The sequence below is a fragment of the Salipiger thiooxidans genome, assembly GCF_900102075.1.
Lineage (GTDB): Bacteria > Pseudomonadota > Alphaproteobacteria > Rhodobacterales > Rhodobacteraceae > Salipiger > Salipiger thiooxidans.
The window spans coordinates 1-53102 of sequence record NZ_FNAV01000011.1 but is presented as its reverse complement, the minus strand read 5'-3'; the positions used below and the strand labels follow the sequence as shown (position 1 = coordinate 53102).

General features: G+C 67.8%; 58 protein-coding genes, 1 tRNA gene and 1 pseudogene (1 of these 60 running past the window's edge). 25 read left to right on the top strand and 35 right to left on the bottom strand.

The window, feature by feature from the left end:
* The 3 genes from BLQ77_RS29385 to BLQ77_RS17005 all read left to right on the top strand — a co-directional run.
* A protein-coding gene (locus tag BLQ77_RS29385; protein ID WP_089961388.1) for a MerR family transcriptional regulator crosses the window boundary here: on the top strand, positions 1–1030 show its 3' portion. The gene continues 401 nt to the left of window position 1, outside the view; only the last 1030 of its 1431 coding nucleotides appear in the window; its start codon lies beyond the left edge, outside the window; the stop codon is at positions 1028–1030.
* Between the two features lie 76 nt (positions 1031–1106).
* Positions 1107–1183: transfer RNA gene (locus tag BLQ77_RS17010), tRNA-Pro, on the top strand.
* A 138-nt stretch (positions 1184–1321) separates the two neighbouring features.
* Positions 1322–2398: a 2'-deoxycytidine 5'-triphosphate deaminase gene (locus tag BLQ77_RS17005; protein WP_008884793.1), complete on the top strand. Its 1077-nt coding sequence runs from the start codon at positions 1322–1324 to the stop codon at positions 2396–2398.
* A gap of 350 nt (positions 2399–2748) precedes the next feature.
* Here the strand turns inward: BLQ77_RS17005 and BLQ77_RS17000 are convergent, their stop codons facing one another.
* Positions 2749–4026: a diguanylate cyclase domain-containing protein gene (locus tag BLQ77_RS17000; RefSeq protein WP_131822030.1), complete on the bottom strand. Its 1278-nt coding sequence runs from the start codon at positions 4024–4026 to the stop codon at positions 2749–2751.
* Between the two features lie 444 nt (positions 4027–4470).
* Between BLQ77_RS17000 and BLQ77_RS16995 the strand changes: the two genes are divergently transcribed.
* Complete coding sequence (locus tag BLQ77_RS16995; RefSeq protein ID WP_008885445.1) at positions 4471–5136, top strand: DUF1236 domain-containing protein; 666 nt, start codon at positions 4471–4473, stop codon at positions 5134–5136.
* A gap of 85 nt (positions 5137–5221) precedes the next feature.
* On the opposite strand, the gene scpB is transcribed toward BLQ77_RS16995, so the two are convergent.
* From scpB to BLQ77_RS16960, 7 genes are all read right to left on the bottom strand, one after another.
* Positions 5222–5833, bottom strand: a complete 612-nt coding sequence (gene scpB, locus BLQ77_RS16990) for an SMC-Scp complex subunit ScpB (protein WP_089961650.1) — start codon at positions 5831–5833, stop codon at positions 5222–5224.
* 223 nt (positions 5834–6056) lie between these two features.
* The gene (locus BLQ77_RS16985) at positions 6057–6860 is read right to left on the bottom strand and encodes a segregation and condensation protein A (RefSeq protein ID WP_040383988.1); all 804 of its coding nucleotides are present in this window, start codon (positions 6858–6860) and stop codon (positions 6057–6059) included.
* Between the two features lie 2 nt (positions 6861–6862).
* Positions 6863–7867, bottom strand: coding sequence for a glycoside hydrolase family 3 N-terminal domain-containing protein (locus BLQ77_RS16980; RefSeq protein ID WP_089961382.1), 1005 nt, complete (start codon positions 7865–7867; stop codon positions 6863–6865).
* Positions 7864–8910 (bottom strand): SPOR domain-containing protein, encoded by a 1047-nt coding sequence (locus tag BLQ77_RS16975; RefSeq protein WP_008885240.1) that lies wholly within the window; start codon positions 8908–8910, stop codon positions 7864–7866. The genes BLQ77_RS16980 and BLQ77_RS16975 overlap by 4 nt, the downstream gene beginning before the upstream one ends.
* An 82-nt stretch (positions 8911–8992) precedes the next feature.
* Positions 8993–10735: an arginine--tRNA ligase gene (gene argS / locus BLQ77_RS16970; protein ID WP_089961648.1), complete on the bottom strand. Its 1743-nt coding sequence runs from the start codon at positions 10733–10735 to the stop codon at positions 8993–8995.
* Between the two features lie 483 nt (positions 10736–11218).
* Positions 11219–13090 carry a cation:proton antiporter gene (locus tag BLQ77_RS16965; RefSeq protein ID WP_089961379.1) on the bottom strand — a complete coding sequence of 624 codons (1872 nt, stop codon included), beginning with the start codon at positions 13088–13090 and terminating at the stop codon, positions 11219–11221.
* A 184-nt stretch (positions 13091–13274) separates the two neighbouring features.
* The gene (locus tag BLQ77_RS16960) at positions 13275–14447 is read right to left on the bottom strand and encodes a deoxyguanosinetriphosphate triphosphohydrolase (protein ID WP_089961376.1); all 1173 of its coding nucleotides are present in this window, start codon (positions 14445–14447) and stop codon (positions 13275–13277) included.
* Between the two features lie 111 nt (positions 14448–14558).
* On the opposite strand from BLQ77_RS16960, the gene BLQ77_RS16955 reads away from it, so the two are divergent.
* Positions 14559–14882 carry a HesB/IscA family protein gene (locus BLQ77_RS16955; protein ID WP_008885925.1) on the top strand — a complete coding sequence of 108 codons (324 nt, stop codon included), beginning with the start codon at positions 14559–14561 and terminating at the stop codon, positions 14880–14882.
* A gap of 132 nt (positions 14883–15014) precedes the next feature.
* Here the strand turns inward: BLQ77_RS16955 and BLQ77_RS16950 are convergent, their stop codons facing one another.
* The 4 genes from BLQ77_RS16950 to BLQ77_RS16935 are packed head-to-tail and all read right to left on the bottom strand — an operon-like array spanning position 15015 to position 18583.
* On the bottom strand, positions 15015–15977 hold the full coding sequence (locus BLQ77_RS16950; RefSeq protein ID WP_089961372.1) for an ABC transporter substrate-binding protein: 963 nt from the start codon (positions 15975–15977) through the stop codon (positions 15015–15017).
* Positions 15978–15990: 13 nt separating this feature from the next.
* Positions 15991–16782 (bottom strand): ABC transporter ATP-binding protein, encoded by a 792-nt coding sequence (locus BLQ77_RS16945; RefSeq protein WP_089961370.1) that lies wholly within the window; start codon positions 16780–16782, stop codon positions 15991–15993.
* The gene (locus BLQ77_RS16940) at positions 16782–17606 is read right to left on the bottom strand and encodes an ABC transporter permease (RefSeq protein ID WP_089961367.1); all 825 of its coding nucleotides are present in this window, start codon (positions 17604–17606) and stop codon (positions 16782–16784) included. The genes BLQ77_RS16945 and BLQ77_RS16940 overlap by 1 nt, the downstream gene beginning before the upstream one ends.
* Positions 17597–18583 carry an aryl-sulfate sulfotransferase gene (locus BLQ77_RS16935; protein ID WP_242661755.1) on the bottom strand — a complete coding sequence of 329 codons (987 nt, stop codon included), beginning with the start codon at positions 18581–18583 and terminating at the stop codon, positions 17597–17599. Before BLQ77_RS16935 ends, BLQ77_RS16940 begins: the two co-directional genes overlap by 10 nt.
* Before the next feature lie 313 nt (positions 18584–18896).
* Here BLQ77_RS16935 and BLQ77_RS29880 point away from each other — a divergent pair.
* Both BLQ77_RS29880 and BLQ77_RS16930 read left to right on the top strand, forming a co-directional pair.
* Positions 18897–19058 (top strand): annotated as a pseudogene (locus tag BLQ77_RS29880) (LacI family DNA-binding transcriptional regulator); the annotation flags it as partial.
* 69 nt (positions 19059–19127) lie between these two features.
* Positions 19128–19928, top strand: coding sequence for a substrate-binding domain-containing protein (locus BLQ77_RS16930; protein WP_375360209.1), 801 nt, complete (start codon positions 19128–19130; stop codon positions 19926–19928).
* A gap of 15 nt (positions 19929–19943) precedes the next feature.
* Here BLQ77_RS16930 and BLQ77_RS16925 read toward each other — a convergent pair whose 3' ends face one another.
* Positions 19944–20354 carry a SufE family protein gene (locus tag BLQ77_RS16925; protein ID WP_089961362.1) on the bottom strand — a complete coding sequence of 137 codons (411 nt, stop codon included), beginning with the start codon at positions 20352–20354 and terminating at the stop codon, positions 19944–19946.
* A 130-nt stretch (positions 20355–20484) separates the two neighbouring features.
* Between BLQ77_RS16925 and BLQ77_RS16920 the strand changes: the two genes are divergently transcribed.
* Positions 20485–20997, top strand: coding sequence for a hypothetical protein (locus tag BLQ77_RS16920; protein WP_242661754.1), 513 nt, complete (start codon positions 20485–20487; stop codon positions 20995–20997).
* Positions 20998–21028: 31 nt separating this feature from the next.
* Here the strand turns inward: BLQ77_RS16920 and rnd are convergent, their stop codons facing one another.
* Positions 21029–22186 (bottom strand): ribonuclease D, encoded by a 1158-nt coding sequence (rnd, locus tag BLQ77_RS16915; RefSeq protein ID WP_008884399.1) that lies wholly within the window; start codon positions 22184–22186, stop codon positions 21029–21031.
* A gap of 233 nt (positions 22187–22419) precedes the next feature.
* Between rnd and BLQ77_RS16910 the strand changes: the two genes are divergently transcribed.
* Positions 22420–22626, top strand: coding sequence for a hypothetical protein (locus tag BLQ77_RS16910; protein WP_089961354.1), 207 nt, complete (start codon positions 22420–22422; stop codon positions 22624–22626).
* Here the strand turns inward: BLQ77_RS16910 and purN are convergent.
* Together purN and purM are read right to left on the bottom strand one after the other, a co-directional pair.
* The gene (gene purN / locus BLQ77_RS16905) at positions 22613–23209 is read right to left on the bottom strand and encodes a phosphoribosylglycinamide formyltransferase (RefSeq protein WP_089961351.1); all 597 of its coding nucleotides are present in this window, start codon (positions 23207–23209) and stop codon (positions 22613–22615) included. The two genes, BLQ77_RS16910 and purN, sit on opposite strands and share 14 nt — an antisense overlap.
* A complete protein-coding gene (purM, locus tag BLQ77_RS16900) occupies positions 23206–24252 on the bottom strand; it encodes a phosphoribosylformylglycinamidine cyclo-ligase (RefSeq protein ID WP_008885236.1) in 1047 nt (348 codons plus the stop codon). Before purM ends, purN begins: the two co-directional genes overlap by 4 nt.
* Positions 24253–24408: 156 nt before the next feature.
* Here purM and speB point away from each other — a divergent pair, with 156 nt between their 5' ends.
* The 6 genes from speB to gap all read left to right on the top strand — a co-directional run bounded on the left by speB (position 24409) and on the right by gap (position 29165).
* Positions 24409–25380, top strand: coding sequence for an agmatinase (gene speB / locus BLQ77_RS16895; RefSeq protein ID WP_089961349.1), 972 nt, complete (start codon positions 24409–24411; stop codon positions 25378–25380).
* 140 nt (positions 25381–25520) lie between these two features.
* A complete protein-coding gene (locus BLQ77_RS16890; RefSeq protein WP_089961347.1) occupies positions 25521–26660 on the top strand; it encodes a CaiB/BaiF CoA transferase family protein in 1140 nt (379 codons plus the stop codon).
* A gap of 129 nt (positions 26661–26789) precedes the next feature.
* Positions 26790–27368, top strand: a complete 579-nt coding sequence (locus tag BLQ77_RS16885) for a YqaA family protein (protein ID WP_008885216.1) — start codon at positions 26790–26792, stop codon at positions 27366–27368.
* Entirely contained in the window at positions 27365–27838 is a 474-nt protein-coding gene (locus BLQ77_RS16880) for a disulfide bond formation protein B (protein WP_008885912.1), read from the top strand. Before BLQ77_RS16885 ends, BLQ77_RS16880 begins: the two co-directional genes overlap by 4 nt.
* 88 nt (positions 27839–27926) lie before the next feature.
* The gene (locus BLQ77_RS28830) at positions 27927–28070 is read left to right on the top strand and encodes a hypothetical protein (RefSeq protein ID WP_165617143.1); all 144 of its coding nucleotides are present in this window, start codon (positions 27927–27929) and stop codon (positions 28068–28070) included.
* 93 nt (positions 28071–28163) lie between these two features.
* On the top strand, positions 28164–29165 hold the full coding sequence (gene gap, locus BLQ77_RS16875; protein ID WP_008884613.1) for a type I glyceraldehyde-3-phosphate dehydrogenase: 1002 nt from the start codon (positions 28164–28166) through the stop codon (positions 29163–29165).
* Between the two features lie 175 nt (positions 29166–29340).
* Here gap and BLQ77_RS16870 read toward each other — a convergent pair whose 3' ends face one another.
* On the bottom strand, positions 29341–29571 hold the full coding sequence (locus BLQ77_RS16870) for a hypothetical protein (RefSeq protein WP_089961344.1): 231 nt from the start codon (positions 29569–29571) through the stop codon (positions 29341–29343).
* A 198-nt stretch (positions 29572–29769) separates the two neighbouring features.
* Between BLQ77_RS16870 and BLQ77_RS16865 the strand changes: the two genes are divergently transcribed.
* Positions 29770–29949 carry a hypothetical protein gene (locus BLQ77_RS16865; RefSeq protein WP_089961341.1) on the top strand — a complete coding sequence of 60 codons (180 nt, stop codon included), beginning with the start codon at positions 29770–29772 and terminating at the stop codon, positions 29947–29949.
* A gap of 41 nt (positions 29950–29990) precedes the next feature.
* Positions 29991–30137: a hypothetical protein gene (locus BLQ77_RS16860; RefSeq protein ID WP_008885512.1), complete on the top strand. Its 147-nt coding sequence runs from the start codon at positions 29991–29993 to the stop codon at positions 30135–30137.
* 16 nt (positions 30138–30153) lie between these two features.
* Here the strand turns inward: BLQ77_RS16860 and coaD are convergent, their stop codons facing one another.
* From coaD to BLQ77_RS16845, 3 genes are all read right to left on the bottom strand, one after another.
* On the bottom strand, positions 30154–30645 hold the full coding sequence (coaD, locus tag BLQ77_RS16855) for a pantetheine-phosphate adenylyltransferase (protein ID WP_008884868.1): 492 nt from the start codon (positions 30643–30645) through the stop codon (positions 30154–30156).
* 194 nt (positions 30646–30839) lie between these two features.
* Positions 30840–31274: a CBS domain-containing protein gene (locus BLQ77_RS16850; RefSeq protein ID WP_008883887.1), complete on the bottom strand. Its 435-nt coding sequence runs from the start codon at positions 31272–31274 to the stop codon at positions 30840–30842.
* A gap of 62 nt (positions 31275–31336) precedes the next feature.
* Positions 31337–32233, bottom strand: coding sequence for a LysR family transcriptional regulator (locus tag BLQ77_RS16845; RefSeq protein ID WP_089961338.1), 897 nt, complete (start codon positions 32231–32233; stop codon positions 31337–31339).
* Between the two features lie 107 nt (positions 32234–32340).
* On the opposite strand from BLQ77_RS16845, the gene BLQ77_RS16840 reads away from it, so the two are divergent.
* The 5 genes from BLQ77_RS16840 (at position 32341) to BLQ77_RS16820 (ending at position 37505) form a co-directional block, all read left to right on the top strand.
* Positions 32341–33840 carry a CoA-acylating methylmalonate-semialdehyde dehydrogenase gene (locus tag BLQ77_RS16840; RefSeq protein WP_008885829.1) on the top strand — a complete coding sequence of 500 codons (1500 nt, stop codon included), beginning with the start codon at positions 32341–32343 and terminating at the stop codon, positions 33838–33840.
* 330 nt (positions 33841–34170) lie between these two features.
* On the top strand, positions 34171–34590 hold the full coding sequence (locus BLQ77_RS16835; protein WP_008885210.1) for a hypothetical protein: 420 nt from the start codon (positions 34171–34173) through the stop codon (positions 34588–34590).
* Positions 34591–34747: 157 nt separating this feature from the next.
* Entirely contained in the window at positions 34748–35116 is a 369-nt protein-coding gene (locus BLQ77_RS16830; RefSeq protein ID WP_131822029.1) for a hypothetical protein, read from the top strand.
* A 63-nt stretch (positions 35117–35179) separates the two neighbouring features.
* Complete coding sequence (locus BLQ77_RS16825) at positions 35180–36298, top strand: carboxylate-amine ligase (RefSeq protein ID WP_089961333.1); 1119 nt, start codon at positions 35180–35182, stop codon at positions 36296–36298.
* 67 nt (positions 36299–36365) lie between these two features.
* A complete protein-coding gene (locus BLQ77_RS16820; RefSeq protein ID WP_089961329.1) occupies positions 36366–37505 on the top strand; it encodes a glycosyltransferase in 1140 nt (379 codons plus the stop codon).
* A gap of 52 nt (positions 37506–37557) precedes the next feature.
* Here the strand turns inward: BLQ77_RS16820 and BLQ77_RS16815 are convergent, their stop codons facing one another.
* From BLQ77_RS16815 to BLQ77_RS28825, 8 genes are read right to left on the bottom strand one after another with little or no spacing between them, the layout of a single operon-like run.
* Complete coding sequence (locus BLQ77_RS16815) at positions 37558–38640, bottom strand: DUF1513 domain-containing protein (protein WP_089961324.1); 1083 nt, start codon at positions 38638–38640, stop codon at positions 37558–37560.
* A 4-nt stretch (positions 38641–38644) separates the two neighbouring features.
* Positions 38645–39628, bottom strand: coding sequence for an imelysin family protein (locus BLQ77_RS16810; RefSeq protein WP_089961320.1), 984 nt, complete (start codon positions 39626–39628; stop codon positions 38645–38647).
* Entirely contained in the window at positions 39629–41191 is a 1563-nt protein-coding gene (locus tag BLQ77_RS16805; protein WP_242661753.1) for a di-heme oxidoreductase family protein, read from the bottom strand. It abuts the gene before it with no gap.
* Positions 41151–41636, bottom strand: a complete 486-nt coding sequence (gene bfr, locus BLQ77_RS16800; protein WP_008886199.1) for a bacterioferritin — start codon at positions 41634–41636, stop codon at positions 41151–41153. The genes BLQ77_RS16805 and bfr overlap by 41 nt, the downstream gene beginning before the upstream one ends.
* Positions 41620–41880 carry a (2Fe-2S)-binding protein gene (locus BLQ77_RS16795; RefSeq protein ID WP_089961315.1) on the bottom strand — a complete coding sequence of 87 codons (261 nt, stop codon included), beginning with the start codon at positions 41878–41880 and terminating at the stop codon, positions 41620–41622. Before BLQ77_RS16795 ends, bfr begins: the two co-directional genes overlap by 17 nt.
* An 11-nt stretch (positions 41881–41891) precedes the next feature.
* Positions 41892–43169, bottom strand: a complete 1278-nt coding sequence (locus BLQ77_RS16790; RefSeq protein WP_089961312.1) for an imelysin family protein — start codon at positions 43167–43169, stop codon at positions 41892–41894.
* Between the two features lie 50 nt (positions 43170–43219).
* Positions 43220–43381: a hemin uptake protein HemP gene (gene hemP / locus BLQ77_RS16785; RefSeq protein ID WP_008884592.1), complete on the bottom strand. Its 162-nt coding sequence runs from the start codon at positions 43379–43381 to the stop codon at positions 43220–43222.
* Positions 43378–43527, bottom strand: coding sequence for a hypothetical protein (locus tag BLQ77_RS28825; protein WP_008885086.1), 150 nt, complete (start codon positions 43525–43527; stop codon positions 43378–43380). Before BLQ77_RS28825 ends, hemP begins: the two co-directional genes overlap by 4 nt.
* A 509-nt stretch (positions 43528–44036) precedes the next feature.
* Between BLQ77_RS28825 and BLQ77_RS16780 the strand changes: the two genes are divergently transcribed.
* Entirely contained in the window at positions 44037–44720 is a 684-nt protein-coding gene (locus BLQ77_RS16780; protein WP_008885990.1) for a PRC-barrel domain-containing protein, read from the top strand.
* A 19-nt stretch (positions 44721–44739) separates the two neighbouring features.
* Here the strand turns inward: BLQ77_RS16780 and BLQ77_RS16775 are convergent, their stop codons facing one another.
* Genes BLQ77_RS16775 through BLQ77_RS28820 form a run of 5 tightly spaced genes read right to left on the bottom strand, consistent with a single transcriptional unit; the run spans position 44740 to position 48978 of the window.
* Complete coding sequence (locus tag BLQ77_RS16775) at positions 44740–45474, bottom strand: gamma-glutamyl-gamma-aminobutyrate hydrolase family protein (protein ID WP_089961309.1); 735 nt, start codon at positions 45472–45474, stop codon at positions 44740–44742.
* Positions 45471–46439, bottom strand: a complete 969-nt coding sequence (locus BLQ77_RS16770) for an amidoligase family protein (RefSeq protein WP_089961306.1) — start codon at positions 46437–46439, stop codon at positions 45471–45473. The genes BLQ77_RS16775 and BLQ77_RS16770 overlap by 4 nt, the downstream gene beginning before the upstream one ends.
* Positions 46423–48210, bottom strand: a complete 1788-nt coding sequence (locus tag BLQ77_RS16765; RefSeq protein ID WP_089961303.1) for a sensor histidine kinase — start codon at positions 48208–48210, stop codon at positions 46423–46425. Before BLQ77_RS16765 ends, BLQ77_RS16770 begins: the two co-directional genes overlap by 17 nt.
* A gap of 52 nt (positions 48211–48262) precedes the next feature.
* Positions 48263–48817 carry an RNA polymerase sigma factor gene (locus BLQ77_RS16760; RefSeq protein ID WP_008885605.1) on the bottom strand — a complete coding sequence of 185 codons (555 nt, stop codon included), beginning with the start codon at positions 48815–48817 and terminating at the stop codon, positions 48263–48265.
* Positions 48814–48978, bottom strand: coding sequence for a NepR family anti-sigma factor (locus BLQ77_RS28820; RefSeq protein ID WP_008886145.1), 165 nt, complete (start codon positions 48976–48978; stop codon positions 48814–48816). Before BLQ77_RS28820 ends, BLQ77_RS16760 begins: the two co-directional genes overlap by 4 nt.
* A 114-nt stretch (positions 48979–49092) precedes the next feature.
* Here BLQ77_RS28820 and BLQ77_RS16755 point away from each other — a divergent pair, with 114 nt between their 5' ends.
* Positions 49093–49893 carry a response regulator gene (locus tag BLQ77_RS16755; RefSeq protein ID WP_089961300.1) on the top strand — a complete coding sequence of 267 codons (801 nt, stop codon included), beginning with the start codon at positions 49093–49095 and terminating at the stop codon, positions 49891–49893.
* Positions 49894–50033: 140 nt separating this feature from the next.
* Here BLQ77_RS16755 and BLQ77_RS16750 read toward each other — a convergent pair whose 3' ends face one another.
* Together BLQ77_RS16750 and BLQ77_RS16745 are read right to left on the bottom strand one after the other, a co-directional pair.
* Positions 50034–50198, bottom strand: a complete 165-nt coding sequence (locus BLQ77_RS16750; RefSeq protein ID WP_040384351.1) for a DUF1328 domain-containing protein — start codon at positions 50196–50198, stop codon at positions 50034–50036.
* A gap of 97 nt (positions 50199–50295) precedes the next feature.
* Entirely contained in the window at positions 50296–50484 is a 189-nt protein-coding gene (locus tag BLQ77_RS16745) for a PLD nuclease N-terminal domain-containing protein (RefSeq protein WP_008884540.1), read from the bottom strand.
* A 1081-nt stretch (positions 50485–51565) separates the two neighbouring features.
* Between BLQ77_RS16745 and acs the strand changes: the two genes are divergently transcribed.
* The coding region (acs, locus tag BLQ77_RS16740; RefSeq protein WP_089961295.1) for an acetate--CoA ligase at positions 51566–53102 on the top strand (1537 nt) is incomplete at its 3' end.

The window sequence follows — 53102 nt, the reverse complement described above, 5'->3', positions numbered from 1 at the left end:
GGCGACTGAGGTCGAGGCTGTCGAGGCTGTCGAGGCTGTCGAGGCTGTCGAGGCTGTCGAGGCTGTCGAGGCTGTCGAGGCTGTCGAGGCTGTCGAGGCTGTCGAGGCTGAAGCAACCTCGGAGGCCCCGGAGCTGCAAGACACATTCGGAGCCATGGCGGAAATGCCCGCCCTCCAACACCTCTCGGCGCCTGAAGATCCGGCCCCTGCGGCCGCAACCGCGGCCTCCGCCGAGGCCGACGCACCCGAAATTGCTGTCGCACCTGACCGCCAGATCGACCTCTTCGGCCGTGTGATCGTCGAGGACCATGACGACGACGACACGCCGCTCATCGAGATGGACCATCCCCTGCCCGGCTTCCTCAACCAGTCGCTCGAAGAGCGCGCCCGCGACGCGGCGCCAGTTGAAAATGTGCCCGAGCCGGCCACGCTCGCCGAGGCGGACACGCTGTCCGGGTCGGACGCCCTGCCCGAGTCTGAGGAGATCGCCGCAGCGCCCGCCTCTGAACCGCTCGACGCCATCGAACCGATTGATCACGCTGAGGAAGACCGGACCGTCGAAGACAAACGCGTCGCCGAAACCGCTCTCGCCGACGACGAGTTCCCCGACGACTCAGTCACAGCGCCAACCCCCGGCTCGGACCTCTCCACCTCAGCTCCGGACCAGCCCCTCACCGACGAGGCCGCCGTGTCGGTCTTCTCCGTCCCTGTGCCGGGCGAGACCGACGTCGCAGTGCCCGAAACCTTCGCCGCCGGGACCGAAGACATACCCGAGGCCGTGCCCGACTCTCCGGACGATCTCGAATCGCCCGACGAGGCAGATCTCGCCATGGACGAACACGCCCCGGCCCCAGCGCGCGCGATCCCCGAGATCCCCGCACCCGAGGACATGCCCGCGCCGGAGCCCGGCCCGCTCTCCTATATTGCCCGGATCGACGTGCTCGACCGCGGCCTCGCGGGGGCGCTCGTGCCCTATCTGACTACTCTGCACGACCGGCTCGGCAACAACGGAAGGGGTGCGCGCCGCTGACTGCGGCCCGCCCCGATTTTTCGTGCAGATTGGGCTTGCCCCCACCGGGAAAACCGGTATGAAGCCCCTCACAAGTCGGGCTATAGCGCAGCCTGGTAGCGCGTCCGTCTGGGGGACGGAAGGTCGCAGGTTCGAGTCCTGCTAGCCCGACCATTTACTCTCGCTACCTCCAAAAGCCATCGTGTCGGAATGGACACCGATCGCCCGACAGGGCGGTCTCGTCGGGTTCGTTTTTTGGCTCCCCTTCCGCCGTCGCGCTTGCTAAGGACGTCTGATGCAAGGGAGACAGGGATGACAGGGGTCCTCGCAAGCCAGCAAATCGAAGCACTTATCGAGCAGGGTGCCATCGCGCCCGGCGCGCCGCTGGCCGATGGACAGGTGCAGCCCGCCAGCCTCGATCTGCGACTCGGCACCGAGGCCATCCGGGTGCGGGCCTCGTTCCTCGCGGGCGGCGGGCGGAGCGTCGCCGAACGGCTCGAGGAGTTCGAGATGCATCGCGTCGATCTCACCCAGGGCGCCGTCCTCGAGAAAGGCTGCGTCTACGTGGTGCCCCTGCTCGAGCGCCTTGCCCTGCCTGCCGACCTGAGCGCCGCGGCCAATGCCAAAAGCTCGACCGGCCGGCTCGACCTCCTGACCCGGACCATCACAGATGGCGGCACCGAGTTCGACCGCGTGGCACAGGGTTACGCCGGGCCGCTCTATGCCGAGATCTGCCCGCGCAGCTTCTCCGTGCTGGCGCGCACCGGCATGCGGCTGAACCAGATCCGCTTCCGTCGCGGCCAGTCGGTGCTGAGCGACGAGGCGCTCGCAGCGTTGCACGCCACCGAAACGCTTGTGACCGGCGGTCCCGCGGTGATTGGCCAGGGGCTCGGCTTCTCGGTCGACCTTCGGCCCGGGCATGGGCGGCTCGTGGGCTGGCGCGCCAAGCCGCACACCGGGGTGATTGATCTCGACCTGATCGGGCACTACGACGCCAAGGATTTCTGGGATCCGCTCCACAGCGACCGCGGGCAGCTGATCCTCGACCCCGACGCCTTTTACATCCTCGTGAGCCGCGAGGCGGTGCATATCCCGCCCGCCTATGCCGCCGAGATGGCGCCCTACATTGCGATGGTGGGCGAATTCCGGGTGCACTACGCGGGCTTCTTCGATCCGGGCTTCGGCCACGCAGGCGCCGGGGGCACCGGCTCGCGCGGGGTGCTCGAGGTGCGCTGCCACGAGGCGCCCTTTGTGCTGGAGCACGGGCAGGTGGTCGGCCGCTTGGTCTACGAGCGCATGGACGAGCTGCCGCAGCAGCTTTACGGTGCGGGCATCGCGTCGAACTACCAGGGCCAGGGGCTAAAGCTTTCGAAGCACTTCCGGACCTGAGGCGGGCGGTGGAGCCGGGCTTGGTGCGTCCGGACTCCGATTCGAGTAACGTTGGATTCGGCCTCCTGACAGAAATGGCTCAGACCGGAAACGCTCCGGGACTGCGGCCCACCGGTTGCTCTGATCGCCAACGGCTGAGCGGGCGCCCGCTCATGGATCGCGTCCCGGCCACACGGCCCTAAGATGCAAATGACGCGTCGCGACGCAGGACATCGCCGGTGTCCTGCATAGCGACGCCCAACTGGCGCACCGCCACTCTAACCTCATGCACCACTGTGCCGTTGAGGTGCGTCGCCACGTCAATCACGTGGATCACCAGACCGCGCCCGTCCGCTGTCCGGACCCCAACCTCACGCCACCAGCGACAGCACCACGCGGTTGCATCCGGCGCGCTCGGCCTCCAGCAGAGCGGCGCGAGCCCGAAGCGCAGCCGGCTCCAGCGTGACGTCTCCGCGCCGTGCGCAGGCGGCACCGGCGGAGATCGAGACCTCGGAGAGGTCGCCCCCCAGATCCCCCGTTGCGCCGGCCTTCTGCCGCAGCCGCTCGGCCCGGTCCTTGAGCGTCTCAGGCGTGAGCGCGTAGGAGAGCAGCAGGAAGCGGCCATCGTCCCAGCGGATCAGCAACTCCTCGGAGCCCGAGTCCAGGTAGAGCGCGCCGCTGATACGGCGCAGCAGGCGCTCGGCGGTCTCGGTCCCTTTACGGGCCACCAGCTCCTCCCAATGGTCGACGCCGATCATGATCATCGCGACCGAGGCCGTGGGGCCATAGCACTGCATGTAGAGCGTTCCCATTTCCCGACCGTAGAGCCGCGTGAGCCCGTCGCGGTGCAGCGCCTCGACGAGGAAGCGGTTGCGGGTCTTGCGGCGCACCCGGTGCTGTTCGGCCTTCATCGCGAGATAGAGCACCATGATGAAGACGAAGATCGACGAGATCACCAGCAGCACGAACATGCTGAGCGTGTAGAAGGCGGGCGGGACCAGTTTCAGCACCAGCGCCTCTCCCGCGAGCCAGCCGCACCATGCGGCGAGTGTCAGGCGCGAGGCCTGCCCGACCTGCGAGCCGCTGATCAACGCCCGCATCATCGGGCGCCTCGCGAAGCGCGCGGAGCAGGCGGTGCCAAGCGCAAGGAACATCAGGCAGGTCGGCAGGGACATGGCGCCGAACAGCGCCGGCTGCGCGAAGAGATAACCCATGAGCGCGGTGAACGGCAGCATCATCGACAGGAGCGACAGCACGAAGGGCGCGTGACGCAGGCGGCCGAAGGTCATCTGACCGACGGCGAGCAGGATGAAGGAGACGCCGGTATTCATGCCCATCTCGCCCGAACCGATGCGGATCCCCTGCTCGTGCAGGGCGCGCGCCACGAACGCGGTGACGACGACGAGGGACCAGAGCGTCGCCTCGGCCCGGGTGACCGCGCGCAGCGGGTGCTGGAGCAGCACCGCGCAGAGGCTCAGCAGCGCAGCAATCACCGTCGGCACCGAGAAGACGCTCTCGCCGTAGGGCGCGTAGAAATGCGGGATGGCGTAGACGTGCCCCTCGATCGCCATGAGGCAGAGCATTACCACCAGGCTGAGGCTCGCCCAGCGGACCCAGATCATGCTGCGCAGGCCCGGAAAGGCCGCCACGCTCTGGTCCCTGTCCCGTCGCCCCTGGCCCGAAGCCATCCCTCTTGCTCTGCCTTGCATGGTCCTGCCTCCTTGGCCGTTCCCAGGGACCGGCAGAAACGCCGGTCGGTCAGGGACGGTCGAGGCAGGGTAGGCGAGGAAGCTTGCTGCAATGTTAACTTTAAGAATTTGAAGTGCTTGGCGGCTTCCCCCGCCGCGCCCCGCAGCGCCGGCCCGCCATCAAGCAGGGCGACGCGGTCACGCAAACACCATGCGAGGCCCCGGGGTTCCCATGCCTGTTGCAACCGGCCGGGCGCCGCCGAGAGCACATCAACTCACGGCGGTGACCCGCTGATTGTGAACGGCTTTCCCGACCCACGGCGGAACGAACCGACGTCGCGGAGGTTCTCATCCCCAGCAAGGCCAGCGCCTTCGCACCAAGTGGCAATAGAAAAGGAAAACGCCATGAAACTCGCGAAACCCATTCTGCTCTCGACCGCCATCGCAGGCATCCTCGCATCCCCCGCCGCCGCCGCGCTGAGCGCTACCGCCACCACCGAACTCAACCTGCGCTCCGGCCCGGGGCCGGAGTACCAGATCGAGGGCGTCATTCCCGGCGATGCCGAGGTCGAGGTGACCGGCTGTCTCGAAGAGGCCGAATGGTGCGAAGTGACCCACGAGGGCGTCTCGGGCTGGGCCTATTCCGCCTACCTGACCACGCCGGTCGAGGATGAGCCCGTGGTGCTGTACCAGCGCCCCGCGGAAGTCCAGATCGACACCGTGACCTACGACAAAACCGAGGGTCAGGGCGTTGCCGCGGGCCTAGGGGCCGGCTGGGGCGCTGCGATCGGCTCGCTCGCCATCGGTGGCCCCGCCGCCATCGCCGCCGGTGCCCTGATCGGCGCCGCAACCGGTGCCGCCGCGCAGGTCGAGCAGGAGACGGTGACCTACATCCAGACCAACCCGGTGGAGCCGGTCTATCTGGACGGCGAGGTGGCCGTGGGTGCGGGCATCCCCGAGCAGGTCGAATTGTACACCGTGCCGGACAGCGACTACACCTACGTGAACGTCAACCGTCAGCCCGTGGTGGTCGACCCGGAGAACCGCCGCATCGTGCAGGTCATCCGCTGATCGCAGGCCTTAAGGTCTGAACCGTGGCAGGGGTCCCGTCCGGGCTCCCTGCCCGACTGCGTGCAGACAGCGTTCAGTCCCAGACTCAGTCCTCGAAGAGCTCGCTCTGACCGGGCGCTTCGTCCTCGCCATCCTCCTCGGGTTCGCTGACGCCGAGGGCCACGGCGCCGGGCGGCGGGCGGTTGTCCAGCAGGCCTGCAGAGCGGAGTTCCTTGAGCCCCGGCAGGTCGCGGGCGCTTTCCAGCCCGAACTGGTCGAGGAAATCCTGCGTCACCACGAAGGTGACCGGCCGCCCCGGCGTCATCTTGCGGCGCCCGAAGCGGATCCACTCCATCTCGAGCAGCTGATCCACCGTCCCGCGCGAGACGCTGACGCCGCGGATCTCTTCGATCTCGGCGCGTGTCACCGGCTGGTGGTAGGCGATGATCGCGAGGGTTTCGATGGCCGCGCGCGAGAGCTTGCGGGTCTCGACCGTCTCCTTCTGCATCAGGAATCCGAGGTCGGGCGCCGTGCGGATCGCCCAGGCATCGCCCACGCGCACCACGCGCACGCCGCGCCCCTCGTATCGGGTCCGCAGCAGCATCAGCGCCTCGGCCGGGTCGCTGCCATGGGGCATCCGTGCCTCGAGCTCGCGCACCGTAACCGGCTCGGCCGAGGCGAAGAGCACGGCCTCGACCATGCGCTCCTGCTCGCCCATGGGCGGCGCCTCGAAGAGGCTGTCGCGGGGCGGGCGCTCGGCGGCCGCCTCGGGCGTCCCGGCGGCCGTCCCGGTCTCCGGGTCGGGAACATCTGCGCCGGCCCCCGGCGTGCCTGTCCCGGCTGCGCCGGCCTCCGTCGTCCCGGCCTCGGCCGTGCTGGTCCCGCTCTCCGGAGCGCCGGCTTCGGCCGCGTTCGTCACGTTTTCGGAGGCGCCGGTCTCGTCAGTCTCGGTCATGCCGTGTCTCCCGTTTGCGCAGCTGGATCGGCGCGAAGCTCTCGGATTGGCGGATCTCGGCGTGGCCTTCCTTGACCAGCTCCAGCGAGGCCGCGAAGGTCGCCGCCGTGGCGGACCGCCACTTCACCGGGTCCGCGTCCCAGCCGTCGGGCAGCCACGACGCGATGTCGGTCCACTGCCCGGCGAAGCCGATGAGCCCGCGCATGCGGTCCAGCGCCTGTTCCATGGTGTAGACGCTCTCGCGGTCCATGACGAAGGGCCGGAACTCGTCGCGGGTGCGGATCCGCGCGTAGCCCTGCATCAGGTCGAGAAGCGTCGCGGAATACTGCACCCGGCGCACGCGCTCGACGCCCTCAGGCAGCCCGCGGGCGAAGAAGTCACGCCCCAGCCGGTCTCGCGCCATCAGACGCGCCGCCGCGTCGCGCATCGCCTGCAGCCGTTCAAGCTGGAAGGCGAGGTGCGCCGCCAGTTCCTCGCCCGAGGGGCCGTCCTCGGTGGGATCAGGCGGCAGCAGCAGCCGCGATTTCAGGAACGCGAGCCAGGCGGCCATCACCAGGTAATCGGCGGCAAGCTCGATGCGCAGCTCCTTGGCCTTCTCGACGAAGGCGAGGTACTGCCGCGCGAGTTCGAGCACCGAGATCTTGCGCAGGTCCACCTTCTGGGTGCGCGAGAGCGTCAGAAGAAGGTCGAGCGGGCCTTCGAAGCCGTCCACGTCGACAATGAGCGCCTCGGCGGCAAGGCGCTCGGCGACGCTGAGCGCCTCCACATTGCTGTCCGTATTGTCGCTCATGATCAGGGGCGTCCGGCCAGAAGGGCCTCACGTTCGGCCCTGAGGGCCTCGATGTCAACATCGGCAGGGGCGGTGCGCGCGGCCAGCGCCGCCTCGGCCCGGGCCTGCGCCGCATCGCTCATCTCGCCCGCCTCGTGCATGAGCTCCACCATCTCGGGCATCTCGCCGTTGCAGTGCAGCACGCAGTCGCAGCCGGCCGCGATCGAGCCCCGCGCCCGATCGGCGATGGTGCCCGACAGCGCCTCCATCGAGATGTCGTCGGTCATCAGGAAGCCGGTGAAGCCGATGTCCTGGCGGATCAGGCGGATCATCGCGGGGTCCACGGTCGCGGGCTGCTCGTTCAGCCCCTCGTAGACGAGATGCGCGGTCATCCCCAGTGGCAGGTCATGGAACGGGCGGAAGGCCTCGAAATCGACACGGTCGAGCTCTTCGCGGGGGGCGGAGACGCGCGGCAGGTCGAGATGGCTGTCGAGCTGCGCCAGACCGTGGCCGGGCAGGTGCTTGATGACCGGCAGCACGCCGCCCTGCATCAGCCCCTGCGCCACCGCGAGACCGATCTCGGAGACCCGGTCCGGGGTCTCGCCATAGCAGCGGTTGCGCAGGAAGGCATGGGTTTCAGCCCGCGCCACGTCGAGCATGGGCGCGCAGTTGCCGTCGATGCCGTAGCTGCGCAGCTCGAGCGCGGTGATCTGGAAGCGCAGGCGCATGGCCTCGACGGCGGCCTCGCCGAACAGCGCCACGTCGTCGAGCGGCGGCAGCCAGTCGGTGGCCAGCGGCGCGCGCAGGCGCTGCACCCGGCCGCCCTCCTGGTCGATGAAGACCGGCGCGTCGCGGCCCACGGTGTCGCGCAGCTCGGCGTTGAGCGCGCGGATCTGCTCCGGCGTGTCGAGGTTGCGCGCGAAGAGAATGAAGCCAAACGGTTTGGCATCGGCAAAAAAGTCCTTCTCGCCCGCGGTCAGCCGCAGGCCCTGCGGCGCCAGGATCGCCGCTCCGAAATGTTGGCTCACCGCGTGGTCACCGGGATGCAGTCGGCGTTCTCGGCGACGAAGGCCGCGCAGAAGCGGCGGGCGGCGGAGAGGTCCTCGAAGCCCGCGGCGCGCAGGCGGTAGAACACCCGCCCGCCCGAGGTGGCGCGTTCGATCACCCGGTCCTTGCCGGCCATGAACTCGCCGAAGCGGGTCGAGAAACGCTCCCATTCGGAGCGCGCGGTCTCGGGACTGTCATAGGCGCCGAGCTGCGCCAGCCGTGTGCCGGCGGGCAGGGTCGAGGGGTCGACCTCGTTGGTCACCTCGCTGGTCTCTTCTTCTCCGGCAAGCGTGGCGGCGGCGGCGTTTTCGGTGGTCAGCGCCGTCGGGCGCTGCAGCGGCCGCAGCGAGCGCACGAGCGCGCCCGGAGGCGCCGCGCGCAGGGCTGCGAGCTGTTCGGCGGCGCTGGGTTCATCGGCCTCGGCACGGTCGGAGACCGAGGTCAGCACCTCGGGGTCGCCGTCCTGCTCCATCTCGGTGAAGGGCACCGTGTCGGCGGCGATCTGGTTGGCGAGCGCCTCGATGGGGTCGAGCCCCTCCTGCTCGGCGAGCATGGCAGCTTCGGCCGCGGCGTCGCCCAGCACCTCGTCGATGTCCTCGGCCTCGCCCTCGGCAAGCATCTCGGGTTCTTCCTCAATGACGGGTTCGGGCACGGGGGCCAGCAGTGCGGCCAGTTCCTCGGCGGGCAGGTCGTCGTCGGTCAGCCCCGCCTGCACCGGCGCCAGCATGAGCCGGTCGGGCACCGGCGTCGCGGTGCCGGTGCCGGCCACGTCGTTGACCGCAAGCCCCTGGTGATCGGCGAGCGTGCCGCCCGGATCCTCGGGCGCAACGCGCATCGGGCCTTCCATGGCCTGCACCACCGGAATGCCGGTCACGTCGCGGACGAGGAGCTTGTAGCCCCAGATCCCGACGCCCACCACCAGCGCAAGCGATACCGCCGCACCGGCCCAGTTGGCGACATTCGCGACCCGGCGACCCGCCGGCTCCCGCACATCGGCAGGGCCGTCATAGGTGAAATCTGCCATTCTTGCCTCGCTGCCCCGCGGCGTTCACGCGCCACGGCAATCTGCTCTGCCCGTCATCCCCGGGGCGGCGCGGCGTTCTGGCTCAGCGCATTTCTTCCGCCGGGGTTACGCCCAAGATACCAAGACCCGCGGAAATGACAACCGCGACGGATCGGGCGAGAGCGATTTTGCGCTGGCTGGTTTCGGCATCGTCCTGCAGGAAGCGCAGGCCCGGCTCGTCGTGGCCGCGGTTCCACAGACCGTGCAGCTCCGAGGCCAGTTCGTTGAGCCAGATCGCGACCTTGTGCGGCTCGTGACCCTTGGCGGCGATCTCGACGAGACGCGGCCATTCGGCCACCTTCTTCATCAGCCCCAGCTCGGCCTCGTGGTCGAGCGCGGTCAGATCCGCCCTGGCGAGCGCCGCGTCCGAGATGTCGATCCCCTGCTCCACCGCCTTGCGCATGACCGAACAGATCCGGGCGTGCGCGTATTGCACGTAGAACACCGGGTTCTCCTTGGACTGCTCGACAGCCTTGGCAAAGTCGAAGTCGAGCGAGGCGTCGTTCTTGCGCGTCAGCATGACGAAGCGGGTCACGTCGGGGCCGACTTCCTCGACCACGTCGCGCAGGGTCACGAAGGTCCCTGCCCGCTTGGACATTTTGAAGGGCTCGCCGTTCTTGAAGAGCTTCACCAGCTGGATGAGCTTGATGTCGAGCGGCGTCTTGCCGTCCGAGAGCGCCGAGACCGCCGCCTTCATCCGCTTGACGTAGCCGCCGTGGTCGGCGCCGAAGACGTCGATCAGCTGGTCGAAGCCGCGGCTCACCTTGTCGAAGTGATAGGCGATGTCCGGGGCGAAATAGGTCCAGGCGCCGTCCGACTTCTTGATCGGGCGGTCGACGTCGTCGCCGTGCTCGGTCGACTTGAAGAGGGTCTGCTCGCGCGGCTCCCAGTCCTCGGGGGTCTTGCCCTTCGGCGGCTCGAGCACGCCGCGGTAGATCAGGCCCTTGGCATCAAGGCTCTCGATCGCAGCCTCGATCTTGCCGGTGCCGTAGAGCGATTTCTCCGAGAAGAAATGGTCCATCTCGACGCCGAGCAGCTTCAGGTCCTCGCGGATCAGCTTCATCATCTCGTCGGTGGCGAAGTTGCGGATCTCCTCGAGCCAGACCTCTTCGGGCTGGTCGACGTATTGCTCACCGACCCGCGCGGCGAGCATCTCGCCCACCGGGATCAGGTAATCGCCGGGATAGGTGCCATCGGCGAACTCGACCTCGTGGCCAAGCGCCTCAAGGTAGCGGAGGTAGACCGAGCGTGCGAGCACGTCGACCTGAGCGCCGCCGTCGTTGATGTAGTATTCACGGGTGACGTCGTAGCCGGCGAAATCCAGCAGGCTTGCCAGCGCATCGCCGAAGACCGCGCCGCGGGTGTGGCCCACGTGCAGCGGCCCGGTCGGGTTGGCCGAGACGTATTCCACGTTGATCCGGGCGCCCTGCCCCATGTCGGAGCGGCCGAAATCGGTGCCCTGCGCCAGCACCGCGCCGGGCAGCGCCTGCCAGACCGAGGGCGCGAGCCGCAGGTTGAGGAAGCCGGGGCCTGCCACCTCGGCGGCCACGATGCGGTCGTCGGCGCCGATCTTCGCCGCCAGCGCCTCGGCGATGTCGCGCGGCCTGGCCTTGGCGGGCTTGGCCAGCACCATCGCGGCGTTGGTCGCCATGTCGCCGTGCAGCGGGTCTCGCGGGGGCTCCACCGTCACGGGGGCGGTGTTGAGCCCTTCGGGCAGGATGCCCTCGGCCTGCAGCGCCTCGATCGCCTGCAGGACAAGCGCGCGAATGTCGGTGAAGAGGTTCATTGTCAGCGTCTCCATACGGTCGCGCCTCCTGTATCACTTCGGCGGACGGGGTCAAATGGGGAGCGTGGCACGGGCGGAGACGATGCAGTGGGGGCTCTGCCCCCGCCTTCGGCTCCCCCGGGATATTTGGGGCCACTGGAGGACAGGGGCTTGGTCGTCTGGCGCCGAGCGTCCAGGGTCGAGGTGGAGCGCGGCCGCCTCGCGAAGAGCCCACGATAACCGGGCGGACAGGGCTCGGTCGCGGGGACGGGGCACCTGGACTGAGCGCGGTAACGAAGCATTAAGGTTGATACGGGATGGTGGCGGCACGGTACAGGCGGGGACGCCGATGACCGTGCCAGTGGAAGCAGAGGCTTCTCGCGGCCCGTTCCCGGCAAGGGACGGGCCGCATCCGTGTGTGGCGGCGTGTCGGGCAGCTCTCCTGGCGGCCGTGCTGGTCAGGCAGGAGGGGCGTCCCCGCCGCCCCGCAAGGCGGGCCGCAGGTCATCTGCCCGCAGCGGTGGCGCCCTTCAGCGTGTCGTTGCCGTTCTCGTCGCGGCGGTCCTCCTTGCGCTCTTCGCGCTTGGGAGCGAGGAACAGCAGCCGCGTGTCCTCGGTCTCCTTCACCTTGTCCTCGGGGCCGAGCAGGCGCAGGGTGCCGCCCGGACCGAGGTCGGCGACCGGAACGCCCTCCGGGTTACGCTCGCGCCAGTGCTCGGGCGTGAACTCGGCGGAGAGCTTTGTGACGCGGAACTCCCAGCCTTCTGCGAGCCGCGCATTGGCCTCGAAATAGGTCTCGTCCGCGGCGATCTTCTGACCGCCCAGCGTCGCGGGCAGCGCGTGGCGGGCCGAGGCCTGGCGCATGCGCTTGAGCTGAAACACGTGCTCGCGGCCGAATTCCGGCGCGAGGTCGGTGGCCACCAGCGTGTTGTAGGCGTCGTTGTCGGTCGCCGCGATGACCTTGTCGTAGGTGACGAAGTCGAGCTTGTGCTCGGCGGCCTCGGACAGGATGTCGCCCCAGAACGTGTCGAGCCCCGCCTCGCGTGCCAGCCGCAGATGGGCGTGGTTGGGATCGCTCACCAGCACCGGCAGATCGAGCTTGCGCAGCGCCAGCCCCAGCGCCGTGGCCCATCGCGAGCCGCCCACGATCATCACCCCCGGCGTCTCGGTGGCGCGCTGGCCCAGCAGCCGCGCCAGCGGCGTCAGGGTGAAGCCGTGCAGCACGACGGTTGCCGCCACCAGCGCGAAGGCCAGCATCGCGATGCGGTCGCCATCCGCCACGCCGAGCGCCGCGAGACGCTCGCCGAAGAGTCCCGCAACCGCCACCAGCACCACGCCCCGCGGGCCGGTGAAGGCCACCAGCAGCCGCTCGCGCCACGGGATATTCGAGAAGGCCAGCGCCACCAGCACCGGCAGCGGCCGGGCGATCAGGATCACCGAGACCACGAAGAGCAGCGTGGTCCAGTTCATGGCGAGCAGCGTCGAGCGGTCCATGTTCGCCGCCATCAGGATGAACACCCCCGAGACCAGCAGGATCGTGGCGTGCTCCTTGAAGCGACGGAGTTCGGCGTAGCTCGGCAGGTCGGCGTTGGCGATCCAAAGCCCCATGACGGTGACCGCGAGCAACCCGCTCTCGTGCAGGATCGAATCCGACACGGCGAAGACCGCGAGCAGCAACACAAAGAGCACCGGGACCTTCATGTATTCCGGCACCAGCGCGTTGCGGAAGGCCCGGGCGAGCCCCCAGCCGCCCGCCGCGCCAAGCGCCACCGCCATCGCGATGCCGACCACCATGTCGGTGATCGCCGCGCCCACCGAGGTGGCGTCGCGCAGCACCACGACCACCTCAAAGGCCAGCACCGCCGCCAGCGCGCCGACCGGGTCGTTGACGATGGCCTCCCATTGCAGCAGCGCCGCCGGGCGCCGCTTGAGCCGCGCCTGCCGCAGCAGCGGCGCGATCACCGTGGGTCCGGTGACGATCATGATGCCGCCGAACACCGCGGAGCTTTCCCACGACAGCCCCGCCGCCCAGTGCAGCGCGGCGCTCGAGGCGAGCCAGCCGAGCGGCCCGCCGATCAGCACCAGCCGCCGGACACCGGTGGCCGCGTCGCTCAGCGACTGGAAGTTGAGCGTGAGCCCGCCCTCGAAGAGGATGATCGCCACGGCAATGGCCAGCATCGGCTGCATCAGGTCGCCGAACTCGCGCGAGGGATCGAGCAGGCCGAGCCCCGGCCCCACCACCAGCCCCGCCGCAAGCATCAGCACGATCGCCGGCATCCGCAGGCGCCAGGCCAGCCATTGCGAGCCCACGCCCAGCACGCCCACCAGCGCAAATCCCAGCACCGGGTCGAGCCCCGAGGTTTCAGCCACAGCCATTCGCGTCCTTCCGTTCCTGTCCCCTGCCCCGCAAGGCAACCCGCCGGGCCGGGTTCCGTTCCCGGGCCCGGCGGTCTTGTTGGCGGTCCTGATCAGGAAATGTCACGCGGAGGCGCCCTGTCCAGCCCCGATGCAGCGCACCGGGGTATCGCGGGACATCGCGGGGCCAAAGCGGGCCGGCGCGTCAGTGCACGTCGTGCAGGATATCGACGCCCATCAGCCTGGCGTGGGATTGCAGCGCGAAGCGGTCGGTCATGCCGGCGATGTAGTCACAGACCAGCCGCGCCAGCTGCGCCTCGTCCTCGACCGCCTCGATCTCCTGCCGCCAGCGCTGCGGCAGCAGCGAGGGGTCCTGCATGTAGATCGGGAACAGGTCGGTCACCACCTGCGTCACCTTGGTGCGGATCTCCATCACCGAGGGCGCGCGGTACATGCGGGTGAAGAGGAACTGGCGGATCTCCTTCAGCTTGATCCACATGTCGTCGGAAAACGCGATGACCGGCCGCCCGAGATGGCGGATCGCCTCGGCACTCTCGGGGGCCGCCGCGTCGAGCCGGGCCCGGCTGGTGTCGATCACGTCCGAGACCATGTAGCCGAAGACCCGGCGCAGCGCCTCGTGGCGGCGGCGGTAGGGGTCGAGCGACGGATAGATGCGGTCGACCTCGGCATAGGCGGGACCGATCAGCGCAAGCTCGGCGATCTCGTCCTCGGTGAAGAGCCCGGCCCGGAGCCCGTCCTGCAGATCGTGGTTGTTGTAGGCCACGTCGTCGGACAGCGCCGCCACCTGCGCCTCGCCGCTGGCGTGGGTATGCAGCTCGAGATCGTGGACGGCATTGTAGGCGGCCAGCGTCACCGGCAGGGTCTCGCCCTCGGCCAGCGGAAGCAGCGGCCCGTTGTGCTTGGCGATGCCCTCGAGCGTGTCCCAGGTCAGGTTCAACCCGTTGAACTCGGCGTAGTGGCGCTCGAGCGAGGTGACGATGTGCAGCGCCTGCGCGTTGTGGTCGAAGCCGCCGTAGGGCGCCATAAGTTCGTGCAGCGCGTCCTCGCCGGTGTGGCCGAAGGGCGTGTGGCCGAGGTCATGGGCCAGCGCCACCGCCTCGGTCAGGTCGGTGTTCAGCCCCAGCGCGTTGGCCATGGTCCGCGCCACCTGCGCCACCTCGATGCTGTGGGTCAGCCGGGTGCGGTAGAAATCGCCCTCGTGCTCGACGAAGACCTGGGTCTTGTGCTTGAGTCGGCGGAACGCCGAGGAATGGATGATACGGTCCCGGTCGCGCTGGAAGCAGGAGCGGAAGGCGCTCTCTTCCTCGATCACGCGCCGTCCGCGCGCGGCTGCCGGATCGCAAGCGTAGATCGCCATGCGCTGTCGCCTTTCGTCTGCGCGGGCCGGATCGTGTTGCCCGGTTGCCGCCTGTCCTTGGCTTCCCTATATTATGCGGACGCAGCAAGATAAACCTTTGCGAGTCCCAAGATGAATCTGCCCCCCAAAGTCACCGACCGTGCCTTCGCCCGCCTCTCCGAGATCGGCGCCGGCGCACAGGGCAAGGCCCTGCGCGTGGCCGTCGAGGGCGGCGGCTGCTCCGGTTTCCAGTACGACATCAAGCTCGACGAGCCCGCCGACGACGATCTCGTCCTCGAGGCTTCGGGCGAGCGCGTGGTGATCGACGAGATCTCCCTGCCGTTCCTCGCCAACGCGACCATCGACTTCACCGAAGAGCTGATCGGCGCGCGGTTCACCATCGAGAACCCGAACGCATCCAGCTCCTGCGGCTGCGGCACCAGCTTCTCGATGTGAGATCACGCCTCCGGGCCTTCCGGACATGAAGAACGGGGCGCAACTCTGCGCCCCGTTTTGTTTTTCCCGACAGATTGCGCGCCGTGACCGGCCCCGCCCAGGGCACGGCCGGTCATGGCGTGCGGCGCGGGATCACGGCAGGCTCACCGCCTCCGGGGAGGCCTTGCGCAGCGCCTCGGGCGCGAAAAGCTCGAGCATTGCGGCCGTGTCGACCGCCTCGCCGCGCACCACGCCCTGCGCGAGGATCCAGTCGGCCTCGCGCACCAGAAGCTCGGCAAGCCCCTCGTCGAGCTTCAGCCCGATGTCCACGTCCTGCCACATCTGCGCCAGCGCCTCGGGCGTCATCGCGCCCTGCATCGACCTGGCGACGGCGGCCATCGCGGCCTCGGGGTCGGCCTGCACATCCGCGTCCGCCTTGGCGAGCGCCGCCATGAAGGCGTCGAGCGTGGCGGATTTCTCGCCGGTCATCTCGGGCGTGGCTGCGAGAATGTAATGCACGTCGTAGCCCGGTACCCGCAGTTCTGCGTAGCTGTCGCCCAGCGTCGTTTTCGCGGCACCGTAGAAGGTTGGGAACGGCACGATGGCGTCGAGATCGCCGCGCGCCAGCGCCGGCACCAGGTCGGGCGGCGCGGCGCCCACGACCTCGGCCTCGATCCCCGCACCTGAGAGGATCTCGTCGAGGTAGAAGTTCACGTTGGTGCCGATGGTGGTGCCGATGCGCTTGCCCGCCAGGTCGGACGGGCCCGCCACCTCGCCCGAGGCGGTGTTGACGATCACCCGGCTGCCGGTGAAGCGCGCGAGGTCGCCCACCACGGCGAAGTCCTGTCCGGTGAGCGCGCCCACGGCGGCGGGGAACTCGGCCATGAAGGTCACGTCGACCTGCCCGCCGATCATCGCCTCAAAGCCCTCGCGGCCGGTCGGGAAGGACACGAACTCGATGTCGAGCCCGGCGTCTTCGAAATAGCCCTTCTCGATGGCGATATCGACCTGCGGGGTCTGCGGGTTCGGGGTCCAGGCGAAGGTGAGGCTCTCGGCGGTTGCCAGAGCGGGAACAAGCAGCGCGGCACTCAGCGCGGTGGAAGTCAGAAGTTTCATGTGTGCGTCTCCTTCAGTGAGCAGGCTCTGGGAGCGGTTCGGTGGTCGGGCGCAGAAGGCCCAGGATGTCTTCGCGGATCTCCAGCAGGTCCGAACCGGAGCGGCTCAGCGCGCGCGGGCGCGGCTGGGTCATGGCGTAGTGGCGGATCAGGCGGCCGGGCGCCTGGCTCATGACGCGGACGTCGTCGGCCAGCAGCAGCGCCTCGTCCACGTCGTGGGTGACGAAGAGTACCGTCGCGCGATGCTTGCGCCAGACGTTGAGCAGCAGCTCGTGCATGACGATCCGCGTCTGCGCGTCGAGCGCGCCGAAGGGTTCGTCCATGAGCAGCACCTTGGCGCCGGTGGCGAAGGTGCGCGCGATGGCCACCCGCTGCTTCATGCCGCCAGACAACTGCTGCGGGTACTTCTCCGCATGGGGCCCCAGCCCGACCTCGTCGAGTGCTGCGCGGGCGCGGTCGATCTCCTCGCGCTTCGAGAAGCCGAACTGCTTGAGCCCGAAGCGGATGTTGCCGAGCGCGGTGAACCACGGGAAGAGCGCGTATTGCTGGAAGATCACCCCCACGTCCGGAGACGGCCCCCGGATCTGCGCGCCATCAAGCGTAATGCGCCCCTCGGCTGGTTGAACAAAACCCGCTATCGCGTTCATAAGGGTAGATTTTCCGCAGCCGGATGGACCGATAAGCGCGGTGAAGGTGCCCGGCTCGAGCACGAGGTTCGTCCGGTCGAGCGCGGTAACCGCGCTGTCGCGGGTGCCGAAGCGGATGACGACGTCCTCAACCTCGACACGTCCCTTGTCCATCTCCATCAGCCCTGCTCCCAATGCACGAGTTTGCGGCCGATGCGATGCACCACCAGGTCGGCGACCGCGCCGAGAATGCCGAGAATGATCAGCAACGAGAACATGCGGTCGGTGCGGATGTATTGCCGCGCCTCCTGCAGCCGGAAGCCGAGGCCCGAGGACGCCCCGGAAAGCTCGGCCGCAACGAGGCTCAGGAAGGCCAGCGCGACGCCGAGCCGGATGCCCGCGAAGATATGCGGGGCCGCGGCAGGCAGCACCACGGTCAGGAACTCGCGCAGCCGCGAGGCGCCCAGAGAGCGCGCCGCGCGCAAGTAGGTCTCGGGCACGTATTGCATGCCGTGATGGGTGTTGAACCAGACGGTCAGGAACACCGTGTAGGAGACCACGAAATACTTCGAGCCCTCGCCGATGCCGAACCAGACGATCGCCACCGGCACCAGCGCGATGGCCGGGATCGGGCGAAGCAGGTTCAGGAACGGGTTCAGCAGCGTGCGCACCAGCGGCACCCGCCCGGTGAGCAGGCCCATGGTGACGCCCAGCGTCGCGCCGATGGCAAAGCCCACGCCGGCGCGGCCCAGCGAGACGCCGAGATCCTTCTGCAACGTGCCGTTCTGCCACATCTCGACAGTGGCGGACCACACCGACCACGGCGCCGGGAAGATCGCCTCGGAAACCACCCCGGAGGCGCCGACGACGCTCCAGAGCGCGAGGATGAAGAGGAAAGAGACCATCGGCAGCCCCACCGCGGTGCCCGCAGCGGAGAGCTGCGCGAACCGGGCGACGGGCGGCTTGGGCCGGGTTATCTTGTCGTGCTGCTCGGTCACAGCCATGGCACCTGGCTCTCGGAGTAGCGATGGGCGCGGAAGCAGGTGTTGTGGCTTCCCCGGATGAACTGGTTCAGCGGCGCGGGATACTCGGCGAAATCGGGGATCACGTATTCCCAGACCACCTCGCCCATGGGCGTGACCTCGAAGAGCCTGCCGAAGCCGCTCTCGCAGATGAGCGTATTGCCGTTAACAAGCCGTTGAGCGCTGCCCATGAAGGGCGAAAAGAAGCTGGGCGCGTTGGGATCGGTGTAGTCCCAAGTGGTCTCCATGGTCTTCGGGTCGAACTGGATGGCCCGGCTGTAGGGGTTGGATGAACCCACCCGCAAGTTGCCGTTGTCGAAGACGAGGATGGAGCCGTCGTCCATCTCGACCGGCGTGTGCTGCTGGGCCACCACGTCGGGGCCGGCGTGCCAGACGATGCGCCCCGAGGCCCTGTCGACCGCGATCACCCCCGAGGTGGTGCGCAGGCTCATCAGGATCAGCCCGTCGCGGGTTACCGAAAGACCGTTGATCATCGGCCAGTGGCGGCGGTCGAAGATCGGGTGGATCGGCAGGTCGGCGGGATCGATGTGGTCCCAGATCCGCCATTCCCAGACGGTTTCGCCCTTGCGGTTCACCTCGCGCACGATGTCGGACTGCACGATGCCGTCCGCCCCGTCCTTGCGCGGATCGCCCCCCGTCACCCGCGCCGCCTTGTCGGCGGGCAGCTCGGCCGCGACGGTGTAGAGCAGGTTGCCGCCCGGCAGCCATTGCGCATCGTGGTGATGATAGATGTCCTCGTGGCGCCAGACGATCTCGCCCGAGGGCGTTGCCTCGTAGAAGTCACCGCCATGCCAGAGGTCCCACGCGGGATAGAGATCGGCCGATGTCGCATGGCTGCCATTGTAGCCCAGATTGCCGTTCGACAGGATCACCGCGTCGCGGCCCGGCCGCACCGGCATGGTCCATTGATGCGCGGTGCGGCCCTCGATGTCGATCATGTCGACCACCCCGCCCCCGGTCTGGCGTGCAAAAAGCGTGTAACCTCCGGCGCTTCGGGCGCGATCCAGTGCGGTCAGGCCAAGTCTCCGTCTTGCAAGAGTAATTTGCGAGGTCATCGCATTCTCCCGTAGTATGCTTGCAGAATCGGGCATCGTCGGTCCTTTCGATGTCGCAAAAACGTTTTAACAAACCGATTACTCCGAATCGGGATCGTTAAAACGATTTAACGTAATTTTCGGCGCCTTTTTCTTGCCACGCGAGAAAAACAGGCGCATTCGCACCAGTAAAGCGCAAGAAACCGGCACCGGGGTCATGAACAAGCAGATCGAAGCAACCCGCCGTCGAGTCACGGTGAAGGACGTCGCCAGGGTGGCGGGCGTTTCTGCGGGCACGGTCTCGAACGCCATCAGCGGCAAGCGCAAGGTCGATCACGAGACGCGGGCACGGATCGACAAGGCGATCAAGGAGCTGGGCTATGTCCCGAACCTCGCCGCGCGGGGGATGCGGACGGGCCGCGCCAACACCATCGCGATCTTCTCGTCAATGCCCACCGCGGTCGCCGCGGGCTCGGCGCGACTGGGCTTCCTGATGGAGGTCGCGGCCTCGGCGGCGGTGGCGGCGCTCGAGCGCAACGTGGCGCTGGTGCTGGTGCCGCCCATCGAGCACCCCGAGACCGCGCTCGGCACCATCCCCTTCGACGGCGCCATCGTCGTCGAGCCCGAGGTCGACGACCCGTACTGGAAGGTGCTGCGCGACCGCGGCGTGCCTGTGGTCATCATCGGCCCGCCCCCCGAGGCGCCCGCCCCCGCGGTGCGCGTCGACCATGCCACCATCGCGACAATGCTGATCGGGCACCTGCTCGACTGTGGAGCCCGCGAGATCCCCCTGATCGTCGGCCGCAGCCAGCGCCAGTCGAACCGCGTGTTCCGCGAAACCTACGAGGCACGCATGGCGGCCGAGGGACTGCCGGCGCGGGTGATCGAGGTCTCAGAGGCCGAAGGCGAGCTCGGCGCCGAAGCGGCGCTTCTGGCCGAGCTCGACGCGGGCCGGAGCATGGACGGCGTGCTGGCGCCCATCGACTCGATGGCCGCGGGCGCCATGGCGGCGCTGCATGCGCGCGGGCTGCGGGTGCCGCAGGACGTGCGGGTGGCGACGCGTTATGACGGCTTCCGCGCGCGCAGCCAGACCCCTGCACTGACCGCGCTCAACCTGCGTCTCGACGAGATGGCGCAGCTTGCCACGACGGCGCTGCTGGACCAGCTCGAAGGGATGTCCGAGCCCGTCTACCTCGACGCGCCCGCGCCCGAGCTGGTGGTGCGCGGCTCGACCGTGCCGCGCGACTGATCCGGAACTGGTCCGTTACGCCGCGGCGGAGGCGTAGTCGCGGATCCGCTCGACCATGGCGCGTAGCCCGTTCGAGCGCTGCGAGGACAGGTGCTCGTTCAGCCCCAACCGCCCGAGCTCTGCCCGGGCATCGAGTTTCGTGACCTCAGCGACCGGCACGCCGTCATAGAGCCGGTGCAGAACCGCGATCAGCCCGCGCACGATCATCGCGTCGCTGTCGCCCTGGAAGTGGAACAGCCCGTCCTCGATCTGCGGGTGCAGCCAGACCTGGCTGGCGCAGCCCTCGACCTTTGTTGCGGGCACCTTCAGCGCCTCGGGCAGCGGCTCCATCGCCTTGCCCATTTCGATCACCATGCGGTAGCGGTCCTCCCAGTCCTCGAGAAACTCGAAGTCCTCGACCACCTCTTCGAATGCCGCCTGTGCCATCTTTGTCTCCTAGTTTGGGACCAGAGGTAGGCGGCGCGGGCGCAAAGGTCCAGCCCCGGAACGGGGTGCTTTTCAAGGCTGGCACAATACGATAACTGCAAGAGCAATGCAGGCAGAGGGCAGTGGCGCAATGTTCAAATCTCTATCGTTCGTGATCGTCGCCGGCGTCGTGCTGACGGGCTGCAGCGGCGTGCGCGAGTCGAATCTGAACCCGTTCAACTGGTTCGGCCAGAGCCAGCCGGTTCCGGTCAACACTCAGGCAACCGGCGCGGCCAACCCCCTCATCCCCGCCAAGCGCAATTCCATCGTGTGGGGCGACAACGAAGAGACCTATGCCGGCGCGCCGGTCGAGACCATCTCGGCGCTCTCCATCGAGCGGCGCCCGGGCGGTGCCATCATCCTCGTGACCGGGACCGCCAATCGTGCGGGTCCGTTCGAGGTGCGCCTCGTGCCCGACGAGACCGCGACCGACGGCGACACGCTGGCCTATCGCCTGCTCGCGCTGCAATCTGCCGGGCCGGTTTCGGTCCGTCCCGACGCGCGCGAGGTCAAGGCCGCGCTCTGGCTGACCGAGCAGCAGCTCGGCGGCATTCGTGAAGTGCAGGTCAGCGGCCGCAGCAACGCGCTGGTCAGCCGCCGCTAGGCCCGGCCCTCCGGGGGCCAGGCCCCCGGGATCAGAGTTCGATCACCTCGACGTCGCGGCCCTTGACCGTCAGCGCCAGCTTGCCGTCGCAAAGCCGCAGCGCATCCTCTCCGAAGACTTCGCGGCGCCAGCCGGTCAGCGCCTTCACGTCGCGCATGCCCGCGGCGATGGCGTCGAGATCCGCCGCCGGCGCAATCAGCCGCGCCGCCACGCCCGAGGCTTCGGTCCGGGCCTTCAGCAGCACCCGCAGAAGATCCGCCAGCGCCGGGTTCACCTGCAGCTGGTCACGGTCGTTCTCGGCCTTGGGCAGCTGGTCCTTGGGGCACTCGACGCCCGCGGCCACGGCGGCAAGGATGCCGTCCGCGATCGGGCCCTTGCGGGCTTCGCGCAGCAGCAGGCGCGAGCGACCGAGGTCTTCCATGGTGACGGGCTTGGTCGAGGCCAGCTCGGTCAGCGCGTCGTCCTTGAACACCCGGTTGCGCGGGATGTTGCGGGACTGGGCGTATTCCTCGCGGAAGGCCGCCAGCGCCTGCACGATGGCGAGGAAACGCGGGCTCGACGAACGCGTCTTGACCCGCTGCCAGGCATCCTCGGGACGGGTGATGTAGGTCTCGGGGTCGGTGAGCACGGCCAGTTCCTCGGCGACCCAGCGGGCGCGGCCGGTGCGCTCGAGCTCGGCGGCGAGGTATTCGTAGATCACCCGCAGGTGCGTCACGTCCGCCAGCGCGTATTTCTTCTGCGCCTCGGTCAGCGGCCGCCGCGACCAGTCGGTGAAGCGCGAGCTCTTGTCGAGCGCCTGCTTGGCGATGCGCTTGACCAGCGTCTCGTAGCCGACCTGCTCGCCGAAGCCGCAGACCATCGCCGCGACCTGCGTGTCGAACAGCGGATCGGGGATCACGCCGTGGTCGATGAAGAAGATTTCGAGATCCTGCCGCGCCGCGTGGAAGACCTTGACCACCGCGGTGTTGCGGAACAATTCGAGCAGCGGCTCGAGGTCCAGTCCGTCCACCAGCGGGTCCACCAGCACCGCGTTTTCGTCGCCCTTGCCCGGAAACGCCAATTGGATGAGGCAGAGTTTCGAGTAGTAGGTCCGCTCGCGCAGGAACTCGGTGTCGACGGTGACATAGGGCGCTTTGGCAGCCGCTTGGCAGAACGCGGCAAGGTCTTCCGTCGTGGTGATGGTCTTCATTTGGGCTCCGGCCGGTCGTACTGTTTGTTGGTTTGCCCTCCTACACCCGCGCGGCGGCGAGAGCAAAGCCACCCTGAACAAAAGCCCGCCACCTGCGGCAGCCTTGCCGGTTTCGGGGGCGACGCCATTACGAACGGTGATGGCCTCCCACCCAAACATTCATTTCCGCAATAGTCCGGGCGCAGCTATATCAGCCTCACCCTTTCAACCCGCTTCGGACGGAGGTTCCGGACATGACGATTCTCGACATCACCCCGGCGCAGGTGCGCCGGGCAGACCGCCCGCGTGCCCAAGGACTTGGTGCCTGGGCCATCGCAATCGCCCTCGTGGTGCTTCTCGGAATTCCGGCGCTGATGGCCCCGGACTCGACGCTCGACGAGGCCAACTGGCGGGGCAACAGCGCCCCCGCCGTGGCTGCCACCGCGATCAGTCGCGAGTGAGGCGCAGCATCTCGCGGTTGCCTTCGGCAAAGCGCCGGAGCACCGCGGGGTAAAGCCGGTGTTCCTGCTCGAGCACCCGCGCGGCAAGCGCGTCGGGCGTGTCGCCGGGCAGCACCCGCACGGTGGCCTGACCCAGGATCGGCCCATCGTCGAGCTCGGGCGTCACCTCGTGCACGGTGCAGCCGTGCTCGCGGTCGCCCGCCTCGAGCGCCCGTGCATGGGTGTGCAGCCCGCGATACTTGGGCAGCAGAGAGGGGTGGATGTTGAGCATCCTCCCCTGCCAGTTTTCCACGAAGCCCGCGGTGAGGACGCGCATGAAGCCCGCCAGGCACAGGATGTCCGGCGCGGCCTTCACCAGCTCGGCCTGCAGAGCCTCCTCAAAGGCCTCGCGGTCGCCCTTGAACGGCCGGTGATCGATCACCGCCGTGGGGACGCCGCGCGCGCGCGCCTTCTCCAGCCCTCCGGCATCGGCGCTGTTGGCCAGCACCAGCACCGGGCGCGCCGGGTGGTCGCCGGTCATGCTGTCGACCAGCGAGACCATGTTGGACCCGCCGCCGGAAATGAAGATGGCGACGCGCTTCAAAGCAGCGCGCCCTCGTAGGCCATGCCCGGGGTGTCGGTGACGCTGCCCAGCGTGCAGACCGTCTCGCCCTCTTCGCGCAGCAGCGCGGTGAGCGCCTCGGCCCGGTCGGCGCTGACCGCGAGGATCATGCCGATGCCGCAGTTGAAGGTCTTGAGCATCTCGGCCTGCGACATGCCGCCGGTCTCGGCCATCCACTTGAACACCGGGGGAAGATCCCACGCGTTCAGGTCGATGGCGGCGCCGGTGCCTTCGGGCAGGACGCGCGGCAGGTTCTCGGTCAGGCCGCCGCCGGTGATGTGCGCCAGCGCATGAACACCGCCCGCGCGGACCGCGGCCAGCGCCTGCTTCACGTAAAGCCGCGTCGGGGTCAGCAGCACCTCGCCGAGCGAGCCCTCGGCCCAGGGGCAATCCGCCTCCCAGCCAAGGCCCGAGACCTCGACCAGCTTCCGCACGAGGCTGTAGCCGTTGGAATGCACGCCGTCCGAGGCAAGCCCGATGAGCACGTCTCCGACCGCGACGCCGGCGGGCAGCTCGGTGCCGCGCTCCATGGCGCCCACGGCAAAGCCCGCGAGGTCGAAATCGCCCGCCGGGTACATGCCCGGCATCTCGGCGGTCTCGCCACCGATCAGCGCGCAGCCCGAGCGCACGCAGCCCTCGGCGATGCCCTCGATGACGCGCGCGGCGCTGTCGGTGTCGAGCTTGCCGGTGGCGAAGTAGTCGAGGAAGAACAGCGGCTCAGCGCCCTGGCACACGAGGTCGTTCACGCACATCGCCACGAGGTCGATGCCGACGCCGTCCACGTGGCCGGTGTCGATGGCGATGCGCAGCTTGGTGCCGACGCCGTCGGTGGCCGCGACGAGCACCGGATCGGTGTAGCCCGCCCCCTTGAGATCGAAGAGCGCGCCGAAGCCGCCCAGGCCCGACACGGTGCCGGGCCGGTTGGTCCGCTTGGCTGCCGGTTTGATCCGGTCCACCAGCGCGTTGCCCGCGTCGATGTCCACACCCGCGTCTGCGTAGGTGATGCCGTTCTTGCCGTCGCTCATGCCGCCCTCCGGAATGTTTGCGCGCGGCTTTAGCGCATGGGCGCCGGGAAGGAAAGCGCCAAGCACTTGCCGCGGGGCCCGAGACGGCAGGGATTGCCCCGGCGCGCGGCCCGGCGCAGGGTGCCCGAAACGACGACAGGACCAAGGAGGACCGTCATGGCGCACGGATACGAGTCGGGGCGGCTGAACCTGCCCTTCACCGGCATCTGCACCTTCGCCAAGAAGCCCTATGTCGAGGACTGGACCCGGATCGAGGCCGACGCGGCCATCCTGGGCGCTCCCTTCGACGCCGGCACCCAGTGGCGGGCGGGCGCGCGCTTCGGCCCGCGCTCGGTGCGCGAGGCCTCGACGCTGTTCTCCTTCGGCCACGCCGGTGCCTACGACCACGAGGACGACGCCACCTATCTCGGTGAGGACGTGCGCATCGTCGACATGGGCGACGCGGACATCGTGCACACCGACACGCTGGCCAGCCATGCCAACATCCGCGAGGGCGTGCGGGCGGCGCTGGACGCGGGCGCGCTGCCGGTGGTGATCGGTGGCGACCACTCCATCAACATCCCCTGCATCGAGGCCTTCGAGGGCCACGCGCCCTTCCATGTCCTGCAGATCGACGCCCATCTCGATTTCGTCGACGAGCGCCACGGCGTCACCCGCGGCCATGGCAACCCGATGCGCCGCGCCGCCGAGAAGGATCATGTGAGCGGCCTGACCCAGGTGGGCATCCGCAACGTCTCGTCCACCGCCAGGGAGGGCTACGACGCCGCGCGCGCCATGGGCTCGGACATCCTGTCGGTGCGGCAGGCGCGCAGGCTCGGGGCCGCGGGCGTGGCCGAGCGCATCCCCGCCGGGGCGCCGGTCTACATCACCATCGACATCGACGGCTTCTGCCCCTCGATCGCGCCGGGCACCGGCACGCCCTCGCACGGCGGCTTCCTCTATTACGAGGTGCTCGAGATCCTGCAGATCGTGGCGCGCGAGCACCGGGTGGTGGGCATCGACCTTGTCGAGGTGGCCCCCGACTACGATCCCACCGGCTCGACCGCGATTCTCGCCGCACAGGTGCTGATGAACCTGCTCGGCTTCGTGTTCCATGCCCGCGCCTCGGGCAGCGCGGATACGATTTAGCACCCGGCGCGGGGAAGGCGCGGCATCCGGAGCGCAATTAACGGAAAGGTTGCAGATCCGGTGTAGCTTTCCCTTGCACGAGGCGGGGCGGGCACGGGAAGCTGTTCGACAGAGCAGCATATCATGAGAGCCAAAGGCCCATGTCCCTTCCCCTTGCCGGCGTCACGATCGTCGATTTCAGCCGGATTCTCTCCGGTCCCTATGCCACCATGATCCTCGCGGATCTCGGTGCCTCGGTCATCAAGATCGAGCGTCCCGGCCGCGGCGACGGCGCCCGCGCGCTGCCACCGCTGAAGGACGGCAAGAGCGGCTATTTCGCCGCGGTGAACCGGGGCAAGCGCTCGATCGCGCTCGACCTCGAGAATGCCGAGGATCAGGCGCTGCTACGCCGCATCCTCGCCCGCGCCGACGTGCTGGTCGAGAACTTCCGCCCCGGCGTGATGGACCGCCACGGGCTTGGCTGGGAGGCGCTGCATGCCGAGCTCCCGGCGCTGGTCTATGCCTCGGTCAGCGGCTACGGCCAGACCGGCCCGGACGCGCGGCGCCCCGCCTATGACGCGGTGGCGCAGGCCCGCGCAGGCTTCATGGCGCTGACCGGCGATCCCGGCAGGCCCCAGCGCGCCGGCAGCTCCATCGCCGATCTCGCCGGCGGCATGTTCCTTGCCCACGGCATCCTCGCGGCGCTCTACGACCGGGTGCGCACCGGGCGCGGGCGGCGGGTGGACGTGGCGCTCCTTGACGCGCAGTTGGCCCTCATGGAGCAGGCGGTGGCGCAGACCGCCATCGGCCCCGCCCCGCAGGCCAACGGCACCCGGCACCCGAGCCTCGCCCCCTGCGAGGCGGTGGCGGCCTCGGACGGCGCCTTCGTGCTGGCCGCCGGCAGCGACGCCCAGTTCGAGCGCCTGTGCCTCACGCTGCAACTGCCGCTCTCGGACGATCCGCGCTTCGCCAGCAACGCGGCACGGCTGAGCCATGCCCGGCTGCTGAAGCGGCTGATCGAGGCCGCGACGCTGGAGCACCCGCGCTCGCACTGGCTGGCCAAGCTCACCGCCGCCGGCATCCCCTGCGCGCCGATTCAGAGCATGGATCAGGTGATGAAGGACCCGCAGCTGATGGCGCGCAACATGATCGTCGAGGTGCTCGACCGCTACGGACGCGCCACCTTCAAGGCCGCGGGCAACCCGATCAAGATGTCGGGGATGGAGGACCGCCCTGCCCGTCCCGCCGCGCCCGAACTCGACGGCAACCGCGGCGATATCCTGCGCTGGCTCGAGAGCTGAGCCGCTCTCCGCCTGCCTCGCAGGCATCCTGACGCCCGTCTGCACCGGACCGGCCCAGAACACCATTTCGTCGGTTGCACCCCGCGCGCCCCCGTGCTTCCTGCGAAACGGAAACCCGGAGACCATCCTATGCTGCGCCGCCTCTATGACTGGACCATGTCGCTGGCCGACCACCCCAAGGCCCTCTGGGCGCTCGCCGCGGTGGCCTTCATCGAGGCGTCGATCTTCCCGATTCCGCCGGATGTGCTGATGATCCCGATGGTGCTCGCGGCGCCGCGCCGGGCCTGGCTGATCGCGCTGGTGGCGACGGTGGCCTCGGTGATCGGCGGGCTCGCAGGCTACGTCATCGGACACTTCTTCTTCGAAGGCCTCGGACGCCCGATCCTCGAGGCGCTCGGCAAGGGTGACGAGATCGAGGCCTTCAACGCGCGCTTCAACGGCGTGGGCTTCTGGGCGGTGCTCATCGCCGGCGTCACGCCCTTTCCCTTCAAGGTCATCACGATCATGTCAGGCTGGACGGCGATGCCGCTCGGCACCTTCGTGGTGACCGCCATCATCGCGCGATCGCTGCGCTTTTTCGTGGTGGCAGGGCTGCTCTGGGCCTTCGGAGCCCCCATCCGCGACTTCATCGAAAAGCGGCTGGGGCTTGTCTTCACACTCTTTGTGCTCATTCTTTTGGGCGGCTTCTACCTAGTGAGGTTCCTTTGAGACTGACCCGGACTTTCCTGATCCTGCTCGCTGCCGCCGGCTCCGTGGCGCTGCTGCTCGGTGCCTTCGGGTTCCAGGTCCTCGGAGGGCTCACCCCCTGCAAGCTCTGCATCTGGCAGCGCTGGCCGCATGCGGCGGCGGTGGTGATCGCGGGCGCCGCGATCGCGACCCGCAGCGCCTTCCTGCCGTGGCTGGGTGCCATCGCCGCGCTGACCTCGGGCGCCATCGGCGTATACCACACCGGCGTCGAGCGCGCCTGGTGGCCGGGCCCGACCTCGTGCACCTCCTCCGCGCCGGTGACCGGTATCAGCGCCGACGATCTGCTGAACCAGATCATGAGCGCCGAGATCCACCGCTGCGACGAGGTGATCTGGCAACTCATGGGCCTCTCGATGGCCAGCTGGAACGCCATCGCCAGCGTCGTGCTCGCCGCGATCTGGGTCGCCGCAGCGCGCAAGAGCCACGGCTGACCCCTGCCCCTGACGCCCCTCTGCCGGCGCCAAACGGGCGCCGAAATCGCGCGTGACAGCGCCGGGACCCTCTGGCATCAGAAACGCCATGAACAATCGTCTCGCCATCTGGATCGGGCTGCTGGTCCTTGCCGCCATCGCCCTCGACATCTGGGTCTACGGCGCTGAGCATCTCGTCTTCCTGGGGCGCAAGTTCTTCACATTGCTGGATTGGCTCGCCTTCTGGCGATAACGCCGGCCTGCGCCAAACGGCGCGGTTGACTTACCGTCATCAAACTGATGACGTGCAGCCAATTCCCGGTTTCCGTACAGCGAGGAGATATCCATGACCGTCAAAGTCGCCATCAACGGCTTCGGGCGCATCGGCCGGAACGTGCTGCGCGCCATCATCGAGTCGGGCCGCACCGACATCGAGGTGATCGCCATCAACGACCTCGGCCCGGTCGAGACCAACGCCCACCTGCTGCAGTTCGACAGCGTGCACGGCCGCTTCCCGCAGGAAGTCACAGTCTCGGGCGACACCATCGACGTGGGCCGCGGCCCGATCAAGGTTTCCGCCGAGCGCAACCCCGGCGACCTGCCCTGGGGCGACGTCGACGTGGTGATGGAATGCACCGGCATTTTCACTGCTCGCGAGAAGGCCGCCATGCACCTTGCCAACGGCGCAAGCCGCGTGCTCGTCTCGGCCCCGGCCTCGGGTGCCGACAAGACCATCGTCTTCGGGGTGAACGACAGCACGCTCACCAAGGATGACATCGTGGTGTCGAACGCGTCCTGCACCACCAACTGCCTGTCGCCGGTCGCCAAGGTCCTCAACGATTCCATCGGCATCGAGAAGGGCTTCATGACCACGATCCACAGCTACACCGGCGACCAGCCGACGCTGGACACGATGCACAAGGATCTCTACCGCGCCCGCGCGGCCGCGATGTCGATGATCCCGACCTCGACCGGCGCCGCCAAGGCCGTGGGCCTCGTGCTGCCCGAGCTGAACGGCAAGCTCGACGGCGTCGCGATCCGCGTGCCGACGCCGAACGTCTCGGTCGTCGACCTGGTGTTCGAAGCCAAGCGCTCGACCACCGTGGACGAGATAAACGATGCCATCCGCACCGCCGCGAACGGCCCGCTGAAGGGCATCCTCGGCTACACGGACAAGAGCAATGTCTCGATCGACTTCAACCACGATCCGCATTCGTCGATCTTCCACACCGACCAGACCAAGGTCATGGACGGCACCATGGTGCGCATCCTGACCTGGTACGACAACGAGTGGGGCTTCTCGAACCGCATGTCCGACACTGCGGTCGCCATGGGCAAGCTGATCTGATCCGGACCCGCCGGTCGATCCGTCGGATGGGCCGAAGCTCGGTCCCACTGACGATCTGACCAGCACCTGAAAGACCTCCCGAGGGCGGGGCCGGAGACGGCCTCGCCCTCGTCACGTTTCAGGCGACCGGCACCGGCCCGCCGCGAAACCACATGACACGCGGCGGCTGTGGCGCTCAGTCGTCCCGCATCATGTCGCGCGCGGACTGGTAACCCTGGCGGGCACCGGCCTCGGCGCTGCGGGCGGCCTTGTGGGACGGCAGCATCTGCTGCGTCACCGGTGTCGGCGGCGGGAAGACGCGCTGCTCCCGCGTCCCCGCCGCCTGCGGGGCCACGCTGCCGCCGCGCGGCCCCTGTCCGAGGTCCGCCCGGCGCAGAGGCCAGGCCCCGATCGTGCGGATATCCATCCAGACATCTCCTGTTTCTGCGTGGAATTAACCTTAACCGAAATTGGTAAAGAACATCTTGCCGCCCGCCAGGCCGGCAAGGCGCGCCGCCTGCGCCATGCAAAAACTGCACATCGGAAATCGGTTTTCGGAAGTTGTGCTGCAGCGCAGCATGACTAAGTTAGCGCCAACATCAATCGAAGGGGGGAGACACGGAGAATGACCATGACCTGCTTCTACGAGACGCTGAAATCCCGCTTCGTCGCCCGCGCCAAGTACCGCCGCACCCTGCACGAACTGAGCCGGCTGCCGCTCGACACGGCGCTCGACCTCGACATCTACCCCGGCGACATCCGCCGGATCGCCGCGGAAGCCGTCTACGGCGCCGCCCGGGCCTGAGACCCGGCACCACTCACACATCCATCCGAAGGACCGAGACAATGACCGTTCTGAACAGCATCTACCGCCGCTACGCCTACCGCCGCGCCCTGCACACCCTGATGTCGCTGCCGCCGCGCACCCGACTCGACTGCGACATCCAGGGCAAGGAAGCCGAACTGGCCCACCGCGCCGTCTACGGCCGCTGAGCCGCGGCCGGCACGCTCAGCCGAAGCGTGCCTTGAGGGCCTCGTGCACCGGCGGCGTGACGAAATTGCTCACGTCGCCGCCCAGCCGGGCGATCTCCTTCACCAGCTTCGATGCAATCGCCTGGTGACGGGCCTCGGCCATGAGGAAGACCGTCTCGACACTGTCGTCGAGCACCCGGTTCATCCCGACCATCTGGAATTCGTACTCGAAATCCGCCACCGCGCGCAGCCCGCGCACGATGATCTGCGCGCCCACGTCATGGGCGCAATCGATCAGCAGGTTCTCGAAGGGATGCGGCACGATCTCGGTGCCGGTCTGTTCCGAGAGCTCGCGACATTCCGCCTCGATCATCGCCACGCGATCTTCCAGCGGGAATAGCGGGCCCTTGTCGCGGTTTATCGCGACGCCGATCACGAGACGGTCCACCAGGGCGGCGGCGCGCCGGATGATGTCGATATGACCCAGGGTGATCGGGTCGAAAGTGCCGGGATACAAGCCGATGCGCATACGGAAGCCCCTCATCTACCGTTTTGCCGCACGCAACAATATTGCGTTGATGAATGCAACCCCCGATGCAAAAAGAACATAAGGGCGACCGGTGGCCGGTCGCCCTTTCGTTGCCCCATTAGAGGGCAAAGTCGGCAATGTCCGCAAGGCGCGGAGAGTGCGCCCGCCTGACCCGAGCCGCGCGCGGGCGCCGCTCAGAATCCCATGATCATACCCTGAAGGGCTTCCTTCTCCATCGAGAGCTCGGAGATCTGCGCCGCGACCACGTCGCCGATCGAGATCATACCGACCATCACGCCGTCCTCGATCACCGGCAGGTGACGGAAACGGCCCTTGGTCATCCGGGCGAGCACCACGTTGCTGTCGTCGTCGCGCGAGCAGGTCTTGAGATCTCTGGTCATCAGCGCATCGACGCGCCAGGCCAGGACGTCGGGGCCGTCGGTGCCGAGAACCCGCACGATGTCGCGCTCGGACAGGATGCCAAGCGGCGTCTGGCCGTCCTCCGAAACCACCACGCCCCCGATCCGGCGCTCGGCCAGGACCTTTGCAGCCGCCGCGACGGTCGCATCCGGGGTCACGGTGACGACGCCGTCGTCCGCCTTGTCCTTGAGAATCTGTTGAACCTGCATACCGCTCTCCTCCAATCGCTCAAATGCACGTGCAGAAAGCGTCCGCCCCATGCGACAATCTGTCAAGTCAGACCTTCGAGTCTCGCAAGCTCGCGCCGGATTCCCCGTGCCAGTGCCTCGGCAAAGGTGTTGAGCCTGCCGACGCGGCGGTCATCGGCGTGGCGCACAAGGTAGAAACTGCGGATCAGCTCGACCTTCGCCGGCAGGATCCGGGTCAGCCCAGAGGCTGCGGGCAGCGCGAAATCATGCACGATTCCGACGCCCGCGCCCTGCCGCAGCCAGTGGAACTGCACCGAGACCGAATTCGAGGCCAGCCCAACCCGGTCGAGCCCGAGATCGGCGAGGTAGTCGAGTTCCTTGTCGAAGATCATGTCGGGGATGTATCCGACAATGCGGTGCCCCTTCAGGTCGGCGCGGCTGCGGATCGGCGGGTGCCGCTCGAGGTAGTCCTCGGAGGCGGCGAGGTGCAGCTTGTAGTCGGCGAGCTTCTGCACGACCAGCCGCCCGGCGGTGGGCGCCGAGACCCCGATCGCCAGGTCCGCCTCGCGCCGCGACAGGTTCACGATGCGCGGCAGGGCGACGATCTGGATCTCGAGATCCGGATTCTGCGCCCCGATCTCGGCGCAGACCTGCGGCAGCAGGAAGTTGGCGCAGCCGTCCGGCGCGCCGATGCGGATCTGCCCCGACATGCCCTCGCCCGCGCCACGCACCGCCTGCGCGCCCAGCCCCAGCGCCTGCTCTGCCTCCTCGGCGTGGCGCAGCAGCCGCGTGCCCGCCTCGGTCAGCGCGTAGCCCTGCGGGCTCTTGGCAAACAGCGTCTGGCCGAGCGTCTCCTCGAGCCGCGCCACCCGGCGACCCACCGTGGCCGGGTCCATCCGCAGCACCCGTCCAGCCGAAGACAGACTGTCGCCACGCCCCACGGCAAGGAAGATCCGCATGTCGTCCCAGTTCTCGCGCATCCCGTCACCTTTGCAATATTGCAAAACCCTTTTGCCCGATTACCTCTATCGCCTGCATTTCCGCAAGACTAAGGTGGCGCCAAATCCGAATGACAGGAGGAGCGATCATGAAAGAACTGACGCATTTCATCAACGGCGAGCACGTGAAGGGCACCTCGGGCCGCTTCACCGAAGTCTTCAACCCCGCCACGGGCGAAGCCATCGCCAAGGTGCCGCTCGCGACGCTCGAAGAGCTGAACGACGCCGTGGCCAAGGCGGCCGAGGCACAGATTGGCTGGGCCAAGACCAACCCGCAGCGTCGCGCCCGCGTGATGATGAAGTTCGGTGCCCTGATCAACGAGCACATGGACGAGCTGGCAGAACTGGTCAGCCTCGAGCACGGCAAGACCCTGCCCGACGCCAAGGGCGACGTGCAGCGCGGCCTCGAGTTCGTCGAGGTCTGCATGGGCGCGCCGGCGATGCTCAAGGGCGAGTTCATGGACAACGGCGGCCCGGGCATCGACCTCTACTCCATGCGCCAGCCGCTCGGCGTGGTTGCGGGCATCACGCCCTTCAACTTCCCCGCCATGATCCCGCTGTGGAAGATGGCCGGCGCCCTGGCCTGCGGCAACGCGATGATCCTCAAGCCCTCCGAGCGCGTGCCTTCGACCGCGCTGCGTCTCGCCGAGCTGCTGATCGAAGCGGGCCTGCCCGCGGGCGTCCTGCAGGTGGTCAACGGTGACAAGGACGTCGTCGACGGCATCCTCGACCACGAGGACATCCCGGCGGTGGCCTTCGTGGGGTCCACCCCGATCGCCCAGTACATCTACGGCCGTGCCTGCTCGAACGGCAAGCGCGCCCAGTGCTTCGGCGGCGCCAAGAACCACATGATCATCATGCCCGACGCGGACATCGACAAGGCCGCCGACGCGCTGGTCGGTGCCGGCTTCGGCGCTGCAGGCGAACGCTGCATGGCGATCTCGGTCGCGGTTCCGGTCGGTCAGAAGACCGCTGACGCGCTGATCGAGAAACTGGTTCCCCGCATCGAAGCGCTCAAGGTCGGCCCCTACACCGGCGGCAATGACGTGGACTACGGCCCGGTCATCACCCAGGCGTCCAAGGATCGCATCAACGGGCTCATCGCCTCGGGTGTGGAACAGGGCGCGAACCTTGTGGTCGACGGCCGCGACTTCGAGCTGCAGGGCTACGAGGACGGCTTCTTCGTGGGCCCGTCGATGTTCGACAACGTCACCAAGGACATGGACATCTACAAGGAAGAGATCTTCGGCCCGGTCCTGTGCCAGGTGCGCACCGAGTCCTACGACGAGGCGCTCGACCTGATCATGAAGAACGACTACGGCAACGGCACGTCGATCTTCACCGCCGACGGCGACACCGCGCGCGACTTCGCGCACCGTGTGAACGTGGGCATGGTCGGCATCAACTTCCCGATCCCGGTGCCGCTGAGCTACTTCACCTTCGGCGGCTGGAAGAAGTCCGGCTTCGGCGACCTCAACCAGTACGGCCCCGACGCCTTCCGCTTCTACACCAAGACCAAGACCGTCACGGCGCGCTGGTTCTCGGGCATCAAGGAAGGCGGCGAGTTCAACTTCAAGGCCATGGACTGATCCACGGCCTGACCTGAACGACGCTTCGACGCCCCGGAATCGCAAGGTTCCGGGGCGTTTTCCTTTCGGGCAAGGGGACGGCACGCAACGCCGAAACCGGCATGCAGAGGCGATGCCCGCTTTCCGGGGCGCGAGACGAACACCGTGTCCGGAACACTTCGTCCCGTCGCGGGTTTACCTAGCGTAAGGCCTGAGACGGCGCGATACGCGACCCCGAACACATTGCATTGTATGATACTTTAGACAGTCTCGGGCACCGATCCGGGCCACGCGACCACGGGGGACATTGGCGCGCCGGATCCGGGCAACGCAATTTGAGTCGAGTTCTTCATGTCTGTCACATTCCAGATCCTGCCGGGGCACGGCATCGTCTATGTCCGCTACGAAGGCTTTTCGCGTCTCGATGACACCATGCGCGCTTTCGACGATTACGCGCGGCACCCGCAGAGCCACCCCGGCCAGAAACACCTCGTCGACCTCTCGAACGTCACCGGCATCGAGTCCGATTTCGTCGGTCTGATGAAGCTGCAGGCCAAGAAAGCCGACATCTTCCTCGGCACCGGCGAGCAGACCCTGATCGTCTACTACGCGCCTTCGAAGCTCTCCTACGAGATGGCGAAATTCATCGTCCGCTCATGGGAGGGCATCGGCGCCGTGGTGTCGCTTGTGCAGCAATGCGAGGAACAGGCGCTCACGCTGCTGGGCCTTCCCCATCAGAGCTTCGCCGAGTTGCTCGCGGACACCGACTGACGGGCCCAGAGCCGCCGGATGGCCTCTGGAAAGAGGTGTCATCATACCTTCCGCTTGACGGTCGCGACCGCAATTCTCAGCCCTGAGTTCATTCACCCATGGATCGCCTGTAGATTTCCATTGCCGGCAATCGGCATGTCTTTTGTGTTCGCGCATCGTGCCTGTCCGACCCAGGTATCTTGAGAAGCGCAACCTCGCCTGCCTCGAGCTTTCCGGCGACATAACCCCTGCGGACGACCTCTCGTCCCTCGGGACGGGCAGCGCCCCGCCGCGGCTGCGCAGCGACACGATGGTGCTCATCGATCTGGCGGGTACCCGCAGAGTCGTCGCGGGGGTAGCCGAAACCGTGGCCGCTGTCGCCATGCACGCGCCGCTCGACCTCGGCTTCCGCGCCACGCGCATGTTCGACCAGACGGCGAACGCCCGTCCCAGGGACATCGCCGTCCGCCGCACCGAGGCCGCGGTGCTGGCCCACCTGCGCCAGCCCGGGACCAGCCTCCGCACCGTCCTCTTCACTGCGGTCTGAGCGCGGCCCTTGCCCGAAGCCCCGCGCTCTGCTTTGCTCGGACCGGGAACGGGGGAGAAGACGATGGACGCACCGGCCTTCAGCCTTGGCATCGAAGAGGAATACCTGCTCGTCGACCGCGACACGCTGGCGCTGACAGAGGCGCCGAAGGCGCTGCTCGCCGCCTGTTTCGCAGAGCTCGAGGATCAGGTCAGCCCGGAATACCTGCAGTGCCAGATCGAGATCGGCACCCGCCCCTGTCCCGACATCGCCACCGCCCGCGACGACCTCCGCCGCCTGCGCGAAGCGGTGTCGCGCCATGCCGCGGATTTCAACCTCACGCCCATCTCCGCCTCGTGCCACCCGCTGGCGCATTGGCGCCAGCAGCACCACACCGACAAGGAGCGCTACAACGACCTGCGCCGCGATCTCGGCGGCGTGGTGCAGCGCATGCTGATCTGCGGCATGCACGTGCACGTGGGCACCGAGGACGACCAGCTGCGCGCCGACCTGATGCGGCAGGCCGGCTATTTCCTGCCCCACCTGCTGGCGCTCTCGACCTCGTCGCCGTTCTGGCAGGGCATCGACACGGGGCTCGCGAGCTACCGGATCTCGGTCTTCGACAACCTGCCCCGCACCGGACTGCCGCCGCATTTCTCCAACTGGCAGGATTACGAGCGCTCGGTGCAGGCGCTGGTGGATCTCGGCGTGATCGAGGACAGCAGCAAGATCTGGTGGGACCTGCGCCCCTCGTCGCGCTTTCCCACGCTCGAGACCCGGATCATGGACGTGCAGCCCCGGCTCGAGGACGCGCTGATGCTGGCAGCGCTCACCCAGTGCATCCTGCGCATGCTCTGGCGCATGCGCCGCCGCAATTTGCGCTGGCGGATCTACGAGAACTTCCTCATCGGAGAAAACCGCTGGCGGGCACAACGCTACGGCGTGACCGAGGGGCTGATCGACTTCGGCGCCCAGAAGATCGTGCCCTGCGCGCAGCTCTTCGACGAGCTCATCGCCCTCATCGAGGAGGACGCGCAGGCGCTCGGCTGCCTCGCCGAGATCGAGCGCGCACGGCTGGTGGTGGCCGAGGGCAACAGTTCCTCCCGCCAGCGGGTCGCCGCCGAGACCGGCGGCGGCACCGATGAGGGCCGGATGCGCGCCGTGGTCCAGCACCTGATCGACGAGTTCCACGAGGGGCTCTGACCCCGCCCTTGCGCCCCGTGACCGGGCAAGGCACAAGGGCCCCGTCCCGCCGCGCCCCGGAGGCCCCATGAAGACCTGCATCGCCACGTCCGACTATTTCGTCCAGGGCGAGACCTTCATCAACCGCCACATCGCCCACATCTTCGGCGGCGACACCTGCGTGCTGGCGGGGCGCTTCAACGGCAACGACCCGCTGGGCAAGCCGCTGTTCGAGCGCCGCGCGCCGCTCAGCCTGGCCGACCGCCTGCGCGCGCCTTTCGCCATGGGCTGGAACGCCGCGCTGACCGGCACCGGCCGGTTGCCCTTCGGCGACGCCAAAGCCCGGCTGCGCGACTGGCTGCAGGCGCAGGAGGTCGAGGTCGTGCTTGCGGAATTCGGCACGCAGGCGCTGGTGGTGGCCGGGCTCGCACGCGAGATGGGCCTGCCCTGCTTCAGCTATTTCCGCGGCACCGACGCCAGCTTCGCGCTGCGCAAGAGGCAGACCGTGCGCGCCTACCGGCACATGATGCCGATGCTCGACGGGGTGTTCTCGGTCTCGCAATTCCTGCTGGGCAACCTCGCCGCCCACGGTGTCACCCATGGCAACGCCCATGTGGTGCCCTCGGGTGTCGACATCCGCCGCTTCACCCCTGGCGAGAAGGTGCCGGGCAGCTTCCTTGCCGTCGGGCGCATGGTCGAGAAGAAGGCCCCGCAGGTGACGCTGCGCGCCTTCGCCGAGGCCGCCAGGGGCCGCGAGGCGCATCTCACCTTCATCGGCGACGGGCCGCTGCTCGAGCCCTGCAAGGGCATGGCCGCCGAGCTGGGCGTGGCGGATCAGGTGACCTTCACCGGCGCCCTGCCCCATGACGAGGTGCGCGCGCATCTCACCCGCACCGAGACCTTCCTGCAGCACTCGGTCACCGCGAAGAACGGCAACACCGAGGGCCTGCCCACCGCCATCCAGGAGGCGCTGGCCTGCGGCTGCATCACCCTGTCGACGTGGCACGCCGGCATCCCCGAGGCGGTCGAGGACGGGGTGAACGGGCTTCTGGTCGAGGAATGGGACGAGCGCGGCTTCGCCGAGCGCATCGGCGTGATCCTCGACATGGAGGACCGCAGCGCCATGACCCGTGCCGCCCGCGACACGGCGGTGGCGAAGTTCGACAATGCCGTGCTTCTGGAGAAGGTCGAGCAGGTGATCCGCGACACCGTGGCCGCGCGCCGCTAGGCCCGGACGTGCCGGCACGGCCCGCGCAGGGCGCCTGCGCGAGGCGGACGCGTTACGTCCGCGCCGCCGCGATCGGCACGAGGTGGTTGTCCCACGACGCCTCGGCCAGTGCCAGCGGCCTGGCGCCCTCGGGCCCGATCAGCAGCACCCCGCCCAGCCCGTCGCTGGCCATGTAGCCGCCCGCGTGCGGCGCCAGCCCGCAGACATCCGCCCGCGAGATCGCGCCGAGAAACTCTCCGCTGTCCGAGAAGCGGTGGATGCGGCCGCCGCGCGGCGAAGTGATGGCGATCTCGCTGCCGTCGCCCGAGAAGGCGACCGAGCCCGCGTAGCCGTCCATCGCCAGCTCGTCGCTCAGCGGCGCCTCGCAGATCACCAGCTCCTCGCCCATGCGGTGCAGCGCCAGAAGCGGCGGCGCGTAGCTTTCCTCGCCCTCCCACTGCATCGCGAAACCCACCAGCCCGTCTGGGCGCAGCGCGAGGTGGCGGATCGAGTTCTGGTAGAAATCAGGCAGGTCGCGCAGTTCCAGCAGCGTCCCGTCCAGCGTCGTGTAGACGAGGTTCGGCCGCATCGTGTCGGTGTTGAGCTTCGCGCGGTCCCACTTGTCGGTCTGGATGCCGCCGTTGGCGATCACCAGCGTCTCGTGGTCGGGCATCACCCGCAGGTCATGCGGGCCAACCCCGTGGCTCGCGAATTCTCCGATGCGCGAATAGTTGGCCTCGGTGTCCCAGATGCCGATGAAGCCCTCGCTGTCCTCGACCCTCTGCTCGACGGTGTAGAGCAGCTTGCCGTCCGGCGAGAAGGTGCCGTGGCCGTTGAACTGGCGGTCCGCGGGCGGCGTCAGCCGGTGCAGCACCTCGCCGTCACGGCAGTCGATGACCAGCGCGTAGGTGCCGGGCCGGCGGGCGAAACCAACGGCCTCCGCCCGGGTCGGGTGGGCGCTGGCGGCGTGGCCGCGGGCGGGCAGCGGGACGCTGAAGGCGGTGGAGCCGTCTTCGCGCAGCCCGGCCAGCATGTAGCTGCCATCGGGCAGCTTCGCGGCGGCGAGATAGGTCGGATCGCCCACCGCCGCCCAGCCCACGGCCGGGGTCGCGGAGGCGGCGAGGAGGCTTGCCAGGAAGGCGCGGCGGGTGGTCATAGGATCAGTCTCCGTCCTGCGAGTTGAAGCCCGCGGTCAGGCCCAGCGGCACGCCGAGCTCCTGTTCGATGTAGCCGCTCAGGGCGCGCACATTCTGCTGCACGATCTCGACGCGCAGCCGCGCCGACGGGTCCTCGATGTCCTGCAGCGACGGGTCCGAAACCTTCTCGGCCGCGTCCCTGAGGCGCTGCATCGCGGCCTCGGTCTGTGGCATCTCGCCGTCCGAGAGCGCCATCGCCATTTCCTCGGCGGCCTCGGCGTAGAGCAACACGTTGCGCAGCGACCGCCCGGACCGCCATGCCTCGGCCCGGGTCGGGCGCGGCCGTTCGAAGGTGCCAAGCGGGCGGCCGAGACGGCTGTCGGCGGTGAACTCGAGGCTCGAGAGCACCTGCGTGTAAAGCGCAGTCATCGCCTCCTGCTCGGAGAGGAAGGCCGAGTTGCCCTCGGCGCCCGCCGAGCGCAGCACCGCCGAGTAGCCGTCGCGCCAGCCCGCCTCAAGCGCCTGCGCCTGCGAGGCGAGATCGGCGGTCGCGGTCTGCACCAGCGTGCAGGCATAGCTGCCGGGGGCATAGTCGTCGAAATCCGCGTCGTAGAGCATCTGCTCGAGCGCGAAGAGCCCGCGCGCGGCGATCGAGACATCGGCAAAGGCTGTGGGATCGGTGCCGACCTCTTCCTCGGACGAGATCAGCCGGCGCAGCGTCTTGGGCGTGAAGCCCCGCGCGTCGGGCCAGAACGACACCGAGAGCGCGCCGGTCTCGGACGGGCCCATGCGGACGTCGCCGATCTCGGTCCAGGCGTCGAAGGCAGCGTTCCAGGGCGCGCGCAGCGCGTCGGGCGAACAGTCCGCCTCTGCGGTCACCGCAAGCGCGTCGGCGGCGGTGGAGAAGCCCGCGAAGCCGGGCAGGATGTGATCGGTCAGCGCCTCTTCGATGCCGGCCATCGCGGGGCTGGCGGCAAGACAAGCACAAAGCATGAGGGAATATCGCATTCAGAGACTTTCCAGGTAGCGGATCAGCGCGGCACGGTCGGGGGGCGGCATGTCGACCACCGCATCGCGGTGGGGCTCGGCCTCGCCGCCGTGCCAGAGAACGGCTTCGAGAAGCGACCGCGCGCGGCCATCGTGCAGGAACGTGGTATGCCCCGACACCTGTCCGGTCAAGCCGATGCCCCAGAGCGGCGGGGTCTTCCACTCGCGGCCCGTGGCGCGGCCCTCGGGGCGGTGATCGGCAAGCCCCTCGCCCATGTCGTGCAGCAGCAGGTCGGAATAGGGCCAGATCAGCTGAAAGCTCTGCTCGGGCTGGTCCTCGAGCCGGGCGGTGACGAATTTCGGCGTGTGGCAGGCCGGGCAGCCGGTGTCGTAGAACACCTGCTTGCCGCGCAGCACCTCCGGGTCGCCGGGGTCGCGGCGGGCAGGCACACCGAGGTTCTCGGTGTAGTAGACCACCGCGTCGAAGGCCTCGGCGCTGATCTCGACGCCGTTCGCATCGCCGCCGTGGGGCGCGTCGCGGCAGGTGGTCTGCGCCGCGGTGCAATCGCCCCAGAGCGCGGTCTGCAGCGGCGTGGCAATGCCGATGTCGCCCGAGAAGGCGGCGGCGCTCTGGTCGCGCACCGTGGCCTCGCCGCCCTTCCAGCCGAAGCGGCCCAGCATCGGGGCGTCGTGACCGGCGGACCAGACCAGCGCGGGCCGGCCCGAGATGCCGTCGCCGTCGAGGTCGTCGGGGTCGGCGCCGGCAAGGATGTCGGCCGCGGGGATCGCCTCGAGCAGGCCGAGGCCGATCATCTGCGGCGCGACGCGCGGGCTCAGCATCGCGTCAGGAGCCAGAGGGCCGTAGCCGAGGGCGGCGGCGGCATAGCTGGGCGCGCGCAGCTGTGCCACCTCGCCACCCGAGAGCGGCACCGCGATTTCGTCATAGGCGATCTCGAGCCGGTATTCGGCGCGCTGGCCGACGGTGGCGAAATCCTGAAGCTGGCCGCCATAGACCGGGTCCGGCGCGGTGGCGATCCAGCCCTCGATCCGCGGCACGTCAGCGCCGGGATCGGCGGGCACCGAGACCCGCAGGAACATCGACACGGCGGTGTCCCCCGGCCCGTCGGGCGCGTGCCCTCGACCGTCGCGGATGTGGCAGGACTGGCAACTGCGGGCGTTGTAGAGCGGCCCCAGCCCGTCCGAGGCGCGGGTCGAGGACGGCGACGAGGTCCAGAGCTTCTGGAACAGCGCGTCGCCAAGGGTGAACTCCATGCGCCGCGCCTCGGGCAGGTTCCCCGAAGGCTGCGCGAAGGCCTGCGCGTCACGCCGGGCGCGCACGGTGGCGGCGCCGCCGGGCCGGGTCTCGAAAGGCTCGGACGCCGAGAAATCGCGGGTGTGCGCGGTCACCCGGGCTATGCGGGCGCGCTCGTCATCGGTGCGGGGAATGATCCTGAGATGTGGATCGCCGAGCCCCGGCGCTGTGTCCCCGGGCTCGGCGGCAGTGGCCGCGCTGCTCAGCAGCAGCGCGGCGCAGAGTGTGATCTCACTCGGCCTCGTCCATCGGCGAGGCGTTGAGCAGCGCATAGCGTTCCTCTCCAAGTTTGGCGTAGAGGTCGAGCTGGGTCTCGAGGAAGTCGATATGGCCTTCCTCATCGGTCATCAGTTCCTCGAAGAGGTTCTTGGTGACGTAGTCGCCGACGGACTCGCAGTATTCGCGCGCTTCCTTGTAGAGCGTGCGGGCCTCGTGCTCGGCGGCGAGATCGGCCTCGAGGGTCTCCTTCGGAGTCTCGCCGATGCGCAGCGGATCGAGCTTCTGCAGGTTGGGGTGGCCCCCCAGGAAGATGATCCGGGTGATCAGCTTGTCGGCATGGTGCATCTCCTCGATGCTTTCCTCACGGCTCTTCTTCGCCATGTGCCCAAGCCCCCAGTCCTCCTGGAGCCGGTAGTGCAGCCAGTACTGGCTCACCGCGGTCAGTTCCGACCGGAGAGCCTTGTTGAGATATTCGATGACTTTATCGTCGCCCTTCATTGCGCTGGTCCTGTGTTAGTCCACGGCGTCTAAGTCCGCGAAGTTCCATGGGTACTTCGAGATTGTCGTTCGCGCGCATCGTTTGCAAGAAAAACGGCATGCAGCCTCCGCAATCTGCCGATTTTCCAAGAGCATGGTAGATTTTCCCGGGGGTGATGATCGTCTGCTCATCAGACGCCCGCATCCAGTCGATTGCCGCATGAATGTCGCGGTCTGTGATACCCTGGCAATGGCAGACGATCATCGGTGGTCCCCTTACTGGAAGACGGCGTCGGGGTTGTCGAGGCTGTCAGAGCCTTCGAACGCGACGCCGGAGAGGTCGAGCGCGCCGACGATGCGCTCGACGGTGCGGGTCTGGTCGATCAGGCCGTTCACGCCGCCCATGATCAGCTCCTCGCCCTTCTCGTCACCGATGGCCAGCATCTGGTCATAGGCGAAACCGCCCTCGGCTGCCTCCTTGATGGCGCCGAGCGCCGTCATCGTGGTGTCGAGCTTGGTCTTCATCTCGTCGTCGAGCGCCAAATCGGTGGCGGCGACGAGCTCCGACAGCGACGCTCCCTCGACGGTCGAGCCGTCGACGCGGGTGTAGGAGCCCAGGTAGACGTTCTGGATGCCCTTGCCGTCGTAGAAGTGCGAGTTGTGGGTGTTGTCCGAGAAACAGTCGTGCTCTTCCTCGGGGTCGTTGAGCATCAGGCCGAGGCGCATCCGCTCGCCGGCCTGCTCGCCGTAGGAGAGCGAGCCCATGCCGGTGAGCATGGCGGTGATGCCGGCGTTCTCGTCCTCGAGCACCGCGCCGCGGGCCTCGCCGTCCGCGCCCCAGGCGGCGACCATCTCCTCGAGATCCGAAACCAGCAGCGTGGTCGCGGCCTTGAGATAGTCGGCCCGGCGGTCGCAGTTGCCGCCGGTGCAGTCGTCGCCGGTGGCATAGTCGGTGTAGGGACGCTCACCCGCGCCCGGCTCGGTGCCGTTCAGGTCCTGTCCCCAGAGCAGGAACTCGATGGCGTGATAGCCGCGCGCCACGTTGGTCTCGATGCCGTCGGCCTCGTTCAGCGTGTCGGCGATCAGCTCGGGCGTGATCTCGGAGGCATCGACCTCCTGCCCGGCGATGGTCGCCTGCGGGGTGGCGATGATGTTGAGCGCCGCGTACTCGTTCTCGTCGGTCGGTCCCTCGTACTCCTCGGAGACGTAGTCGATGAGCCCCTCGTCCAGCGGCCAGGCGTTCACCTTGCCTTCCCAGTCGTCGACGATCGGGTTGCCGAAGCGGAAGACCTCGGTCTGCTGGTAGGGGTTGCGCGACACCAGCCATGCCTCGCGGGCGGCGGCGAGCGTCTCTTCCGAGGGTTCGGCAATCAGCGCCTCGACGGCCTCCTGCAGCGCCTTCGCGGTCGACAGGCTGTCCTCGTAGCCCGCGAGCGCAATGTCGGCATAGGTCTCGAGCACCGAGGCCTTGTCGGGCGCGCCGGCCGCATCGGTCGCGGAAAAGGCCGGGGCCGCGAGCAGCATCGCAAGTGCGGTGGAAGTGGCAAATTTCATGGTCTGTCCTCGTTGGCGTGTCTTTTTGTCTTGGCTGGCAGACGATGGACTCACTTGGTCAGAATGAGCTTCCCGGCCTTGGTGATCCGCAGGATGTAGATCTGGCCGTCGAGTTCGATCTCGGCGATATTCCCGTTTGCGGTGAGTTCGCGGGCCACGTGGCGCGGCAGGGCGGGCGTCGACGCGTCGGCGCTGAAACGGCTCTCCATCATCGTGCTGCCTCGCGGGCCTCGAGACGATCCAGCAGGGCCTCGACGCTGATCTCGACCGGCCAGAGGCCTCCGAACACCATCGAAACGAGATCCTTGTCGTCGCGACGCGGGCCTTCGGTCACCGCGTGGCTTCTCTCCATAGCCATATGTCAGCCTCCATCATCTTTCCGGGCGGGCGCTGCATGGTGTGGCGCCGGCCGATGGGTGAAAACTGAGCAAAATGATCGGGAAAGTCAACCTGACAAATTCAGTCGCCTTTAAGAACGGCAGAATTTTCCCCGAGCAAGCGGTGGCAGGCCCGGAGATGCGGAAGATGCAGGCAGGAAATCGACATGGCTGGCCGGAGTCGTGCCCTGAATAGGGGGTCGGGGCCGGCGGTTATCCCGCCAACCCCGCCTTGCGGCTTTTGCGCGTCAGTATTGTCCGCCCGGCCTAACGTGAGTCACTGTCACGATCCTTGGCGCTGGTGAGCGCGAAGATAAGGACTGCGACGACCGTGAGTGCGGCCAATCCTGCGATGAAGATATCACTGGGCATGGCGGCCTCCTGTCGATGTTCACGATCTAAACGGGTATGATCAGGTACGGGTTCCGGAACATTCCCGAGAGCTCGGCAGTTTATTGCTCAAATGCCACACATCCTCCGGAGGTTCTCCATGCTCCAAAGCCTTTCCGACATGCTCAGCTGGCGGGTGCGCACCGCCGACAAGACCGCGGCCCTCTCCGACATCCTCTTCGATCCCGACAATCGGCAGATGACCTATCTTTCGCTGCGCCCGGGCGGGGTCTCCGGGCGTCAGGTGCTGGCCTCGGCGTCGCGGCTCGGGAAGACGGACCCGCATGCGCGCGAGGTCGAGCTGCGGATCACGCCGGAAGAACTCGAGACCGCGCCGAGCTGGGGCGGCGACGCCGACGAGCTCTCGGCCCTTCTCACCGCGCTGCCGCCGCTCGTCGTGGGGCCCTTCGGAGCCACCCACGCGCCGCTCGCCATGGCGGCCTTCGCCAGCGAAGGCGGAGAGGACGAGGCCGACATGCCCCCCGATCCGCGCGCCGAAGAGGCGCTCGACCGCTACACCCGCCTGACCCGCTGGCTGGGACGCGAGGTCTTCGCACGCGACGCCGAGCTCGGCACGCTGTCGGACATCCTCGCCGATCCGGTCGAGAACCGGCTGGCCTATTTCATCGTCGACAACGGCAAGTTCTTCGGCCACGAGCAGCGAGCCCTGCCCGTCTCGGCGCTGGCGCACCGCGCCCCGGTGGCCAAGGGCGGACATATCGTGCTCGACGTGACGGCGGCGGAGTTCGAGACCGCCCCGCACCCGGACGCGCTGCCCGCCTAGGGAAGACCCGGCGGGGGCGTCAGCTCCAGAGCGGTTCCTGCTGCGCCTCCGCCTCGGCTTCGGCCGCAACCAGCTGCGGCGTGCTGACCCTGCCCGCCTTGGCCGCGGCGACCAGCGAGCGGAACAGCCGGCGATGGGCACGCCGGTAGATCAGATGCTCTGGATGCCACTGCACCCCCAGCGCGAAGGGATCGGTGACACGCTCGATGGCCTGCACCATGCCGCCGTCGTCGCGCGCAGCCACCCGGAGCCCCTCTCCCAGCACATTTACCGACTGGCTGTGCAGCGCATTCACATAGAGACAGTTTGCCCGCGCCGAACGCGACAGCAGCGTGTCCTCGCCGATCTCGACCCGCTTGCGCGGCAGGATGGTGCGGATATGGCGCGAGTCGTAGACCTCGTAGGCGTCCTGGTGCAGCGTGCCACCCAGGACCACGTTCAGCATCTGCGAGCCCCGGCAGATCCCGAGGATCGGCAGCCGCCGCTCGAAGGCGCCGCGCAGCACGTCCGATTCCATCGTGTCCCGTGCCGGGTCGAGCCGCACCCCAAGCCGCAGCTCGCCGCCGTAGAGCGTGGGCGCGATGTCGTCGCCGCCACCGATCACCACGCCGTCCACCTTGTCGAGATCGACCCTCCGGTATCCGGTCTGCCAGCGCAAAGCCCGCCCACCGGCGAGCCAGACCGCCAGCGCCATCAGCGGAAACACCCGCCAGCCCGAGCGGCGCGAGACGGTGACGCCAATGACCGGCCTCAAAGCCCCGCCTCCTGCAGGATGTGCTTCACCCGCCCCGCCCAGTCGGACCGCAACGTGGTGAGCGAGGCGCGATGGTCCCGCCACGCCGCCTTCAGCCGCGCCATCAGCGCCGGGTTCTCCGAGACCCGCTCGACCAGCACCCAGCGGTTCCATTCCTTCGCGAGCGACCAGCCGGGCTCGTCGATGCGGCAGTCGGGCAGCCGCAGGTGATAGGTCGGCCGGGCCGAGATCTGTTCCATGTCCATCACCCGCGCGACGCGGGAATGGTCGATTTCGGCGAAGATGCAGAGCATGTCGAGCCCGTGGTTCCGCGAGGGCGCGTGCTCGAGATAGGTGTTGATGAGGTTGCGCATGTCGGCGGGCGCGTCCGGCGCTGCCAGCCGGTCGACCAGCGCGCGCGGATAGGGATCGACCCAGGGCAGCAGCCGCCGCGCCAGGTCGATGCCCGCGATGCGGCGCAGGTGATCCTCGATCAGCGCGTAGGCGGTCAGTACCGGCGCGACGTCGGCAAAGTCGAGCGACACCGCCTCGGGATTGAAATGCGTGCCGAAGCCCAGCAGCACCCCGCTCGAGGTGCCGGTGGCACCCGCGTTCCCCAGCGACACCAGCGCCTTGTCGAGCGCCTCGATCTGGCCGACCTCGATGGGGTCGCTCACCACCTCCACGGGGACGACGCTGCGCGCCAGCTCACGGAGCTGCGCGCCAAAGCCGTCGCGGTCGAGCTTCTGCAAGGGGCGGCTGTCGAGGTAGCACTCGAAATCGCCGAGATCGCTGCCGCTCACCACCCAGTGGCCGGGCTCGTCCTCGCTCGCCGCGCCGTTCAGGTCGCGCGCCAGCAGCCGCGCCGCCCGTTCCTCGGTGATCCCCGAGAATTCGATCTCCACACCTACGTGACGCGGCGTGCCGCGGGAGGTCAGCGGACGCGGCAGCGGGGCCGCATCGGGGAGATCAGAAGTCTGGGACATCCGGCACCTTGGTTGGCAGGGTTTCGTCCGGCTCGAAATCCTTGAGCGAGAACGCCACCTGGACGCGGTAGCGATCGCCCTCGCGGCCCTGGATCAGGTCGCCGCCGAGCTGGGTCGCGAAGGCCTGGATCAAGCGCGAACCGAGGCCCTTGGGCTCGATCCGGATCGCCGGATCGACGGTCTCGGGCGTGGCGTCGCTGTTGCTGATTTCGAGCACGGCGCGCCCGTCGCCCTCGTGCTCGAAGCGCACCGAGACATCCGCCTGGTTCTGGCCTGCGGCAGGCGAGGCGTATTTCATCGCGTTGGTCAGCGCCTCGGCGGTCAGCAACGACAGCGGCACCGCCTGGTCGGGCACCGCCTCGACATGGGCAAGCTCGGTCCGCACCCGGACGGGACGGTCGTTGACCTCGGTCATCTGGGTCATCTGCGCCACCAGCTCCTCGAGCAGGACGCCGGAATTGACGTGGCCGAGATCCTCGGTCTGGTAGAGGTTGCGATGGATAGTGGCGAGGCTGCGGATCCGGTCCTGCAGACGGTGCAGCACCAGCCGGGTCTCGGCCTCGCTGGCCTGCCGGATCTGCATGTTCATGATCGAGGAGATGAGCTGGAGGTTGTTCTTAACCCGGTGGTGGACTTCTTTCAGCAGGATGGTCTTCTCGCGCAGCGCGTTCTCCTGCTGCGCCTCATCGCGCAGGATGGCGTCGGCCATGTCGAGGAAGTCATTCTCCATCTCCGCCACCTCGGCCGGGACCGCAAGGTCGGTGTGGTGGTCGGGAATGCGGCGGGTGCGGGCAAAGCTGCGCATCCGGCGGGACAGGCGCTTGATGTGGCGGATCACCAGACGGTTCACCGCGAGGAAGGCCACGATCACCGACGCGGCCCACATCAGGAGCGGCAGCGCCTTTGCGACGCCGCTCACCGTCAGACCCTGCGCCTCGACGTTGTCGTGGCTCCAGATCCCGAGCGCATGCACCATGCCCGGCACCAGCGGGGCCGCGGCGTAGACACGGGTTTCCCCGTCCTTGCTGCGCGCGGCAAAGCTCTGCGAGCGCGCGCCCACGAGGCTTGCGAGATCGAGGTCCGCCGGCAGCATGCCGTCGACCGAGTCGAGCCCCCCGCGCGAGGACAGGATCTCGCCATGCTCGTTGATCGTCACGATGTCCTGGAAGGGTGCCGCCTTCTGGCCGTCGCCCGGTCCCTGGGTGCGTGGCAGAAGTGCCGAAGGCACCGAAAGCAGCACGTGGCCGGCAAGTTCGCCGCCAAGGAAGAAGGGCTCGGCCACCACGATCACCGAGCGGTGGCTCAGCGGCCCGTTGGGGTTCAGCCACGCGGCGGCGCCCGGGTGTTCGACCAGCGATTGGACGCGCGGGAAATTCGCGATGTCGAGCTCGCTCCCCGCCGAGGAACAGGGCATCCGGCCATCGGCCGTCACGAAGGTCGCAAAGGAATAGCCAGGCGAGGCCGCGAGATAGGAGGCGAGCCGCGCCGAGCAGATCTCCGGGTCCGCGCGCACGACGAGCTCCTGACCGACGGTCGCGCCGAGGGCCTGCGCGCCACCCTGGGCGCGCAGAATGGTTTCACGTTCTCCGAGTGCCGCGGCCTCGGTGAGGGCCACGAGAGACAGCTGCGAGCGCAGCCGGGTCTCCTGCTGCAGTTTGGCGGTCTGGAAGTAGGCCACCACGCCGATCGGAACGAGCGCCAGCGTCAGGAACAGGATCATTCGCGCCGCAAGCCCCATGGGCCGCAGTCGCAGGCCGGCCTTGTCGTTCATTATTCCCCGCTCGCTTCCGTCCTGTTTCCCGGCCGCTCCCGGCGTCGCGCAATCAGCGCGCCGCCGGACGTGCTCCGGTCACCACCGCCATCGTGGCCTGGTCCGTCATCTCCAGACCCTCGTGTTCATCGAGGTTCAGGAGCTCGGTCAGCCTTGCACGCGCCCGGTTGACCCGGCTTTTGATCGTGCCCACGGCCACACCGCATGTCTCTGCGGCATCTTCATAGGAGAAGCCCTGCGCGCCGACAAGGATCAGCGCCTCGCGCTGTTCGTCGGTGAGCTTGACGAAGGCACGCCGGAAATCCGCGAGCTGAAGCCGACCGTCGTGGGCCGGCTTCTCGGAGAGGCTTTCGGTGAAGATGCCCTCGGAATCGGACACCTCGCGCCCCGCCTTCCTGCGGTTCGAATAATAGGTGTTGCGCAGTATGGTGAAGAGCCATGCCCGCATGTTGGTCCCGGCCTCGAAGGTCGAGATCTTTGACCACGCCTTGACCAGCGTGTCCTGAACCATGTCATCGGCGACCGCGCCGTTGCGCGTCAACGACAACGCAAAGGCGCGCAGCGCCGGGAGGTGATCGACGAGTTCGTCGCGTGGATCGCCGCTCATTGGGCCTCCCCGCCGGAAGACGGTTCTTCCTGAGAGCGCAACTGCGCGATGAGATCAAGGAAACGGTCCGGCACTTTTTCGTCCAGCATGTCCTGATACACCCGCCGCAGGTTCTCGTCGATGACCTCGGTCTCTTTGTCTTTTCTCCGCGTATGACCCATGTTGTCCTTGCTCTTTTAACTGCCGCGCCCGTGCATTATTTTCCACTCATGCCGGAACCAATGCAGCGATGCAGCGTTTGGTTCCCGAAAAAAATCGAAAAAAGGACGATCGATATGACAAAGGGTGACCTGAGTCAGGCCATCGGAGCAGCGCTTCCCTACCTGCGCCGTTACGCGCGTGCGCTGACCGGAAGTCAGACGACAGGCGACAACTACGCCGCCGCCACACTCGAAGCGATCCTTGCCGACCGCAGCAGCGCCGAAATGGCCAGCTCGCCGAAGGTCGGAATGTTCCGGGTCTTCCACGGCATCTGGGCCACCACCGGCGCCCCCATGGCCGACGAGACCAGCGGTGCACTTGCCAAGGCGCAGGACCGACTGGCCAAGCTGACCGCCAACAGCCGCGAGGCCCTGCTGCTGCACACCATCGAGGAGTTCTCGCTCGACGAGGTCGCCGAGATCATGCAGATCGACCGCTCCGAGGCACAGCAACTGGTGACCCTCGCCCGTCAGGAAATGGCGGATGCGGTGTCCGGTCGCGTGCTCATCATCGAGGACGAGGCGATCATCGCCATGGACCTCGAGAGCATCGTCGCCGATCTCGGGCACCGGGTCACCGGCGTTGCCCGTACCCGCAGCGCCGCGGTCGACCTCGCCGGCAAGGAAACCCCCGATCTCGTGCTCGCGGACATCCAGCTCGCCGACAACTCGTCGGGCATCGACGCGGTGAACGATATCCTGAAGTCGCTGGGCAACCGCCCGGTCATCTTCATCACCGCCTTCCCCGAGCGCCTGCTCACCGGCGAGCGTCCGGAACCGGCCTTCCTGATCTCCAAGCCCTACTCCGAGGATCAGGTCCGCTCGGCGGTCAGCCAGGCGATGTTCTTCTCGTCCACCGAGACACTGAAGGCCTGATCTACCCGTTTTCATCCAGATCGTCTCTGCCAAAGGAAAAGCCGCGGCCCGCAAGGACCGCGGCTTTTTCATGTCTGTCGTGCCGTTCTCTGCGGTGCCGCGGTGCCGATGTCGTGGCACCGCGGCGGAGAACCGTCGGGTCAGGCCTTGCGTACGAGACGCATGATCAGGGTGACCACGAAGAGCACCAGGAAGATGAAGAACAGCACCTGCGCGATGCCTGCGGATGCCGAGGCAATGCCCCCGAAGCCGAAGACGGCGGCCACAACGGCGACGACGAAGAACAGAAGAGCCCAGTACAGCATGACGATTTCCTCCTTGATCAAGCTGTGTTTCAGTAGATATGGAGCGGCTCGCACTCAACTTTAGCACGAAACGCCCGAGTTAGGTAGAGAGGGGGCGTCAGACCGTGGCGCGCGACGAGCGCGGACCGGCGATGAGCCAGATGATGAAGCCGAGAACCGGCAGGATGAGCACGAGAAGGGTCCAGAGCACCTTGGATCCGGTGCTGGCGCCCGAGCTCAGGATCGAGACGATGGCCCAGATGTCGAGAATGAGGACGATAAAGCCCCCGATACCGGCGAATTCCATGACAAAGACTCCTTTGCGTTTTTCCGTTGCGGACGGCACAACCCGGTCGTGCGGCGGCGAGAAGCCTCCGCCGGGGGTCGCTGCCCCGGGGCCGATATGTCCTGATTTTGACGTCTGCGGGCATCGCCTGCCCCCGTTCGTTCTGCCCATTCAACGCCGGGTCTCGGAAAAAGGTTCCAAAGGGGTTGAAATCACGATTTCACCGGCCCCCGGCCGCCGCGCCGCCCGCAAGCTCTTAGAATATAAGAGTTCCCATTTTCCGCCCGCTCGACGAGGGTTGGGACAACGCTGCATCAGCACCCACGGCCACCTCAACCCTCCGGCCGAAGGTCAGGCGCCGCCCAATCTCCCGGGCGGCGCCCTTTTTGTTTCCGGATGGCGTTCGTATTTGCGGACTGGTCCCTGAAGGCCGTTCAGCCCGGTGACGGGTTGAGGCTGTTAAGGTTGAGCATCGCCAGCGATGGAGCTTCGCCGGATGCCTCGGTGCGCGACTGTGCGCGTTCATCCGTTCTGATCAGACCTCAAGGATGGACGGCACCGGCCAGCCCCCCCCAGGGCGCCTCTTCCCGAGAACGCAGACCGTACGGCCAGATCGGGCTGCCTCGTTTGTACACCATCAAACCGGTGGACGCGGATCCGCAAGGGGGGTCTTCGCAGCCCCTGCCCCGAGAGCACGTTCGCTGCGACGCGCCATGGGCCCGCTCCACCCAGAGGAGAAGCGTCAGGAGAACTTTCTCATCACGCCGCATTGCCGCCGACTCACGGTGACGTGAGGTCACGCCCCACGGCATACATCGGCATACCGCATCGTTTTGTCGCACCCGCGCAGGTGGGCGGTACGGACGCGCGGGGCGGGAACCCCTTTACAGGCGGTTAAAGCGAGCCGCTTGAATACATGGAAAATTTCGCCCTGAAGTTGAAGAAATTTACATAAATTCACACGCTAACGAAAATACTTTACACAAAAAACGTGGCTTTACAGATACTTATTTCATTCTTTTCGAACGCAGGTATTATTCTCGCAGGGACAGGAAATGCTGCATCGCGGCACTCGAGGAATTGAGATCTGAGGGAGGATCGCATGAAAGACGACGTTCAAACCACCGCCGCCGGGACCTACCCGCCGTCATCCGACTTTGTCTCCGGCGCGCATGTCGACGCGGAGCGGTACGAGGAGATGTATGCGCGCTCGATTTCGGACCCGGACGGGTTCTGGGCGGAGCAGGCGCAGCGGCTCGACTGGATGGCCCGGCCCACCCGCATCAAGGACACCTGCTTCGATTTCGGCAAGGTCTCGATCAAGTGGTACGAGGACGGCGTGCTCAACGTCGCCTACAACTGCATCGACCGCCACCTGAAGACCCGCGCCAACCAGACCGCGATCATCTTCGAGCCCGACAACCCCGAGGACCCCGCCCGCCACATCACCTATGCCGAGCTCTACGACAAGGTGAACCGCATGGCCAACGTCCTGCTCAGCCAGGGCGTCATGCGCGGCGACCGCGTCGTCATCTACCTGCCGATGATCCCCGAGGCGGCCTACGCCATGCTCGCCTGCGCCCGCATCGGCGCCATCCATTCCATCGTCTTCGCCGGCTTCTCGCCCGACGCGCTTGCCAACCGCATCAACGACTGCGGCGCCAAGATCGTCATCACCGCCGACACCGCGCCCCGCGGCGGCCGCCGCACCGCGCTCAAGTCCAACACCGACGCCGCCCTCCTGCACTGCTCGGACAAGGTCCGCTGCCTCGTGGTCAAGCATACCGGAGACCAGACCACCTGGATCCAGGGCCGGGACGTCGACCTCAACTACCTGATGGAACACGCGGCCCCCGACTGCCCGCCGCGGCCGATGAATGCCGAGGACCCGCTGTTCATCCTGTATACCTCGGGCTCGACCGGCAAGCCCAAGGGGGTTGTGCACGCAAGTGGTGGATATCTGGTTTACGCCGCCATGACCCAGGAGATCACCTTCGACTACCACGAGGGCGACGTCTACTGGTGCACCGCGGACGTGGGCTGGGTCACCGGCCACAGCTACATCGTCTACGGACCCCTCGCCAACGGCGCCACCACGCTGATGTTCGAGGGCGTGCCGACCTGGCCCGACGCCAGCCGCTTCTGGCAGGTCTGCGAGAAGCACAAGGTCAACCAGTTCTACACCGCCCCGACGGCGCTGCGGGCGCTGATGGGCCAGGGTGACGATTTCGTAACCGGTTGCGACCTATCCTCGCTGAAGCTGCTCGGCACCGTGGGCGAACCCATCAACCCGGAGGCGTGGAACTGGTACAACGACAAGATCGGTCAGGGCCGCTGCCCGATCGTGGACACCTGGTGGCAGACCGAAACCGGCGGCCACCTGATGACACCGCTGCCCGGCGCCCATGCCGCCAAGCCCGGCTCGGCGATGAAGCCGTTCTTCGGGGTCAAGCCGGTGGTGCTGGAACCCACCAGCGGCGAGGTGGTCGAGGATCGCCCGACCGAGGGCGTGCTGGCCATCGCCGACAGCTGGCCGGGGCAGATGCGCACGGTCTGGGGTGATCACGAGCGCTTCGAGCAGACCTATTTCCAGCAATACAAGGGCTACTACTTCTCCGGCGACGGCTGCCGGGTGGACG

What these genes read in the sequence shown, in the direction of transcription:
- BLQ77_RS16770 (WP_089961306.1), bottom strand. Translation starts at nt 46,439, where the DNA reads ATGTCCCAGACTTCTGATCTCCCCGATGCGGCCCCGCTGCCGCGTCCG.
- hemP (WP_008884592.1), bottom strand. Translation starts at nt 43,381, where the DNA reads ATGATGGAGAGCCGTTTCAGCGCCGACGCGTCGACGCCCGCCCTGCCG.
- BLQ77_RS16795 (WP_089961315.1), bottom strand. Translation starts at nt 41,880, where the DNA reads ATGATCGTCTGCCATTGCCAGGGTATCACAGACCGCGACATTCATGCG.
- BLQ77_RS16820 (WP_089961329.1), top strand. Translation starts at nt 36,366, where the DNA reads ATGAAGACCTGCATCGCCACGTCCGACTATTTCGTCCAGGGCGAGACC.
- BLQ77_RS16870 (WP_089961344.1), bottom strand. Translation starts at nt 29,571, where the DNA reads ATGGATATCCGCACGATCGGGGCCTGGCCTCTGCGCCGGGCGGACCTC.
- BLQ77_RS17005 (WP_008884793.1), top strand. Translation starts at nt 1,322, where the DNA reads ATGACAGGGGTCCTCGCAAGCCAGCAAATCGAAGCACTTATCGAGCAG.
- BLQ77_RS16850 (WP_008883887.1), bottom strand. Translation starts at nt 31,274, where the DNA reads ATGCAGGTTCAACAGATTCTCAAGGACAAGGCGGACGACGGCGTCGTC.
- scpB (WP_089961650.1), bottom strand. Translation starts at nt 5,833, where the DNA reads ATGGGCGAGCAGGAGCGCATGGTCGAGGCCGTGCTCTTCGCCTCGGCC.
- BLQ77_RS28820 (WP_008886145.1), bottom strand. Translation starts at nt 48,978, where the DNA reads ATGGGTCATACGCGGAGAAAAGACAAAGAGACCGAGGTCATCGACGAG.
- argS (WP_089961648.1), bottom strand. Translation starts at nt 10,735, where the DNA reads ATGAACCTCTTCACCGACATTCGCGCGCTTGTCCTGCAGGCGATCGAG.
- BLQ77_RS16930 (WP_375360209.1), top strand. Translation starts at nt 19,128, where the DNA reads ATGCCCACCGCGGTCGCCGCGGGCTCGGCGCGACTGGGCTTCCTGATG.
- BLQ77_RS16760 (WP_008885605.1), bottom strand. Translation starts at nt 48,817, where the DNA reads ATGAGCGGCGATCCACGCGACGAACTCGTCGATCACCTCCCGGCGCTG.
- BLQ77_RS28825 (WP_008885086.1), bottom strand. Translation starts at nt 43,527, where the DNA reads ATGGCTATGGAGAGAAGCCACGCGGTGACCGAAGGCCCGCGTCGCGAC.
- BLQ77_RS16945 (WP_089961370.1), bottom strand. Translation starts at nt 16,782, where the DNA reads ATGGAGATGGACAAGGGACGTGTCGAGGTTGAGGACGTCGTCATCCGC.
- BLQ77_RS16890 (WP_089961347.1), top strand. Translation starts at nt 25,521, where the DNA reads ATGTCCCTTCCCCTTGCCGGCGTCACGATCGTCGATTTCAGCCGGATT.
- BLQ77_RS16865 (WP_089961341.1), top strand. Translation starts at nt 29,770, where the DNA reads ATGACCATGACCTGCTTCTACGAGACGCTGAAATCCCGCTTCGTCGCC.
- BLQ77_RS16755 (WP_089961300.1), top strand. Translation starts at nt 49,093, where the DNA reads ATGACAAAGGGTGACCTGAGTCAGGCCATCGGAGCAGCGCTTCCCTAC.
- BLQ77_RS16960 (WP_089961376.1), bottom strand. Translation starts at nt 14,447, where the DNA reads ATGGCGATCTACGCTTGCGATCCGGCAGCCGCGCGCGGACGGCGCGTG.
- purM (WP_008885236.1), bottom strand. Translation starts at nt 24,252, where the DNA reads ATGAGCGACGGCAAGAACGGCATCACCTACGCAGACGCGGGTGTGGAC.
- BLQ77_RS16815 (WP_089961324.1), bottom strand. Translation starts at nt 38,640, where the DNA reads ATGACCACCCGCCGCGCCTTCCTGGCAAGCCTCCTCGCCGCCTCCGCG.
- coaD (WP_008884868.1), bottom strand. Translation starts at nt 30,645, where the DNA reads ATGCGCATCGGCTTGTATCCCGGCACTTTCGACCCGATCACCCTGGGT.
- BLQ77_RS16745 (WP_008884540.1), bottom strand. Translation starts at nt 50,484, where the DNA reads ATGGAATTCGCCGGTATCGGGGGCTTTATCGTCCTCATTCTCGACATC.
- BLQ77_RS16885 (WP_008885216.1), top strand. Translation starts at nt 26,790, where the DNA reads ATGCTGCGCCGCCTCTATGACTGGACCATGTCGCTGGCCGACCACCCC.
- BLQ77_RS16805 (WP_242661753.1), bottom strand. Translation starts at nt 41,191, where the DNA reads ATGCGCTGCTCAACGCCTCGCCGATGGACGAGGCCGAGTGAGATCACA.
- BLQ77_RS16825 (WP_089961333.1), top strand. Translation starts at nt 35,180, where the DNA reads ATGGACGCACCGGCCTTCAGCCTTGGCATCGAAGAGGAATACCTGCTC.
- BLQ77_RS16840 (WP_008885829.1), top strand. Translation starts at nt 32,341, where the DNA reads ATGAAAGAACTGACGCATTTCATCAACGGCGAGCACGTGAAGGGCACC.
- BLQ77_RS16910 (WP_089961354.1), top strand. Translation starts at nt 22,420, where the DNA reads ATGACGATTCTCGACATCACCCCGGCGCAGGTGCGCCGGGCAGACCGC.
- BLQ77_RS16810 (WP_089961320.1), bottom strand. Translation starts at nt 39,628, where the DNA reads ATGCGATATTCCCTCATGCTTTGTGCTTGTCTTGCCGCCAGCCCCGCG.
- BLQ77_RS16860 (WP_008885512.1), top strand. Translation starts at nt 29,991, where the DNA reads ATGACCGTTCTGAACAGCATCTACCGCCGCTACGCCTACCGCCGCGCC.
- BLQ77_RS16845 (WP_089961338.1), bottom strand. Translation starts at nt 32,233, where the DNA reads ATGCGCGAGAACTGGGACGACATGCGGATCTTCCTTGCCGTGGGGCGT.
- BLQ77_RS16950 (WP_089961372.1), bottom strand. Translation starts at nt 15,977, where the DNA reads ATGAAACTTCTGACTTCCACCGCGCTGAGTGCCGCGCTGCTTGTTCCC.
- BLQ77_RS16790 (WP_089961312.1), bottom strand. Translation starts at nt 43,169, where the DNA reads ATGAAATTTGCCACTTCCACCGCACTTGCGATGCTGCTCGCGGCCCCG.
- BLQ77_RS16750 (WP_040384351.1), bottom strand. Translation starts at nt 50,198, where the DNA reads ATGCTGTACTGGGCTCTTCTGTTCTTCGTCGTCGCCGTTGTGGCCGCC.
- BLQ77_RS16955 (WP_008885925.1), top strand. Translation starts at nt 14,559, where the DNA reads ATGAATCTGCCCCCCAAAGTCACCGACCGTGCCTTCGCCCGCCTCTCC.
- BLQ77_RS16935 (WP_242661755.1), bottom strand. Translation starts at nt 18,583, where the DNA reads ATGATCGACATCGAGGGCCGCACCGCGCATCAATGGACCATGCCGGTG.
- BLQ77_RS16765 (WP_089961303.1), bottom strand. Translation starts at nt 48,210, where the DNA reads ATGAACGACAAGGCCGGCCTGCGACTGCGGCCCATGGGGCTTGCGGCG.
- rnd (WP_008884399.1), bottom strand. Translation starts at nt 22,186, where the DNA reads ATGAAGACCATCACCACGACGGAAGACCTTGCCGCGTTCTGCCAAGCG.
- BLQ77_RS16780 (WP_008885990.1), top strand. Translation starts at nt 44,037, where the DNA reads ATGCTCCAAAGCCTTTCCGACATGCTCAGCTGGCGGGTGCGCACCGCC.
- bfr (WP_008886199.1), bottom strand. Translation starts at nt 41,636, where the DNA reads ATGAAGGGCGACGATAAAGTCATCGAATATCTCAACAAGGCTCTCCGG.
- speB (WP_089961349.1), top strand. Translation starts at nt 24,409, where the DNA reads ATGGCGCACGGATACGAGTCGGGGCGGCTGAACCTGCCCTTCACCGGC.
- BLQ77_RS16835 (WP_008885210.1), top strand. Translation starts at nt 34,171, where the DNA reads ATGTCTGTCACATTCCAGATCCTGCCGGGGCACGGCATCGTCTATGTC.
- BLQ77_RS28830 (WP_165617143.1), top strand. Translation starts at nt 27,927, where the DNA reads ATGAACAATCGTCTCGCCATCTGGATCGGGCTGCTGGTCCTTGCCGCC.
- BLQ77_RS16995 (WP_008885445.1), top strand. Translation starts at nt 4,471, where the DNA reads ATGAAACTCGCGAAACCCATTCTGCTCTCGACCGCCATCGCAGGCATC.
- BLQ77_RS16925 (WP_089961362.1), bottom strand. Translation starts at nt 20,354, where the DNA reads ATGGCACAGGCGGCATTCGAAGAGGTGGTCGAGGACTTCGAGTTTCTC.
- BLQ77_RS16985 (WP_040383988.1), bottom strand. Translation starts at nt 6,860, where the DNA reads ATGAGCGACAATACGGACAGCAATGTGGAGGCGCTCAGCGTCGCCGAG.
- BLQ77_RS16920 (WP_242661754.1), top strand. Translation starts at nt 20,485, where the DNA reads ATGTTCAAATCTCTATCGTTCGTGATCGTCGCCGGCGTCGTGCTGACG.
- gap (WP_008884613.1), top strand. Translation starts at nt 28,164, where the DNA reads ATGACCGTCAAAGTCGCCATCAACGGCTTCGGGCGCATCGGCCGGAAC.
- BLQ77_RS16965 (WP_089961379.1), bottom strand. Translation starts at nt 13,090, where the DNA reads ATGGCTGTGGCTGAAACCTCGGGGCTCGACCCGGTGCTGGGATTTGCG.
- BLQ77_RS16940 (WP_089961367.1), bottom strand. Translation starts at nt 17,606, where the DNA reads ATGGCTGTGACCGAGCAGCACGACAAGATAACCCGGCCCAAGCCGCCC.
- BLQ77_RS16975 (WP_008885240.1), bottom strand. Translation starts at nt 8,910, where the DNA reads ATGGCAGATTTCACCTATGACGGCCCTGCCGATGTGCGGGAGCCGGCG.